Source organism: Buttiauxella cochleicola (assembly GCF_021283185.1).
Taxonomy (GTDB): domain Bacteria; phylum Pseudomonadota; class Gammaproteobacteria; order Enterobacterales; family Enterobacteriaceae; genus Buttiauxella; species Buttiauxella massiliensis.
Window position 1 is genome coordinate 1 of sequence record NZ_JAJSOS010000010.1, and the last position, 57,671, is coordinate 57,671.

General features: G+C 48.9%; 43 protein-coding genes, 1 other RNA gene and 5 pseudogenes (1 of these 49 running past the window's edge). 34 read left to right on the plus strand and 15 right to left on the minus strand.

Features of this window, described 5'->3' with window-relative positions; genetic code table 11:
* Nucleotides 1-147: 147 nt before the first annotated feature.
* Together LVQ76_RS15745 and LVQ76_RS15750 are read right to left on the minus strand one after the other, a co-directional pair.
* Nucleotides 148-438 carry an RnfH family protein gene (locus LVQ76_RS15745; protein WP_232905254.1) on the minus strand — a complete coding sequence of 97 codons (291 nt, stop codon included), beginning with the start codon at nt 436-438 and terminating at the stop codon, nt 148-150.
* On the minus strand, nt 428-865 hold the full coding sequence (locus LVQ76_RS15750; protein ID WP_034457334.1) for a type II toxin-antitoxin system RatA family toxin: 438 nt from the start codon (nt 863-865) through the stop codon (nt 428-430). The genes LVQ76_RS15745 and LVQ76_RS15750 overlap by 11 nt, the downstream gene beginning before the upstream one ends.
* Before the next feature lie 154 nt (nt 866-1,019).
* Here LVQ76_RS15750 and smpB point away from each other — a divergent pair, with 154 nt between their 5' ends.
* The 7 genes and pseudogenes from smpB to LVQ76_RS15785 all read left to right on the plus strand — a co-directional run.
* Nucleotides 1,020-1,502 carry an SsrA-binding protein SmpB gene (gene smpB / locus LVQ76_RS15755; RefSeq protein WP_064513222.1) on the plus strand — a complete coding sequence of 161 codons (483 nt, stop codon included), beginning with the start codon at nt 1,020-1,022 and terminating at the stop codon, nt 1,500-1,502.
* 792 nt (nt 1,503-2,294) lie between these two features.
* Nucleotides 2,295-14,882: a BapA/Bap/LapF family large adhesin gene (locus tag LVQ76_RS15760; RefSeq protein ID WP_232922026.1), complete on the plus strand. Its 12,588-nt coding sequence runs from the start codon at nt 2,295-2,297 to the stop codon at nt 14,880-14,882.
* A 225-nt stretch (nt 14,883-15,107) separates the two neighbouring features.
* Nucleotides 15,108-16,514 carry a TolC family outer membrane protein gene (locus LVQ76_RS15765; protein WP_232905252.1) on the plus strand — a complete coding sequence of 469 codons (1,407 nt, stop codon included), beginning with the start codon at nt 15,108-15,110 and terminating at the stop codon, nt 16,512-16,514.
* The gene (locus tag LVQ76_RS15770) at nt 16,511-18,697 is read left to right on the plus strand and encodes a type I secretion system permease/ATPase (RefSeq protein ID WP_232905251.1); all 2,187 of its coding nucleotides are present in this window, start codon (nt 16,511-16,513) and stop codon (nt 18,695-18,697) included. Before LVQ76_RS15765 ends, LVQ76_RS15770 begins: the two co-directional genes overlap by 4 nt.
* 7 nt (nt 18,698-18,704) lie before the next feature.
* Entirely contained in the window at nt 18,705-19,868 is a 1,164-nt protein-coding gene (locus LVQ76_RS15775) for an HlyD family type I secretion periplasmic adaptor subunit (RefSeq protein ID WP_232866675.1), read from the plus strand.
* Between the two features lie 57 nt (nt 19,869-19,925).
* Nucleotides 19,926-20,288: a transfer-messenger RNA gene (gene ssrA, locus LVQ76_RS15780) on the plus strand.
* Nucleotides 20,289-20,492: 204 nt separating this feature from the next.
* Nucleotides 20,493-21,191: pseudogene (locus LVQ76_RS15785) on the plus strand (integrase domain-containing protein); the annotation flags it as partial.
* A 30-nt stretch (nt 21,192-21,221) separates the two neighbouring features.
* On the opposite strand, the pseudogene LVQ76_RS15790 reads toward LVQ76_RS15785, so the two are convergent.
* The 6 genes and pseudogenes from LVQ76_RS15790 to LVQ76_RS15815 all read right to left on the minus strand — a co-directional run bounded on the left by LVQ76_RS15790 (nt 21,222) and on the right by LVQ76_RS15815 (nt 29,078).
* Nucleotides 21,222-22,342, minus strand: a pseudogene (locus LVQ76_RS15790) (IS3 family transposase).
* A gap of 347 nt (nt 22,343-22,689) precedes the next feature.
* A complete protein-coding gene (locus LVQ76_RS15795; RefSeq protein WP_232922027.1) occupies nt 22,690-23,760 on the minus strand; it encodes a hypothetical protein in 1,071 nt (356 codons plus the stop codon).
* A gap of 170 nt (nt 23,761-23,930) precedes the next feature.
* Nucleotides 23,931-25,133: a fimbrial protein gene (locus tag LVQ76_RS15800; RefSeq protein WP_232922028.1), complete on the minus strand. Its 1,203-nt coding sequence runs from the start codon at nt 25,131-25,133 to the stop codon at nt 23,931-23,933.
* 8 nt (nt 25,134-25,141) lie between these two features.
* Entirely contained in the window at nt 25,142-27,715 is a 2,574-nt protein-coding gene (locus LVQ76_RS15805) for a fimbria/pilus outer membrane usher protein (RefSeq protein ID WP_232922029.1), read from the minus strand.
* Between the two features lie 21 nt (nt 27,716-27,736).
* Complete coding sequence (locus LVQ76_RS15810) at nt 27,737-28,459, minus strand: fimbrial biogenesis chaperone (RefSeq protein WP_232922030.1); 723 nt, start codon at nt 28,457-28,459, stop codon at nt 27,737-27,739.
* A 40-nt stretch (nt 28,460-28,499) separates the two neighbouring features.
* On the minus strand, nt 28,500-29,078 hold the full coding sequence (locus tag LVQ76_RS15815) for a fimbrial protein (protein WP_232922031.1): 579 nt from the start codon (nt 29,076-29,078) through the stop codon (nt 28,500-28,502).
* Nucleotides 29,079-29,349: 271 nt separating this feature from the next.
* Here LVQ76_RS15815 and LVQ76_RS15820 point away from each other — a divergent pair, with 271 nt between their 5' ends.
* Together LVQ76_RS15820 and LVQ76_RS15825 are read left to right on the plus strand one after the other, a co-directional pair.
* On the plus strand, nt 29,350-29,631 hold the full coding sequence (locus LVQ76_RS15820) for a hypothetical protein (RefSeq protein ID WP_232922032.1): 282 nt from the start codon (nt 29,350-29,352) through the stop codon (nt 29,629-29,631).
* 54 nt (nt 29,632-29,685) lie between these two features.
* Nucleotides 29,686-30,345, plus strand: a complete 660-nt coding sequence (locus LVQ76_RS15825) for a helix-turn-helix domain-containing protein (RefSeq protein WP_232922033.1) — start codon at nt 29,686-29,688, stop codon at nt 30,343-30,345.
* Nucleotides 30,346-30,429: 84 nt separating this feature from the next.
* Here LVQ76_RS15825 and LVQ76_RS15830 read toward each other — a convergent pair.
* From LVQ76_RS15830 to uraH, 3 genes and pseudogenes are all read right to left on the minus strand, one after another.
* Nucleotides 30,430-30,993: pseudogene (locus LVQ76_RS15830) on the minus strand (IS3 family transposase); the annotation flags it as partial.
* 74 nt (nt 30,994-31,067) lie between these two features.
* Nucleotides 31,068-31,346: pseudogene (locus LVQ76_RS15835) on the minus strand (phage polarity suppression protein); the annotation flags it as partial.
* A gap of 34 nt (nt 31,347-31,380) precedes the next feature.
* A complete protein-coding gene (uraH, locus tag LVQ76_RS15840) occupies nt 31,381-31,782 on the minus strand; it encodes a hydroxyisourate hydrolase (RefSeq protein WP_232866656.1) in 402 nt (133 codons plus the stop codon).
* A 527-nt stretch (nt 31,783-32,309) separates the two neighbouring features.
* Here uraH and LVQ76_RS15845 point away from each other — a divergent pair.
* The 6 genes from LVQ76_RS15845 to LVQ76_RS15870 all read left to right on the plus strand — a co-directional run bounded on the left by LVQ76_RS15845 (nt 32,310) and on the right by LVQ76_RS15870 (nt 36,970).
* A complete protein-coding gene (locus LVQ76_RS15845; RefSeq protein ID WP_232922034.1) occupies nt 32,310-32,600 on the plus strand; it encodes a helix-turn-helix domain-containing protein in 291 nt (96 codons plus the stop codon).
* Between the two features lie 221 nt (nt 32,601-32,821).
* Nucleotides 32,822-33,916, plus strand: a complete 1,095-nt coding sequence (locus LVQ76_RS15850) for a GGDEF domain-containing protein (RefSeq protein WP_232922035.1) — start codon at nt 32,822-32,824, stop codon at nt 33,914-33,916.
* Between the two features lie 315 nt (nt 33,917-34,231).
* Complete coding sequence (locus LVQ76_RS15855; protein ID WP_232866650.1) at nt 34,232-34,522, plus strand: Bor family protein; 291 nt, start codon at nt 34,232-34,234, stop codon at nt 34,520-34,522.
* A gap of 131 nt (nt 34,523-34,653) precedes the next feature.
* Nucleotides 34,654-35,058: a dTDP-glucose pyrophosphorylase gene (locus LVQ76_RS15860; protein ID WP_232922036.1), complete on the plus strand. Its 405-nt coding sequence runs from the start codon at nt 34,654-34,656 to the stop codon at nt 35,056-35,058.
* Between the two features lie 211 nt (nt 35,059-35,269).
* Entirely contained in the window at nt 35,270-35,914 is a 645-nt protein-coding gene (locus LVQ76_RS15865; protein ID WP_232922037.1) for a Qnr family pentapeptide repeat protein, read from the plus strand.
* 195 nt (nt 35,915-36,109) lie between these two features.
* Nucleotides 36,110-36,970, plus strand: coding sequence for a PA4780 family RIO1-like protein kinase (locus tag LVQ76_RS15870; protein WP_232922038.1), 861 nt, complete (start codon nt 36,110-36,112; stop codon nt 36,968-36,970).
* A 78-nt stretch (nt 36,971-37,048) separates the two neighbouring features.
* Here the strand turns inward: LVQ76_RS15870 and LVQ76_RS15875 are convergent, their stop codons facing one another.
* Nucleotides 37,049-38,572, minus strand: coding sequence for a sensor domain-containing diguanylate cyclase (locus LVQ76_RS15875; protein ID WP_232905244.1), 1,524 nt, complete (start codon nt 38,570-38,572; stop codon nt 37,049-37,051).
* 272 nt (nt 38,573-38,844) lie between these two features.
* Here LVQ76_RS15875 and LVQ76_RS15880 point away from each other — a divergent pair.
* The 3 genes and pseudogenes from LVQ76_RS15880 to LVQ76_RS15890 all read left to right on the plus strand — a co-directional run.
* A pseudogene (locus LVQ76_RS15880) lies at nt 38,845-39,319 on the plus strand (FHIPEP family type III secretion protein); the annotation flags it as partial.
* A 551-nt stretch (nt 39,320-39,870) separates the two neighbouring features.
* Nucleotides 39,871-40,395: a rhodanese family protein gene (locus tag LVQ76_RS15885; RefSeq protein WP_232922039.1), complete on the plus strand. Its 525-nt coding sequence runs from the start codon at nt 39,871-39,873 to the stop codon at nt 40,393-40,395.
* An 83-nt stretch (nt 40,396-40,478) separates the two neighbouring features.
* Nucleotides 40,479-40,658 (plus strand): GDFGVC terminal motif YodC-like protein, encoded by a 180-nt coding sequence (locus tag LVQ76_RS15890; RefSeq protein ID WP_232905243.1) that lies wholly within the window; start codon nt 40,479-40,481, stop codon nt 40,656-40,658.
* 45 nt (nt 40,659-40,703) lie between these two features.
* Here the strand turns inward: LVQ76_RS15890 and LVQ76_RS15895 are convergent, their stop codons facing one another.
* Nucleotides 40,704-40,991 (minus strand): DUF2623 family protein, encoded by a 288-nt coding sequence (locus tag LVQ76_RS15895; protein ID WP_232866637.1) that lies wholly within the window; start codon nt 40,989-40,991, stop codon nt 40,704-40,706.
* Between the two features lie 333 nt (nt 40,992-41,324).
* Here LVQ76_RS15895 and alaE point away from each other — a divergent pair, with 333 nt between their 5' ends.
* Nucleotides 41,325-41,780, plus strand: a complete 456-nt coding sequence (alaE, locus tag LVQ76_RS15900) for an L-alanine exporter AlaE (RefSeq protein ID WP_064513254.1) — start codon at nt 41,325-41,327, stop codon at nt 41,778-41,780.
* 38 nt (nt 41,781-41,818) lie between these two features.
* Here alaE and LVQ76_RS15905 read toward each other — a convergent pair whose 3' ends face one another.
* Nucleotides 41,819-42,160 carry a DUF2002 family protein gene (locus LVQ76_RS15905; RefSeq protein ID WP_064513255.1) on the minus strand — a complete coding sequence of 114 codons (342 nt, stop codon included), beginning with the start codon at nt 42,158-42,160 and terminating at the stop codon, nt 41,819-41,821.
* A 160-nt stretch (nt 42,161-42,320) separates the two neighbouring features.
* Here LVQ76_RS15905 and LVQ76_RS15910 point away from each other — a divergent pair, with 160 nt between their 5' ends.
* Nucleotides 42,321-42,647, plus strand: coding sequence for an ElaB/YgaM/YqjD family protein (locus LVQ76_RS15910; protein WP_034457412.1), 327 nt, complete (start codon nt 42,321-42,323; stop codon nt 42,645-42,647).
* Between the two features lie 104 nt (nt 42,648-42,751).
* Here LVQ76_RS15910 and pdxR read toward each other — a convergent pair whose 3' ends face one another.
* Entirely contained in the window at nt 42,752-44,083 is a 1,332-nt protein-coding gene (pdxR, locus tag LVQ76_RS15915; protein WP_232922085.1) for a MocR-like pyridoxine biosynthesis transcription factor PdxR, read from the minus strand.
* Between the two features lie 131 nt (nt 44,084-44,214).
* On the opposite strand from pdxR, the gene LVQ76_RS15920 reads away from it, so the two are divergent.
* The 14 genes from LVQ76_RS15920 to emrB form a co-directional block, all read left to right on the plus strand.
* Complete coding sequence (locus tag LVQ76_RS15920) at nt 44,215-44,643, plus strand: carboxymuconolactone decarboxylase family protein (protein ID WP_232866635.1); 429 nt, start codon at nt 44,215-44,217, stop codon at nt 44,641-44,643.
* Nucleotides 44,644-44,851: 208 nt separating this feature from the next.
* Nucleotides 44,852-45,088, plus strand: a complete 237-nt coding sequence (nrdH, locus tag LVQ76_RS15925) for a glutaredoxin-like protein NrdH (RefSeq protein ID WP_232922040.1) — start codon at nt 44,852-44,854, stop codon at nt 45,086-45,088.
* A complete protein-coding gene (gene nrdI / locus LVQ76_RS15930) occupies nt 45,085-45,495 on the plus strand; it encodes a class Ib ribonucleoside-diphosphate reductase assembly flavoprotein NrdI (RefSeq protein ID WP_232922041.1) in 411 nt (136 codons plus the stop codon). Before nrdH ends, nrdI begins: the two co-directional genes overlap by 4 nt.
* Complete coding sequence (gene nrdE / locus LVQ76_RS15935; protein WP_232922042.1) at nt 45,468-47,615, plus strand: class 1b ribonucleoside-diphosphate reductase subunit alpha; 2,148 nt, start codon at nt 45,468-45,470, stop codon at nt 47,613-47,615. Before nrdI ends, nrdE begins: the two co-directional genes overlap by 28 nt.
* Before the next feature lie 9 nt (nt 47,616-47,624).
* Nucleotides 47,625-48,587 (plus strand): class 1b ribonucleoside-diphosphate reductase subunit beta, encoded by a 963-nt coding sequence (nrdF, locus tag LVQ76_RS15940; RefSeq protein ID WP_232866626.1) that lies wholly within the window; start codon nt 47,625-47,627, stop codon nt 48,585-48,587.
* Nucleotides 48,588-49,031: 444 nt separating this feature from the next.
* The gene (gene proV / locus LVQ76_RS15945) at nt 49,032-50,231 is read left to right on the plus strand and encodes a glycine betaine/L-proline ABC transporter ATP-binding protein ProV (protein WP_232866624.1); all 1,200 of its coding nucleotides are present in this window, start codon (nt 49,032-49,034) and stop codon (nt 50,229-50,231) included.
* Nucleotides 50,228-51,307 (plus strand): glycine betaine/L-proline ABC transporter permease ProW, encoded by a 1,080-nt coding sequence (gene proW, locus LVQ76_RS15950; protein WP_064513270.1) that lies wholly within the window; start codon nt 50,228-50,230, stop codon nt 51,305-51,307. Before proV ends, proW begins: the two co-directional genes overlap by 4 nt.
* 54 nt (nt 51,308-51,361) lie before the next feature.
* Nucleotides 51,362-52,354 (plus strand): glycine betaine/L-proline ABC transporter substrate-binding protein ProX, encoded by a 993-nt coding sequence (proX, locus tag LVQ76_RS15955; protein WP_151995079.1) that lies wholly within the window; start codon nt 51,362-51,364, stop codon nt 52,352-52,354.
* 118 nt (nt 52,355-52,472) lie between these two features.
* Nucleotides 52,473-53,648 (plus strand): MFS transporter, encoded by a 1,176-nt coding sequence (locus LVQ76_RS15960; protein ID WP_151995078.1) that lies wholly within the window; start codon nt 52,473-52,475, stop codon nt 53,646-53,648.
* Nucleotides 53,649-53,772: 124 nt separating this feature from the next.
* A complete protein-coding gene (locus tag LVQ76_RS15965) occupies nt 53,773-54,513 on the plus strand; it encodes an AzlC family ABC transporter permease (protein ID WP_151995077.1) in 741 nt (246 codons plus the stop codon).
* A complete protein-coding gene (ygaH, locus tag LVQ76_RS15970) occupies nt 54,510-54,851 on the plus strand; it encodes an L-valine transporter subunit YgaH (protein WP_232866616.1) in 342 nt (113 codons plus the stop codon). The genes LVQ76_RS15965 and ygaH overlap by 4 nt, the downstream gene beginning before the upstream one ends.
* 84 nt (nt 54,852-54,935) lie before the next feature.
* Nucleotides 54,936-55,466, plus strand: a complete 531-nt coding sequence (mprA, locus tag LVQ76_RS15975) for a transcriptional repressor MprA (RefSeq protein ID WP_151995075.1) — start codon at nt 54,936-54,938, stop codon at nt 55,464-55,466.
* 134 nt (nt 55,467-55,600) lie between these two features.
* Complete coding sequence (gene emrA, locus LVQ76_RS15980; RefSeq protein ID WP_151995074.1) at nt 55,601-56,773, plus strand: multidrug efflux MFS transporter periplasmic adaptor subunit EmrA; 1,173 nt, start codon at nt 55,601-55,603, stop codon at nt 56,771-56,773.
* A 15-nt stretch (nt 56,774-56,788) separates the two neighbouring features.
* A protein-coding gene (emrB, locus tag LVQ76_RS15985) for a multidrug efflux MFS transporter permease subunit EmrB (protein WP_232866611.1) crosses the window boundary here: on the plus strand, nt 56,789-57,671 show its 5' portion. Its footprint extends 656 nt past the window's final position; 883 of the gene's 1,539 nt are visible here — the first part of the coding sequence; the start codon lies at nt 56,789-56,791; the stop codon falls past the right edge of the window.

Consider the following 57,671-nt stretch of genomic DNA (forward strand, 5'->3'; position numbering starts at 1 on the left):
GGCAGTGAGATTGATAATACCGAGAGCTTGTGAAAGTTCCATTTAAAAAGGGTCCATGTTGTGCATGAACCCTTTTTACACGAGCCACCGGATCGGTCAACTGATCCTTAAACGATCGGCATTAGCCGATTGGCACCTTTTTTTTGGCTACTTCTGGGCAGCCTTTTCAGCTCTCTGGCGTCTGAGTTCTTTCGGATCGGCGATCAGAGGTCGATAAATTTCCACCCTGTCACCATCATTAACCGTATCGGTGAGTTTTACCGGACGGCTAAAAACTCCTACTTTGTTCTTTGTCAAATCGATATCCGTGCGCAGTTCGAGAATTCCCGACTCGGCAATTGCCTGCTCAACAGTGCTGCCTTGTGCCAGTCGCACCTTGAGCAAGTATTGCTTTTCCGGTAGCGCGTAAACGACTTCGACCTTAATTTCAGGCGACACTGTAGACCTCTTTGGCGCGAACGGTAAACGCCTGAACCATATTCCCCGCAAGTTCCTTGAAGATACGGCCAAACGCCAGTTCGATCAGTTTGTTAGTAAATTCAAAATCAAGCTGGAACTCGATACGGCATGCTTCAGCGCTCAGCGGCGTAAACTTCCACCCCCCCATCAATGACTTAAATGGACCATCGACAAGATGCATCAGAATGCTTTGATTGCTTGTAAGCGTATTGCGCGTAGTGAAGGTCTTGCTGATACCTGCCTTAGAAACATCTACCGCCGCCGTCATCTGATCATGCGACGCGTCAATCACCCGGCTGCCTGTGCAACCTGGTAAAAAATCTGGGTAAGATTTCACATCGTTCACTAATTGATACATCTGCTCCGCGCTGTAAGGCACTAGCGCAGTACGGGTAATCTGAGGCATAGCATTTCCTGAGAGTCACAAAACGGGCAAATAATAACATTTATCATCACGCAAAGAAAAACTCTTAGGCTAGAGCCGTGCTAAGATATGCCTTCATCCTCGCAGCGAAGCGGGGTGTATTTGAACTCCTGGATTACTTATACTGAGCAGCACTATGACAAAGAAAAAAGCATTCAAACCAGGTTCAGCCACCATTGCGCAAAACAAACGCGCCCGCCATGAATACTTTATCGAAGATGAGTTTGAAGCGGGCCTCGTGCTACAAGGCTGGGAAGTAAAATCGCTACGTGCAGGGAAAGCCAACATCGGTGACAGCTACGTCATTTTGGTCGATGGCGAAGCCTTCCTGTTTGGCGCAAACTTTACCCCGTTAAACGTGGCATCAAGCCATGTGGTCTGTGACCCTACGCGTACCCGTAAACTCCTGCTTAACCAACGTGAGCTGGATAATCTTTACGGCCGTATTAACCGAGATGGTTATACCGTTGTAGCGCTGTCGATGTACTGGAAAAACGCCTGGTGTAAAGTAAAAATCGGCGTCGCAAAAGGCAAAAAACAACACGACAAGCGTAATGACCTGAAAGACAAAGAATGGGCGGTGGATAAAGCGCGCATTATGAAACACGCTGGTCGATAATCACGTCTCTAACTCTCAGAAATCTTTACTGGTCCTTGCAGCACAGGGCCAGTACTGTTAACACTTGCTAATGCTTCATTAATAATTCATCTGAAATACATCTTCTACGAAAAAATTAGTTCCGGTAAGCAATCATTTTTTAAAAATAGATTTCTCGGTCTTATTAGAAATGTGCTACTCAGAAAAACCTCAGTATATTTTTCATATTTTCCCTTTCAGTTTTATATATAAATTATAAAAAAAACCGATTCCCAAGAACATCCTTTACTTCAACAAAAAAACAATTAATTACCCGCACACAAATAACCACACCAATACAATGGAAATGATATTATAGATAATGGGACATTAACAAATGGCCATTCACACCTTACAAACATAAATAAATAACTTTAAAATCAACCAAATAACCCACGAAATAACCTATTTTTAGTTATAACAAAAATTCATGGATCATTGACGACTCGTTAGAAAAAAACCTTATTAACCAACTCTAAAATATTTACCCAGGGTCCCTTAATTTGCGCTTTCATGTTTTCCTGTCTATATCTTCATTATCCCCGAATGGAAATGATACAAAAGTATGAATTTTACATTTAAATAAAGTGATAGCCCGGTAGAAAGCAACCACATATCAATAATGTTAGCCGTCAATATTCTGACGTACGGATTCGTTCGCCTTAAATTTTATAAATGCGTGAGATTGCTATAACAATTTGTCTCGGGGAAATCATTTGCAAGATTAAGCATTTCTAAAGTCTACCCCTGTTCACACCGAATGGAGTGATAACAATGCGTTCAATATCAATCATCTCAAAACTTACTGGCGTAACGAACAATGTTGAAGCCTCTGAAATTACGCTAACAGCTCCTTCTATTGTCGAACTTAAAGCCGAACGCTCTGATATTGCCAGCATCGCTCGAACTAACCAGGATATGGTTATCACTCTTCGTGACGGTGAAGTCATTACCGTTAAAAATTTCTATGCTTACGCCGATCAAGGTGGCAACCAACTGGTGCTTGAAGACAGCCATGGTGCCTTGTGGTGGGTACAGGATACAGATTCGGCTTTTCACTTCGAGCATATCAATAGTATTGATGATCTCATGGTTGCCACGGGTGCAGAAAACCATGGTGGTGCCGCTATTTGGCCGTGGGTTTTAGGTGGTGTAGCCATTGCTGGGGGTATTGCTCTGGCCGCAGGTGGTGGTGGTGGTGGCGGTGATTCGGATAACGACGGTGAAACAGGGGGACCGAATCCACCTCCACCGCCGTCGACTGATACCACGCCCCCTGCTGCACCAACAAATTTAAATGTTTCAGCAGACGGTAAAACGATCACCGGCAAAGCTGAACCCGGCAGCACGGTGACAATTACAGATCCCAGTGGTCAAATTATCGGAAAAGGCACCGCTGGCAGCGATGGCACTTTCACTATCCCGCTAAAAAACCCGCAGATCAGCGGTGAAGATCTGACGGCTCATGCTACCGATCCTTCCGGAAACACAGGCCCTGATGCCACGGTCATTGCACCTAATATTCCATTACCGGATGCACCTACACTCACCAATGTGGTGGATGACGTCGCACCAGTACTAAGCAACGTCCCGAAAACTCAATCTACTAACGATAATACCCCAACGCTTCAGGGCACTGGCAAGGCTTGGACCACCGTTCATATTTATGATGGCGACAAAGAAATTGGCACCGCAGTCGTTGATGCTAGCGGCAACTGGAGCTACACCCCAACCACCGCGCTATCTGATGGCTCTCACTCATTTAGTGTTACGGCAACCAATGCCAAGGGTGAAAGTACTCACTCGCCAAGTTACACGATTACCATCGATACCGTAGCACCCGAGTCTCCCGACGTTGATCAGCTACAAGATGATGTCGGTAGTATCAAAGGATCTATCGTTAGCGGTACATATACCGATGAGACAGCTCCAATAATCCACGGCACCGGCGAGGCAGGTGACAAAGTCACCATCTTTGATAACGGCGTTCAGATCGCTCAGATCACGGTTGGCAGTGATGGAAAATGGAGCTTCACCCCAACTAAACCGCTCGCCGACGGCAATCACACCGTCACTCTGATTCAAACCGATCCTGCAGGTAACGTTAGTAAAACAACGACCAGTCCGACATTTATCGTCGACCACACGCCTCCTGATGCTGCCAAAATCACGAATGTGAGCGAGGATGGCACCAAAGTGACGGGAACTGCCGAGCCAGGAACAACAGTTACGATTACAGGTGCCAATAACGTTGTGCTTGGAACCTCAGTAGTGGGTGCCAATGGCAGCTTTACTATTACCCTCACCCCTGCTCAGACGCACGGTGAAACACTCACGGCAAACATTCATGATCGCGCTGGTAATGTCGGGCCAGATACCAACTTTGATGCATCTAACTCCCATTTTCCAACCGTGCCAGTACTGGTTACCGTTGCTGACGATGCAGGAACAATTACCGGCAACCTAACAAACGGCCAGGCTACAGACGATAAAACCCCGACGCTAAGCGGAACGGCTGAAGCTGGAACAAAAGTGACCATCTATGACAAAGGTGTAGCGATCGGAAGCACGACGGCTGACGGTACGGGGCACTGGGCATTCACCCCAGCTGCGTTGCCTGATGGCCAACACGTCTTTACTTTAACCGCAACCAACAGCAGTGGCACCAGCGGAACCTCGTCTGGTTTCACCGTTGCAATTGATACAGCAGCCCCCACAGCCCCAACAGATCTGGTTGTTTCAGACGACGGCTCGCATGTCACTGGTAGTGCCGAAGCAGGCAGTACTGTCACCATAACCGATAGTAATGGTGCTCCAATTGGCAGTGCTACAACCGGCGCTGATGGCAAATTTAATGTCACCATCACCCCACCGCAAGTCAACGGTGAAACACTGGAAGCGACGGCTACCGACCCTGCAGGCAACAGTAGTGGGCAAAGCTCCGTCACGGCACCCGATCACACTGCGCCGAGCATCCCGATTATTACCGAGCTATTGGATGACGTAGGCACAATTACGGGACCTATCGCCAATAATGGCGTGACCAATGACACCCGCCCAATGCTTACCGGTACGGGGGAATCGGGCGACACCATTACGATCTTCGACAAAGGAGTACAAATTGGCCAGGTTGCGGTTGGTAATGATGGTAAATGGAGTTTCACACCAGGCACGCCACTGACGGAGAGCGAGCATGCACTGACAGTGCAGCAAAGCGATGCTGCGGGCAATAAAAGCCCGCTCGTCACCGGCCCAACGTTTACGGTTGACCTCACACCACCAACAGCCGCGGTTATCGACAGCGTTAGCCAGAACGGAACAACGGTGACCGGGCATGCCGAGTCGGGCAGCACAATTGCCATTTTTGACGCAAGTAATACGTTGCTGGGTACGGCACTAGTCGGCACCGACGGTACATTTACTGTCAATATCTCTCCTGCGCAGACACACGGTGAATCACTGAGCGCCCATATTCAGGACGCAGCAGGTAACGCCGGACCTGATACGCCTTTTACTGCCTCTAACTCTCAATTCCCAACTGTGCCTGAGTTGGACACCGTTACCGACGATGCCGGAACAATAGCCGGCACGCTAAACAACGGGCAATCAACCGATGATAAAACCCCGACGCTAAGCGGGTTGGCGGAAATAGGAAGTACCGTAACAATCTATGACAACGGTATTTTATCTGGAACCGCGACGGTTAACGGAACTGGCCACTGGAATTACACACCACCAGCAATACTCGACGGCCAACACGTCTTTACTTTAACCGCGACAAATAGCAGCGGTACCAGCGGCGTATCCTCTGCGTTTACCGTTGTCGTTGATACCCTGGCGCCACTAGCGCCAAATGGTATGGATGTCTCGGCCGATGGCACTATCGTCACCGGTAGCGCAGAAGCTGGCAGTACTGTCACCATAACTGACAGTAACGGTGACCCTATTGGTAGTGCTACAGCCGGCACTGATGGCAAATTTAGCGTTACCATCGATCCGCCACAGCTTAACGGGGAAACACTCGGCGCTACCGCAACCGACGCTGCTGGAAATCAAAGTCCTAATGCTACGGTTATTGCAGAAGATCACACCGCTCCACTCGCACCAACCAATTTATTGGTTTCAGCCGATGGCGAACATGTCACAGGTAATGCTGAACCTGGCAGCACGGTCACCGTCAAAGACAGTAAAGGCATGGTATTGGGTACGGGCACGGCTGATGTCAACGGTGACTTTGACGTTACCCCGCTCATGCCTGCGCAACTCAACGGCCAACCGTTGCTGGTTACTGCAACTGATGCCGCTCATAACACCAGCCCAAGTGCTACCGTCGTGGCACAAGACCACACTGCACCTGATGCCCCAACAAATTTACATGTAAATGAAGAAGGGACAGTCGTCACCGGGAGTGCCGAGCCAGGCAGCACCGTTAAGGTTACCGATGCTAACAACGTTGAATTGGGAACTGGTACTGCGGGAGGCGATGGCACGTTTACCGTATCGATTACCCCACCACAAACCAATGGCGAAATACTCGGCGTTTCAGCAACAGATAACGCGGGCAACCTCGGACCTAAAGCACCTGTTGATGCCCCGGACACAACAGCACCATTAGTACCGGTTATCACACACGTTATTGATGATTTTGCCAATCACACGGGTGATCTCACCAGCGGCCAAACAACCAACGACAGCAAACCAGAACTTCAGGGCACAGCCGAAGAAGGCACGACCGTGAAGATCTATGACAACGGCTTATTGTTGGGTAGCACAACCGCAGGTGCCGGGGGCGTGTGGAGTTTTATCCCCACAACTGTACTTTCCCAGGGTTCACACAACCTGACAGTTACTGCAACTGATGCTGGAAATAACACAAGTCCCGCAGCCTCGTTCAACGTGGTTGTCGACACTATCGCGCCGCAGGCACCAACTATTACATTGGTCAACGATGATGTAGGAACAATTACCGGCCCGGTCCTGAATAATGGTTCAACAAACGATCAAACTCCGACGATCACTGGTACCGGTGAACCCGGTTCAATCCTCACTCTTTTAGATGGCACACAACCGCTCATCACGCTGACTGTCGATTCGTCAGGAACATGGAGTTACACCCCAACATTGTTACCTGTTGGTAGCCATACATTTACCGTCGTTGCTGAAGATGCTGCAGGTAATGTCACGAGCCCTTCAGCCGGGTTTACCATTAACGTGGACATTACCCCACCCGCTACCCCTGTCATTAATTCAGTTCAGGATAATATTGGCACGGTCAAAGGGGAGCTGGCCCAAGATAACGCAACCGATGACACCCGCCCACAAGTGAGCGGCACCGGGGATGTGGGTTCGACTATCACTCTGTACGATGGCACGACTCCTGTCGGCAGCGCGACGATAGGAACCGATGGGAAATGGAGCATCACTCCGACGCAGCCATTGAGCGAAGGGCCACATACACTTAATGCTATCGCCACCGATGCTGCAGGCAATGCAAGCCCTGCCGCCTCTTATAACCTGACTGTGGATACAACTGCGCCTGGCGCGCCATTAATTATCAGCGCTCAAGGTGAAATCGCTAATCAGTCAGCGCCACTGGTCAACGGGGGCAGCACGCAAAACGGAACCCCGACGCTCACCGGTAGTGGCGAACCAGGGGCAACAATCAATATTTATGATAACGGTGGTACCACGCCGATTGGTACGGTGACTGTTCCTGCTGGCGGCACATGGACATTTACACCTTCACCAGCGTTGAGCGAAACCTCACATACCCTGACCGCCGTTGCGACCGATCCTGCGGGCAACGTCGGTCTGCCTTCAGCTGGCTTCACACTGACAGTTGACTCAACAGTGCCAGCCACTCCGGGCATCCCGGTGGTCACTGACGACCAGGCCCCCGTTCTGGGCAATATCAGTAATGGTGGCAGCACCAACGACACCACACCAACCATCTCAGGAACAGGGAGTGTGGGCGATACCATCACCATTCGCGATAATGGCTCAGACATTGGCACGACGACTGTCAGGGCGGATGGTTCCTGGAGCTTTACGCCGCAAACGCCTATCTCCGGGCAAAACCATTCAATTAGTGTTATCGAATCTGATGCTGCGGGTAACAAAAGCCTGCCGTCTGGCTCGGTTGCTTTCACCCTGGATACCGCAGCATCCGCTGCCCCAACCATCGTCTCTGCTGACGATAACGTCGGCCCAGTCCAGGCTTCGCTGTCAACCGGAGGAGTGACAGACGACAACACGCCGACATTCCATGGCACTGGTGTAGATGGCGATACCATTACGTTGTATAGCGGCAGCACAGTTATCGGGACCACAACGGTATCTGGCGGAACATGGACGATTACAACAACAACGCTTCAGGACGGTCAGCAGAAAATTACTGCAACGGCAACCGATGCTGCAGGTAACATCAGCCTTTCTTCCGCAGACTTTACGTTGACGGTCTACACCACGCCGCTCACCGCCCCGGTTGTGACAGAAGTTGTTGATAATGTCGGTACGATTCAAACGCCATTGGTGAATGGCAGCTATACCGACGATACGACTCCGACATTCAAAGGTACAGGCACTGCTGGCAGTACCGTTTCTATTTACGACAACGGTGGAACCACGGCAATTGGCACCGCAATTGTGGGTACAGACGGCACCTGGACCATCACGCCAACGACAGCACTCCCGACAGGCGTAAGCGATCATACGTTTACCTTTAGTGCTACCGATGCTGTCGGGAATACGGTGGCATCAACGAACCCCATTCTTTTACACATTGATACTGTTGCGCCATTGGCTCCAACTGTTTTAGTCCCTGGTGACACAGTTGTCAGCGGTACTGCCGAAGCTGGCAGTACTGTCATCATCAGGAACAGTACAACGGAACTGGGCCGTGGCATCGCTGATGCCGATGGAAAATGGGCTATCACTTTGTCGCCTGCCCAGTTACCAGGCACCGCGCTGGTCGCTATAGCGCAGGATGTTGCAGGAAACCAAAGCCCATCAGCAAACTTTAATGCAACTCTCTCACTCGCCCTTCAACCACCAACCATTGACCATGTTGTGGATAACGTAGGTACCGTTAGCGGAGATATCGCCAACGGAAAAACAACCGATGACACCACGCCGACACTGAGTGGCTCAAACGCTGCATCTCTCGCAACTGTTCATATCTTTGTTGATGGAACAGAAGTTGCCACCGTGATCGCCGATCCTTTAGGCGCATGGAGCTACCAGATCCCAGCAGCGCTGGCCCAAGGCTCGCATACCTTTGCCGTCAGCCAGACCTTTGCCGCTCAGACCAGCAACCTGTCGCCAGCCTTTACCGTCATCGTAGATACAGCCGCACCGACGATTCCGGTTATCACTACCGTCACCGACGATGTAGCCCCAATTACTGGAACCGTTAACAGCGGCCAGGCCACCAACGATCCTCGCCCAACGATCACAGGCACCGGTGAGGTTGGTTCAACTATCACGATCCTTGATAATGGCACGCCGATCGGTACCGCCGTAGTCGGCACTGGGGGGACATGGACCTTCACGCCGACAACCGATTTGGACCAGGGCTTGCATCCGATAACCATCACTTCAACTGATGCGGCCGGTAATGTCAGCGCACCTTCTGCTGGCTTCTCGGTAAACGTTGATACGCTCACAACAGCGCCTGTGATCAGCAGTGTCACTGACAACGTAGGAACACCTGCTCCAGTCATTTCTGGCGTACCGACCAATGACAACACACCAACCTTTACTGGAACAGCCGAGCCGAATTCCACTATCACCATTAGTGAAAACGGTAAGGTTATCGGTACTGCCCTGGTTGATAGCACAGGTAACTGGAACTTCACCCCGAACCCAGCGCTAACTGATGGCAGCCACAATCTGACCATTATCACCACGGATGCAGCGGGCAACGTCAGCACGGCAACCACCTTTAATGCCGTCATTGATACAGCATCTCCGGTGGTGCCTGCCATTACTTTGGTTGTAGATGATCAGACTCAAGTAGGTGTCGACAACCCTCTGACCAACGGTCAACTCACCAAAGATACACAGCCTGCCATCAGCGGCACCAGTGAAGCGAACGCGATAATCACGATCAAAGATGGCACTACCGTCCTCGGCACGACCACCGCAAGTCCAACCGGTGACTGGTCATTCACACCAGACAGTGGGCACGCACTCGGCCAGGGCAGCCATAACCTGACCGTCACCGCCACTGACGCGGCAGGAAATATCAGTAACCCATCTTCGGTCTTCACGGTCGTTGTAGATTCCGTAGCCCCAACCGCACCATTAATTGTTACGGTTACCGACAACACCGCGCCAAATATTGGGCCGATCACCAGTGGCCAGCCGACCAACGAGACGCGCCCTGCTATCACCGGTTCGGGAGAAGTGGGTTCTACCATCAAAATTTACGATGGCAGTAACCCTACTCCGCTTGGCACCGCAACTGTTGGCTCTGGTGGCACCTGGAGCTTTACCCCACCAACAGCGTTAAGTAGCGGTTCACATAATCTGACCGTGACCGCAACAGATGCCGCAGGCAACGTAAGTGCGCCATCGGCCATCTTTAACGTGGTGGTTGATTTGGCCGCACCGGGTACTCCTGCTATTACCAATATTGCAGACGATGTGGGTACTGAAAAAGGTGATTTAACCAACGGCCAATCCACTGATGACACCCTGCCACTGATCAGCGGAACAGCGGAAGCGGGTACCACTATTACCATTTACGACAACGGCAGCATAATCGGCACTGTTAACGCCAGCGCCACAGACGGCACATGGAACTTTACGCCACCAGTGGGTTCACCACTGACTAACGGCAACCACGCATTTACCGTCACCGCAACGGATAGCGCGGGCAACGTCAGCTCACTGTCTAATACTTTCAATATCGTCGTCGATACGGCTGCACCAACGGCACCGATTGTTATTCAGGCGTTTGATGATGTCGGCCCGGTCACCGGCGCACTGGTCAATGGGCAGTCGACCAACGACAACACGCCGTTGCTGAGCGGGACGGCAGAAGCCAACTCGATAGTGAGTATTTCCGACAATGGCGTGTTTCTCGCCACAGTTACTGCCAGCCCGACGGGCACCTGGAGCTATACACCACCAGCCCGGCTCGATGGAGAACATGTCTTTACGGCAACATCCACTGATGCAGCGGGTAATATCGGGGCAGTCTCTGGCAGCTTTACGCTGACTATCGATACCAGCACACCGGTAACGCCTGCGCTGTCAACTGTGTATGACGATGTGGCAGGCGGCGCCTTTAACGCCAACCTCACGAATGGGCAAGTCACTAACGATGCGCGCCCAACGATCAGCGGCACGGGTGAAGTGGGCACAACCATTACCATCCTCGATGGTGGCACACCGATTGGCACTGTAACGGTTCCTGCTGGCGGTAACTGGACGTTTACTCCGACCACTCCGCTTGCCGCGGGCTTACATACGTTCACCATCACCGCCACGGACGCTGCGGGTAACGTCAGTACCGCATCAGCAGGGTTTGCGATAACGGTCGATACCACCCCGCCAACGACACCAGTTATCACTTCGATTGTTGATGATGTAGCAGCAGGGGTATTTAACAACCCTCTCGCCAACAACCAGGCAACCAATGACAGTCGGCCAACACTTAACGGTACGGCTGAAGCCGGATCGACCGTCGCTATTTATGACAAAGGTGTATTTGTTACCAACGTCACCGCCAGCGGCACCGGCGCGTGGGCTTATACCCCAACGCAGCCACTGTCCGAAGGAAGCCACTCATTTACCGTTACCGCAACTGACCTTGCGGGCAACACCAGCGCCCTTTCGCAGTCGTCATCGATTGTGGTTGATACCACAGCGCCGGGTGCACCAACTGGATTAGCCGTTAACGCGACAGGCACGACCGTAACAGGGACTGCTGAAGCGGGTAGCACGGTGACCATTACCACCAGCGGCGGAACCGTCCTCGGAACAGCAACAGCTGACGGTACAGGTAGCTTCAGCGTGGCAATTACGCCTGCGCAAACCAACTCACAGGCTCTGCTTGCCTTTGCCCAGGATGTCGCGGGTAACGTCGGTACTTCTGCAGGATTTACTGCGCCAAATACCGCATTACCTGGCGTGCCGGTGATCACCAGCATCCTGGATGATGCAGCGCCTGTGACCGGAACCGTGGCTAACGGGCAAAGTACCAACGATGCCACGCCAACTATCAACGGAACGGCTGATATCGGTGCAACCGTAAACATCTATAACAATGGCGTATTGATGGGCAGCACCGTTGCGACGAACGGGACCTGGAGCTATATCCCATCTGCACTGACCGAAGGTTCACACAACTTCACGGCCACCGCGACCAACGTTAACGGCACCGGTAGCCCGTCCGCCCAGGTCACCGTCATCGTTGACACCATCGCACCGCTGGCACCAACCGCGACCGTCAGTGTCGATGGCAATACGATAAGCGGCACCGCCGAACCCAACAGCACCGTCACTGTCACTCTGGCAGACGGCGTCACCACCATCACGGCGACCACCAACGGTAGCGGTGCCTGGACGGCTCCGCTCACCACGCGCCAGATTGACGGTGAAATTCTTTCCATCAAAGCCACGGATGCAGCAGGCAACGTATCGCCGGTCATTACGGCGACCGCGCCGGATCTGCCACTGGCCGCCAATGACAACGTTATCGATTTGGCACTGAGCAGCACTGCGACTGTCTCGCCACCGGTCCATTACAACGACTATGGCGTTCTGTTAGTCGGTGCGCTGGGCAACTCAGTACAGGTGCTCGGCAGTGACACGGCGCAGGTCCAGTTTAACGTTGGCGCAGGAACCGGGAATATCACGATTGAAGCTGCCGCAACCGGCATAGTGCTGACGCTGCTCAATTCGCTGGAAGTGGCCGTTCAACGGTTCGATTCCGGCACCGGTACATGGACCACTGTTTACGACTCATCGCAGGCACAATTTGCCAACCTGTTAACCATTGGGGCCAGCGGCATTACGTTCAAAATCGATAACCTGCCTGAAGGCACTTATCGTGTGCTGAGTTACAACACTAATCTTCTGGCGACCGGTTCACTAACCAGTCTCGACGTCGCCGTTGAGCAAGTTGGCCCGGGTGTTGTGACGGGTGAAACATCGCATCAGGGGAATGTCATAACAGATATCGACCCGAGCGGTGGGCAGGATACCGCACCGGCAGGTACGGTTGTCACATCGGTCACTAACGCGCAGGGGCAAGTATTGGCTGTTGGCGCGAGTGGCGCTGATATCAATGGGTTGTACGGTACTCTGCATATCAACCAGAACGGCAGTTACACCTACACGTTGAATAACACCACGGCGGCAGTACTCGGGCACACCGAAAACTTCAACTACACCATCTCCCAAAACGGTATCAGCGACACCGCTCAGTTGGTGGTCACACTCGGTAATGGCGCGCCAGCCAGCAGCGTAACGGCAACGGATAACACCGCGGCACTGACCTACAGCACCGATGTGGAAGCGGTAAACCACGGCGCATCGCAGCAAAGTGGCTTCTCGGTGGTTTCTGTTGGGCTGGGGAATGTGCTGAACGCGGACGTGCTGGCCAATATGGCTAACCCGATTATCTTTGATGTCGATGATGGCTCCACGCGCACCATGACGTTACAGGCCAGTGTTGGCGGGGTGGCCTTACTGTCTACCTTCGATTTGTATATCTACAAATTCAACGACGTCACCCAGCAGTTTGAACAGTACCAGGTACAAAAAACCTGGCTTACTGCCCCGCTGCTGGGCGGTACATCGGGGCAATTAACGTTAACGCTACCGGGCGGTGAATATCTGTTCCTGCTCAATAACGCCAGTGGCGTGTCGGTGCTGACGGGCTATACGCTGAATATCCTGCAAGATCATACGTATGCTGTGGAAAGCCTAAGCGCCACGACGAACGGTAACGTCATGCAGGATGATATTTCCCCCGTGGGTAGCCATATCACCCAGGTGAACGGCGTTTCCATTGCCGCAACAGGAACGACAACAATCAATGGCGAATATGGAGTACTGACCATTGATGCCAACGGCAACTACACCTACAAACTGAATGCGGGTGTCGGCGCTGACAGCATCAAAACACCGGACAGTTTTGTCTACACGGTCACCGCACCAAATGGCGACACCGACACCGCATCGCTGAACGTCACGGCGACGCCGACGCCGGTTAATGCGATTGACGATATCAGCACGGCGATGCTCATCAACACCGCACAAACCACCGCCAGCTACTCCGATACCACGGTGGGTTCAGCGTCGTGGCAGGCAAAACTGCTGGCTTCATCATCCGGTAGTGGCTCAGGGACTTTCGTCGTCGGCACCAACGATGTTCTGCACAACCCCGCTTTGCACTTTACCGTGCAATCGGTGTTGTCACTGGGCGGTTTAAATGTTGACTGGAATATCACCAACAGCGCAGGAACCGTGATAAGAAGCGGCACAATCAGTGGCGGTCTGTTATTAGGCGGCGTGGCAGACATTAACCTGGCCGGGCTGGATCTGCAGGCTGGCACCTATACGCTGAACTACACCGGGAGTATGGGGGCACTGGCGGCAGGCCAGGTCACCATAACCCCAACCGTCACCGGTACCACCATTGATCTGGATAATTATCTAACGCAGGGCGTCAGTACCGTCCACGGCAATTTGTACGATGGCACAGACTCTTCCGGTGCGATTGACCAGTTGGGTACCGTTCACACGTTGCTCAGTATTACTGGCTTCAACGGCACGACCACTACGCTTAACCCACTGACCAACAGCAGCGCCACCGCCACGATTCAGGGGCATTACGGCACGCTGCAAATCGGCATCGACGGAGCGTATACCTACACGCTTAACAACGGGATTAACCCGGCGTCGATAACGACCAAAGAAACGTTCACCTACACCCTGAATGACCAGAACGGCCATTCCGACAGCGCCACGTTAACCATCAACATGAACCCGCAGTTTGTCAGCACCGCGCAAAGCGATGTGATAACCGGCTCGGCCTATGGCGACACGCTGGTTTATCACCTGCTAAACAGCGCAAATTCGACGGGTGGCAATGGTGCTGATACCTGGAAGGACTTCCATATGGCGGATGGCGACAAAATCAATATCCACGACCTGCTTACCGGCTGGAACCCGGCAACATCCAATATCGCTAACTATCTGAGCGTCAGTTACAACGGTACCAGCACGGTTATCTCTATCGACCGCGACGGTACAGGTGCAACGCACAACCCAACCCAACTGGTCACACTGGAGAGCACACACGTCACGCTCGATGAGCTGGTGCAGCAGAACCACATTATTACCTGATAGCCAGGAATAACCCGGGCGCAAAGACGCCCGGGAAAATGGTGGATTAATGTTCGTGGCATACCAAAAAAACAATAGCTATACCCAAAATAATTTGAGTTGTAGGCAGGCGGCAAGCGCGTGAGTCCCCAGGAGCATAGATAACTATATGACTGGGGCGAAGGCGAGCAGCCAACGCACCAACAACTTGAAGTATGAAGGGTATACATTTAATAGGGATAAATTATGGGAAGATTACAGCCTGTCGCTCTATGGCTGGCATGCAGCCTGTGTGTAGCCCAGACGTATGCCGATGATACTCAACAATTCATTACGCCTGAGGGACTTGCTCAACAGCATGAACTCCCCTCTCTTGACGGCTCTTCTTCTCTGCCGCTAAACGCCCCTGCTCCCGGCACACTCACCCTCAACGATGCGGTTAATCGCGCGGTGACCTGGCACCCAAGCATTCATGAAGCCATCGGCAAACTCGCCGGGCAGTCGGAACAAGTCAACGTCGCAAAATCAAAATACTATCCGCAGGTTACGGCGGGCATGAACAATGGCTACAGTAACGGCTACACCGACAGCGGATTTAGCCCGTCGCTGGTGCTGTCGGTTTCGCAGATGCTCTATGACTTCGGCAAAGTCTCAAGCCAGGTGCGCGCCGAAAGCGCGGGCGTTGCGCAGGAACAGGCGAACGTGCTGGTGAGCATTGATAACGTCGGCCACGATACCTCCGTCGCCATGGTTCAGGTGCAGATGTGGCAGCAAATGGTCGATATTGCCAAAGAACAGTTAGATGCCTTGAGCGCGATAGGCCATTTAACCCAGCAGCGTAACGATGAAGGTGCCACGTCAATGTCAGACGTGGTGCAAACCAATGCCCGTATTGAGTCCGCGCGTTCACAATTGATTCAATATCAGGCCAATCTCGACAGCTCCCAGGCCACATTAATGAGCTGGTTGGGATGGAATAGCCTCAACGGTATCAGCAACGAATTCCCCGATAAGCTCGGCAAAAGCTGCGATGTTGCCAAACCGGACGACCGCTTAGTACCTGCCGTTCTGGCGTCCTGGGCACAGGCAAGTGTTGCGCAGGCGAATCTCGATTATGCCAACGCGCAAATGACACCGACGATTTCTCTCGAACCGCAGGTTCAGCACTATCTGAATGATAAATACGCCAGCCACGAAGTGTTGGATCGCACCCAATACTCCGCGTTTATCAAAGTGGAAATGCCGCTTTACCAGGGTGGTGGACTCACGGCACGGCGCAATGCCGCAAGCCATGCGGTTGAAGCGGCGCAATCTGGCGTTCAGCGCACACGCCTTGATATTCGCCAGAAGCTTATGGAATCGCGTAGCCAGGCTCTTGGCCTGATGGGGGCAATTCAGGTTTTACAACGCCAGGAAGAGTTGAGTGCGCAGACGCGCGAGTTGTACCAACAACAATATCTCGGTTTAGGCTCGCGCCCATTGCTTGATGTGCTCAATGCCGAACAGGAAGTCTTCCAGGCGCGTTTCGCTCAGCAGCAGACACTCAGTCAACTTCATCAATTGCAGCTCAACTGCCTGTATAACAGCGGCCGGTTACGCAATGCATTTGGTCTGGAACATCGCACCATCCAGTCACTGGAGATCCAGCCATGAGCAACATCCCCCCACCCGTTGATGAACGACTTACCGAACAAGCACTGAGCAACTGGGCGCATGCCATCAGCCATGTTGCTGCTCACTATCGCGTTGTATGTTCGCCAGGCACTATTCAGGCTAACGCGCCGTGGTTTAAAGATAAGGGCCTGCTTTCGGCCCTGACACAGTTATCACGCCAGGCGGGGCTCTCTTTTCATCTATTAAGCGCCCCTGAACTCGCTATCGCGCAATGGAGACTGCCCGTTATCGTGGACTTAAAAAATGGGCAACTGGCGGTTATTGAACATTTTGACGGTGAGGATACCGTTGATATCTGCGTGATTGATAACGAACGCCAGACCAACCGGGTGGCACTCAGTGAACTCCTGCCGCAAATCCGCTTTGTTGCCGCCCTGCGCCCACTTTCGGCATTAAAAGATAGCCGTGTAGATGCGTATATTTCGCGCTTTAGTCCGGACTGGCTAAAACAATTGGTGATGCAAGATTGGCGGCCCTACGGCCCGGTGATGTTCGCGGCGTTCCTCGTCAACGTGTTGTCGCTTTCGGGCATTATCTTCTCGATGCAGGTCTACGACCGGGTGATCCCCGCGCAATCTTATCCGACCCTTTATGTGCTCGCCTCCGGTGTGATGCTGGCGGTGGTATTTGGTTTTTTACTGCGCGTGGCTCGTGGCCATATTATGGATGTACTCGGCAAACGTGCAGATATGCGCGTTTCTGACCGCGTTTTCAGCCATGCGCTGCGCCTGCGTAACAGCGCGGTTCCCCGATCCACCGGCAGCTTTATTTCTCAGCTTCGCGAGCTAGAACAGATCCGCGAAATGATCACATCGTCGACGATCTCGACGATCGTCGACTTACCGTTCTTTTTCATGTTTATCATCGTTCTTGCGATCATCGCGCCACAACTGGCGTGGATAGCCCCCGTCGCTGCTGTTCTGATGGTGTTACCAGGCATTCTGCTGCAAAAAAAATTGGCCATGCTTGCCAACCAGTCGGCGCATGAATCCACCTTACGCAATGCGGTATTGGTAGAGAGTGTGCAAGGGTTGGAAGATATAAAACTAATGCAGGCGGAAAACCGCTTTTTGCAGCAGTGGAACAGCTACATCCGCATTACGGCGGAATCCGGTCTGCGCACTCGCCAACTCTCACAAGGTTTGATTAGCTGGGGAATAACCATTCAAAGCCTGGTGTATGCGGCGGTGATTCTGTTTGGCGCGCCGCTGGTCATTGAAGGCGATATGACAACCGGTGCAATGGTTGCCGCCTCTATGCTCGCGTCACGCATGATCGCGCCTATGGCAAACCTGTGCGGCGTGCTCGCTCGCTGGCAACAAGTCAAAGCCGCGAAACAAGGGCTGGACAGTATTATGCAGTTGCCTGTGGAAACTCAGCGCGACGAAAGCCTCGTTCACCAGGATATCTTTCACGGCCATTACCTGTTTGAAAACGCGCAGTTTCGCTACCACAGCGACGACCAACGCATTCCTCTACGCATCACTCGTTTAGAGATCCAACAAGGTGAAAGAGTGGCAGTATTGGGCCGTAACGGCGCGGGTAAATCCACGCTCTTGCAGGCTTTAGCTGGCGGCGTCGATTTAGTCAGTGGAGACGTGCGCCTCGACAATCTGAGCATGACGCAAATTGATATGGCTGATTTGCGGCGCAATATCGGTTTCCTGAGCCAGAACGCTCGGCTGTTTTACGGCACGCTACGTGAAAACCTTACCCTTGGCGCACCTCATGCCAGCGATGAAGCCATCTTCGAGGTGCTTGAAATTAGCGGCGCAGGCAACTTTGTTAAGCACCTGCCAAAAGGGCTCGACCACGCCATTATGGAAGGCGGCACCGGGCTGTCGGGCGGCCAGCGTCAGTCAATCCTGTTGGCCCGCATGTTATTACGCTCACCCAATATTGTGTTGCTCGATGAGCCCACAGCTTCCCTTGATGACCATACCGAACGCGAATTTATTCAGCGCCTGGGGCAATGGCTCGGTAATCGCACATTGATAGTCGCCACACACCGGGTGCCGATGCTGGAGTTGGTAGAACGTGTACTGGTTCTGAAGGAAGGACAACTGGTGATGGATGCACCAAAGGCGCAGGCACTGAGTAACAGCCGCGCCGCCGCGCAAGCAAACGGACGGGAGTGGAAAAATGAAAACCAGTCAGCGTGATGTCGCCATCGACGACCCCGATATTCAGCGGGAAAGTGAGTTTTCCGGTGCAAGCCGCATTATCACCCTCAGCGTTTTACTGTTTATATTGCTCGGCGTCTGGGCATGGTTTGGCACCCTTGATGAGGTTTCGACGGGGACAGGGAAAGTCGTCCCCAGTTCACGCGAACAAATACTCCAGTCGCTCGACGGCGGTATTGTCACCGAAGTGTTAGTACATGAAGGCGACAAAGTTCAGGCTGGGCAAATTGTTGCCCGGCTTGACCCCACCCGTTCAGAGTCAAATGTTGGCGAAAGTGCCGCACGTTATCGCGCATCGCTTGCCTCCAGCGTGAGACTTAATGCGGAAGTGAGCGATCTCCCGCTGGTCTTCCCTGATTCTCTCAAAGCCTGGCCGGACCTCACCGCTTCTGAAATGCGCCTGTATAAAAGCCGCCGCGCACAACTCAATGACTCTACAGCGGATATACAAGATGCGCTGGTGTCGGTTAACAAAGAGCTGGCGATAACTCAGCGCCTGGCAAAAAGCGGTGCCGCCAGTAATGTAGAAGTGCTGCGCCTCCAGCGGCAAAAAAGCGACCTGCAACTGAAAATCACCGACCTGCGCTCACAATATTATGTGCAAGCGCGCGAGGCGCTTTCCAAAGCAAACGCCGAAGTCGACATGCTATCTGCCATTATCAAAGGCCGGGAAGATTCGGTTAGCCGTATGACCGTGCGCTCGCCGATGCGCGGTATCGTAAAAAATATCCAGGTGACAACCATTGGCGGCGTAATCCCCCCCAACGGGGAAATGATGGAAATCGTCCCGATTGATGACCATCTACTGATTGAGGCTCGTCTCTCCCCGCGCGACATTGCTTTTATCCACCCGGGCCAACGCGCGCTGGTAAAAGTCACCGCCTACGATTACGCCATTTACGGCGGCTTAGAAGGCGAGGTGGAAACTATCTCCCCGGATACCATTCAGGACAAAGTTAAGCCTGAAATCGTCTACTACCGGGTATTTATACGCACCCAACAGGACTACCTGGTGAACAAAGCCGGACACCATTTTTCAATTTCGCCAGGTATGGTCGCCACCGTCGACATCAAAACAGGGCAAAAAACCATCGTCGATTACCTGATTAAACCCTTTAACCGCGCCCGGGAAGCTCTGCGCGAGCGTTAAGAGGGATGAGGGGTAGTCAGTGAAGCTACAACTCTGTTATACTTACAAAACACTTGTGGGGCTGATTCTGGATTCGACGGGATTCGCGAAACCCAAGGTGCATGCCGAGGGGCGGTTTGCCTCGTAAAAAGCCGCAAAAAAATAGTCGCAAACGACGAAAACTACGCACTAGCAGCTTAATACCCTGCTTAGAGCCTTCTCTCCCTAGCTTCCGCTCTTAAGACGGGGATCAAGAGAAGTCAAACCCAAAAGAGATCGTGTGTAAACCTTGCCTGGGGTTGAAGCACTAAAACTAATCAGGATAGTTTGGTAATGGCGTGTCTACCCGCAGTTGCCCGGCGAATGTAAAGATAGACTAAGCATGTAGTACCGACGGCGTAGTAATTTCGGACGGGGGTTCAACTCCCCCCAGCTCCACCAAAATCTTCAATCGATGATTACCAGAGTCATCCGATTAAGTCTAAAGAGCCCGCATGGCACAAGCCCTGCGGGCTTTTTTGTGCCTTCAATTTGTCCTGGGAAGTCTGAAGCAAACTAATTAAATCCGAACCTTTTAGGCACCTTGTTAGGCACCTCATAAAGCATTATTGTTTTTGAGGTGCCTAAAACTATGGAAACCCGGCAATGGCAAGACAAACCAAACCTTTATCAGTCAAAGAAATCGAATCCGCCAAACCCAAGGAAGCGGACTACGTTCTCTATGATGGCGATGGCCTTGAGCTACTCATCAAATCAAGTGGCAGTAAAATCTGGCAGTTTCGCTACATTCGTCCTGTCACCAAGAAGCGGGCGAAGAAGAGCATTGGCCCCTATCCGTCAGTCACACTTGCCGATGCTCGAAGCTACCGGGCAGAGGCTCGCGTTCTCCTCGCAAAACAAATCGATCCTCAGGAGCATCAGCAAGAACAACTCCGCAGTTCGCTTGAAGCCAAAACCAACACTTTCCAACTCGTAGCTGAACGTTGGTGGAATGTGAAGAAAACCAGTGTGACCGAGGACTACGCAGAAGATATCTGGCGCTCGCTGGAGAGAGATGTTTTACCAGCGATTGGCGATATCAGTATTACAGATATTAAAGCCCATACTCTGGTTCAGGCAGTTCAACCGGTTCAGGCCAGAGGAGCACTGGAAACCGTCCGTCGCCTGTGCCAACGAATCAATGAGGTCATGGTTTATGCTCAAAACACAGGTCTGATTGATGCTGTCCCCAGTGTCAATATTGGCAAGGCATTTGAGAAGCCTCAGAAAAAGAACATGCCAAGTATACGTCCACACCAGCTACCGCAACTCATGCAGACCATGCGTACCGCCAACATTATCCTACTGATCTGCCCCCAGGATTAGATACAACCTTCAGTTAGTAATGTCGGTTGGTTTTTCTTCATATTTCCCGTTTCGCCAGCCAGCTGCAAATTCAGCTGGAGTCTGGTAATTCAGCGATGAATGAGGACGGCACTCGTTATAATCTTGTCGCCAGTTATTAATGATTTTCCTGGCGTGAACAATATCGCTGAACCAGTGCTCATTCAGGCATTCATCGCGAAAGCGTCCGTTAAAACTCTCAATAAATCCGTTCTGGGTCGGCTTGCCCGGCTGGATAAGTCGCAGCTCCACGCCATGCTTAAAGGCCCATTGATTCTATGCGCGGCAGGTAAATTCCGGCCCCTGATCGGTTCTTATCGTCGCCGGATAGCCGCGAAACAGTGCAATGCTGTCCAGAATACGCGTGACCTGCACGCCTGAAATCCCGAAAGCGGCGGTAATCGTCAGGCACTCTTTCGTGAAATCATCCACGCAGGTCAGACACTTGATCCTGCGACCGGTGGCCAGTGCGTCCATGACGAAATCCATCGACCAAGTCAGGTTCGGCCCATCTGGGCGCAGAAGGGGAAACCGCTCGGTCGCCAGCCCTTTACGATGTCGTCTGCGTTTTACGCTCAGGCCGTTAAGGTGGTAAATGCGGTATACCCGCTTGTGATTGACGTGAACGCCCTCCCGACGCAGTAACTGCCAGATGCGCCGGTAACCAAAACGCCTGCGTTCAAGCGCCAGTTCAGTGATGCGCCCTGATAAATGCGCATCCGACGCCGGACGCTGCGCTTCATAGCGGCAGGTCGACAGGGACAAACCTGTCAGCCTGCAGGCACGACGTTGCGACAGACCGGTCGCTCCACACATCAACTCCACGGCTTACCGCTTCTGGTCTGTCGTCAGTACTTTCGCCCAAGAGCCACCTGAAGCGCCTCCTTATCGAGCATGGCTTCGGCGAGCAGCTTCTTGAGTCGGGCGTTCTCTTCTTCAAGCGACTTCAGGCGCTTAACCTCAGGCACTTCCATACCGCCATACTTCTTACGCCATGTGTAAAACGTGGCATCGGAAATGGCGTGCTTGCGGCAGAGCTCACGGGCAGATACCCCGGCTTCAGCCTCGCGGAGAATACTGATGATCTGTTGGTCGGAAAAACGCTTCTTCATGGGGATGTCCTCACGTTGCAGATGAAGACATTACTAACATCGGGGTGTACTAATCAATGGGGAGCAGGTCAATTGAGCTTAACAAGTGGTTTCGTTCCAGTGAACGGAAGCCTCTGACCATAGGGGGATATGGAGTAATCGTGCTGTACGAAAACGCTAAGTTTCGGATGCAGAAATGCTATAGCCTCGCAATCCGAGGGATAACCAACAACTATTTGGTTAAAAAGCAGTCTTGGTGTGGGTTACTTTCCCTTTCCCAGGCGGACCCCATATAGCCCGCACAAGACTATAGAATGAATGTTCGGCGCTTCTCTGATGAGTACTATTATGCTTTTAGTCTGAGACCACTATTCATAGTTAGCGATCACTTCCACTGATGCGCATGCAGGGCCTGGAGTTACGTCACCATCAGTACGGATATATCGAGCGGCCATCTCAATGGTATTATCCCCCCCGGTAAAGGCATTACCATCAATCGGCGTGGGAGTGGAACGAAACTGAGCATTCAACTCGCTGGCATAAATTGAGTTTGAGATGCCAAAATGTACTGGTTTAGCGGGCTGACCTTCGTTTTGCGACATATAATTCCCCCACGCAAGTTGGATCCCATAGCCCGTTGCGCCAGTTCCGTCGAGAGCAATAATCCCCGTTGCAGCATTAACTATGGCCGTGTAAGGCACAATAGCCAGCTTGACTTGGCCATTTTGCTGGCTGTTTTTCGAAAGAACGGCTGTTGAGGTGCCCGCTCCAAATGGTGATTGCCCGACGTTGTTCATTGCTGTTATGCCGCCATAGCCATGTGCATCCGGGCAAATTAATTTAAAACTTGCCTCTTTCCATGATGAACTTTCATTTTTGACACCCGGATGGTCACCCATTTTAACGATGACATCGCTGCCCTGTATTTCACATGTTCCAGGCTTAAAGATTAGCGTTGCATGTAACTTTCTGGAACTCGTGATGAAATATTGCGCGTTGGAATATACCCTGTCAGTACTGCCGTCAGAATTCACAAAAGTGTAGGGGGGGTTATTCAATACCTGCCCAACAACGGGGCCGTTTACCGATAATGCTCCGGACTGCATAGGAATATTCCCCGGAATTTTCCAAAACTTAATTTTACCGCTCATATACTCGCCGGCATGGCCACTAAGCCAGCCACTCATGGCTAAATTTGGAAAAACCGGGAGTGATGCACCAATGTCGGCACTATAAACAGATATTCCAATCCCGGGAACATCCGTTGGATAAATACGGTCACCCGCAATAGTGTTCACTGGTAAAAGACCCGGTTCGAGGATCGTTTGATATAAATATATGCTTTTTTCGCAGGTGGTGAGATCCTGCCCCAGTGTTACGTTATCCTGCGTATAGATTACTGTATAATCGGGAATCGCCGCTCCAAGAGTAATGGTCACTCCTGGGGGACTTAATTCGAGGCTGGTGTTAATACTTGCCCACGGGTCGTCTGACTGTGAGCAGGTTATTGTCTGGCCGTGTGCAATGGGCGTGAATATGCAAAGGGCTAGGTAAATTATATTATAAACCCTCATAACATTAAGTTTGCCTTTAATTATGAAAACATGTGCTACTGATAATTCGCAATCACTTGTACCACTGCATTAGCTGGCCCTGGCGCTGTTTCTCCCGTGGTACGGATATATCGGGCAGCCATCTTAATGGTGTTATCTGTCCCGCTAAACGCATTCCCGCCAATAGGGGTATCGCCAGCACCGAATCCTGAATTCAGTGAGTTCGCATCAAAATAACTGTTTAATACGACTGGACTTGCAGGCTCTACTAAATTTTGGCTGCTGTAGTCACCCCAGGCCAGCTGGATACCATAGCCTTGTGCACCGGTACCATCCAGAGCGATAATACCTTCATTGGCATCAATGACTTCGGTGTAGGGAACAATACCGATTGTGACTCGACCATTTTTTATATTATTGGGTGTGATTTTTGCACTGGGCGAAAGTTGATATGGATAATTTGCATTGTTTTGGGCATCTGCAGAACCATGATATCCATATGCGTCAGGGCAAATGAGTTTAAAACTGGCATCTTTCCATTCTGAATGAGTTCTATCAGTCCCATTAAAATCCCCCATGTCGACTCTGACGTCATCACCTTCAATATTACAGGTTCCCGGCTGGAAAATAAGCGTGGCATGTAAAATTCTGGAGTTATTAATATAGTCAATACCTAAGATTCTATCACTGTGACTGCTGGTTATTGTATAATTCGTTGCCACACCGACTAATCCAGCAACCTCAGGCCCTGTCACAGATATGCTACCATTATTTAAAGGGATGTTTTTCCCTGGAATCTTCCAGTATTTAACGCTTATTCTATAAGGTGTTCCTTGAGAAGGGCTATCCTGCCCCCAACCCGTGCTAGCAGGATATACATTGAGAGAACTGGGAGAACCGTTTCCATCATATCTACTAACAGAAATACCAATGCCCGGGACATCAGTTTCATAAATGGTCATCCCCCCAGAATTACCGGCGATGTTTCCTGCGTTAAGTAACGTATATTGTGAATTGTCGTAACCATTACAAGTGGTATAGAATTTCCCAATGACTAAATTATCAATTTCATAGATTACTTGCCAGTCGGATAAATTAGAACCTATAGTTACATTAACGTTTTCAGGTTTTAATTCCATATTGGTGTGTATCGATGTCCAATCAGGTTGTGAGCTGACTGTCTCACAATTAGTTGATCCTGCAAATACTGAAAAAACATGGAAACAAAAAATTAAAATAACTAACTTAAAAAAGGACATATTCACACCTATTGGCAAACGCTGGTAAAACGCTGGATCGCATTTTTACTGTTTTTATTGGATTCGGCTGGTTTTAAGGCATAAGCCACCCGACACTGACTATGCTCATCCTCACCCCATTTAATGGTCAACGTTCCTTTTGGTTTACTGACTTTCACGTAAATGACACCGCCCTGTGACACTGCACCTACGTGGGTATTCTCATCATCAAAAATATCGGCACCAAACGGCAATGGCTCACCCTTCGACGTTGAGACAATCAGTAGCGGTGTGCCTGTGTGGGTATTAAATTTCACTTTCACGACCGAGCCCGCCCGCGGAACAATATCCTGCGCGGTGTTTTCAAACTCCACACCTAAGTCAGAGCCTTCCGGGTTAATCGCCACATGGTTTTGCTGATAAGGCACCAGAGATGGCGACAAAGCGTAACCTGAAGAATCTACCGTGGCACCGGCATAGCCGGACACACTTGCCCCTTCGGCCCCTTTGGCTTCAATCAGCGCATAGTTATCGCTGTTATATGGTGAGAAGGTGACGCCTCCCGAGTGAGCGACAATTCCACCGGACATCCCAACAGAGGTGCTGTTATAGCCGCTCCCGGTACTGTAACTGCCGTTTACCGTCGCCTTACTCCCTTCCCAGGACCCACTGACACTACCGGAACTTCCCGAATAGTTATCATGCGCGCCACTGACGTTGTAGCCGTACCGGTTATCGTCACCAAACGAACCGGACATATTAACCTGCTCACCCCGGCCACCATCGCTGTCCTCGTTATAGCGCATGCTGACATACGGTGTCGCGCCGCCATGCCCCGGCCATAGCGGCATAGAAAGCGTCAGATACCAGGTGGTTTGATCCTGGCCATTTTCTGCTTTGTTTCTGCTGGCGTTAATGCTGTAGTTCAGCCACTTATAGCTATTGGAATACCCCACCTGATATTGCGTGTTATAGCTGTTGCCGTTATTCCAGTAGCTCTGCATGGATGAACTGATATACAGATTGCCCAACCCCAGAGGCAACCCTTGGTTCAGGCTGAGAGAAAACTGATTTTTTGAGCGCCAGATTGTATCAGGATCACCCTCATGTTTAACCGCATCGCGGGTTTGCGCGGCAGTTTGTAAATCCATATAGCCGGAGCTCGAGTAGCGATAAGCCGCGATCGTAATATTACTGTTTGTCTCGTTAATGAGTTTGCTGTAGCTAAGACGATAGCTTTGACCTGCTAAATCGCCGGTTTCACCACCAATATGACTCAAGGATTGCGTGACATCAGCGCTGATGGCCCCGGCTGGGGTGCCAACGGCTGCGCCCACCAGTACGGCCTGATAGTTCTGACTATATTGTGCGCCGGCATAAGCGGTCAGAATATTGGTTAACCCACGCATGTAGGTTGTTTCGTAAAACATCGGTTTTTCGGATAAGTTGTAATCGCGTAACTTACCTGCCGTGGCACTGAACTGTTGGGCTCCGGGGCGCAGTGATTGTGCCAGGGAAGAATAGGGGAGGGAGTATTGCTGGGTACTGCCATCCGCTTCTTCAATGGTAACATCCAGATCGCCGCCATAACCTGTCGGCCCGAGGTCATCAATCAAGAATGCCCCTGGCGCAACGGTGGTCTGATAAAGAATATTGCCCGACTGACGCACGGTGACTTTGGCATTAGTTTTCGCGATACCCCTAATTTCAGGTGCATATCCCCGCTGTGACGCAGGCAGCATGCGATCGTCACTGGCCAGCTGCGCACCGGTATAGGACACTGAATTAAACATTTGCCCTGAGGTGTAATATTGCCCAAGGTATAGATGACCGCGAACAAATTCCGTATCTCTCTGCACATAGGTGTTGGTGCTCTGGTAACCACCGCCGTTATCCTGATCCCAGTTATAAGCACCACTATGGCGGAAATACCATTTACCAATATTTAAACCAACATTCATGGAGGAATAGAATGAACGCGATGTCCCGGCATCACTATAATGCGAGTCATAGGCATTCATATAATAACCCAGCATTAATGCGGGTACGCCACTGTCCCAAAGTGCCGGGTCAATATTTCCGCGTGCCGTGTGCTGTAAATAGATCTGTGGCACTTCAATGTTGAGCTGTTGTTTGTCAGCATCAAATTTAACCGTGGCATCTGGGACCATATGCGCAAGGTCGGTACAGGCAGCCAGTTCAGTAAGACCTTTTCGTGCGTCGAAAGGGATTTTTTCAATATTCAGATTAATTGATTTAATAATATCGGGTGTTAAACAGGCTTCGGCTCTGTTTTTTTCAACCTCTTTGAATGTGACCTCTTCATGCGAAACCAGATTGTTATTAACAATAATATCAATCCGATATTTACCCGGTGCCACACTTGAACCATAGGTGAAGCGGCTAACATCGATTTGGCTCTGCCCTTCTTGACGTAATAACTGGGTGTCGAACTCTGCCGCAGTATCCTCAGGTGAGGCTAGTTTATCTTCTTCTGTATTATTATTTATTTCAGTAGCATTGATGCAAAATGGTGTGAAAAAGACAAACATCGAAAAGCTATATAAATAGATACCAGAAAGAAAACCATTTTTTATGGACACGTTCGTCACCCTATCCGGAAGTTAGCTTTTTGCTTTATGATTAATGAGTGCTCCATAGTCATTGATTGTACTAAATGAGAGCCCATCAATACTGCCCGTATTTTTCAAAGAAAATTGTTGAGACTCACCTGGGGCTATCATCTTTCCATCAATTTCTGATGATGTCCCCTTGTCTTTATAATGAATGGTGAATATCGTGATATTGTATTTTGAATTGTTTTTTGCCGTGGCACCCTGACCATTTAAATGCCAATGTATTTCGTCCGGAGCATCATTGCTGTTACCCTCTAAGCCTTCAGGGCGGTAAAATAATTTAATGCGGGTACGAAATACGACATTCAATTTCTGTTGAGTTTTTGCGCTATTTTTATCCTTTGCAGGGACCTCCAGCACATTAAGCCAAAACAACGACTCCTTGTCAGTGGGCAATGCGGAAGCCCCGGTATAGCTGATGCGGATCGTTTGGCCTTTATTGGGGTCAACCCGATTGATAGGCGGTGTCAGAACAAAGGGCACCGATATCTTTTCAGGGGCTGTTTTTTCATTGCCAGTATCAATCCAGCTTTGGATTAATACTGGCCTGGGGTTTTTATTGGTTAAGCTTATTGTGACTTCATTTTTATTTCCCTGATATATTACTCTGGTTCCATTCATAACAATACTGGCATAATTCGGCTGGCTGAACATCATGCCAGCGCTAAATGCAAAAAATACCCATGCAGATTTTTTACTAAAAGACTTCATATATAAAACACCTAAGTTTTTAACAGGGAAATAAATAAGCTTATTGATACATTAATTCATAATCGACAGTGCTTGTTACGTTACCTTGAGTTGCACTACCCGCTGTTGAAACAAACTCAACGTAATAAAGCATATCCGTTATACCGCCAACATCGGTATTAATTGTCGTTGTAGCTGTATTTGTTACTTGATTTGGATCATTGACCTTAATGATTTTACTGGCCGAATCACGAAGTCTGAACTGCACATTCGTTGCTGCAGAAGCTATTGCAATATTATTTAGATAACCTTGATTATCGCCGTTGGCACTCTTAAAGTTTGCTGCAATTTTTGTTTTTGCAGATGTGCCCAGAGAACAATTTTTTGCGAGGATATGGAAAGGTTCCTGACCTGCTGAAGAATTAGGGTCGATCAGCGCTGAGGCTGATACTTCACCGACGTCAATACTACCGGTACCCTCGGAACCTGCTTCTGCACCTTTGTATTGAAGCGTCACATCACATGTTGCATCGGTAATGTGACCATTAAAGGTAATTGTATTTACTGCTGCTGCGTATGGCAGGCTAACTAAATTTAATGCCAGCACAGTGCCAACAGATATCACCGTTTTTAATTTCATTTACAGCTCCATTTAATTTTTGACTACATTTATTAATGTGCTTAAAGGTTTAAGTAACCTTCATTTAAGATGACAAAACAGTAAAGTTAATTACTGTGGTGTCATTGGATTTGTAACCAACCGATAAACTCATTTGCCGGTGGAGACATTATCTACAGGTCAGTCGGCAGGGGCTATTTTTTTACAGTCCAAATTTCAACCGTGGAATGATGGTGCTTGCTTACCCACTGAGTTAGTGTCAGTTCGCATTAACACAGGTAAGGTACTTACAATGAATACATCAAGGAAAGTCAATATCACTGCACGTGGGGTTAACAAGAACTCCAAAGTCCTTCGCTCCGATGAGGACTTTGAAAGGTGGTACCTGGAACAATTTGATTTCAGTATGTTTACTGAAATGGAAGTTAAAGACGCTATGGAAGAGGAGAGGCCGGAATACTACCCCTGCATCCCGTTACTCCTGGAAGATGGTTATGAAGTGATGTACCTTGAAGAAGACCTTATAGATCAATGGGTTATGAACTTTTACTCGATCAACCTTCCACCACTGTAACGGTCTCGTATCATCTCTGCTAACCTTATAAAAAGTACTTTTATGGGTAAAATAATGAGTAACCACTTAGCGAGTATGGGAATGTCTGGCCCTGCGTGCACACGCGTGGATTCGAGATATCTGAAGATTTTGCTGGATACACTTGATCCTTATTTAACCTACCGGGCCTATCCTGTGGGGAAGCGACTCAGCATCGGCGCAGATAATCAGTCGGACTGTTTTATTATACGCAAGGGCGCTATCTCACTTTACCGGCAACCTGATGACATTTTAGTGGAACTTCTCGAAGCACCAACGATAAGAGGGATCATTCCAATTCATGAGACCTCCCAGTCGCTGCATATACTGCGGGTAATCGAATCCGCAGAAATTGCCATTTTGGACAAAGAACTCTTTTATACATTACTGACAAAACACAACTTGTGGGAACCTTTTGCCAGGCACCTGCAACTGGTGGCCAGTATGGCGGCAGAAGTGTTATTCAAACTCGTTTCTCCGTCTGTTTTCGAGCAGGTTCGATATCAACTCTATGAACTGATGAGCAAACCACAAACGCTGAGGGATTCGATTACGGCAGAGAATTACATCCGTGGTAAAACCCGTCTCTCACGTTCTGCAATCATGAACATGCTTTCTGCATTAAAAAGAGGAGGATACATTAGTATTGAAAACGGGCACTTGATGGATATTAAGCATATACCTATACATTTTTAGATATTAAATTAGATCATTGAAAATGGTTTCAAGATGAGTAGGCCACGCAAAAATCCAGACAGTAGAAGTCTCTTAATGTAGTGGTCAACAAAAACTGGCCGCGGCTTTAGAGTTTTTCCAGAACAATCGTTCTGATTCATTCGGCGTCAAACCACCATTATATTGATGAGGTCTGAGCTGGCTGTAATATCCTGTGATGTAATTCGTTATTGCCGTGCTGGCTTCGCTAAAATTCACGTAGCCATTATCCGGTACCCACTCTGTTTTCAGGCTTCTGAAGAACCGTTCCATTGGGCTGTTATCCCAGCAATTCCCCCGGCGACTCAGGCTTTGCTTTATCTGACACCTCCACAGTAACTGCCTGAAATTCCTGCTGGTATAGTGGCTGCCTTGATCCGAGTGATACAGTAAATTAGCCGGTTTTCCCCGTGTTTCCCAGGCCATCGACAGGGCTTTACCTGTCAGTGCAGAATCCGGGAAAAATGACATCGCCCAGCCAACCGGTTTGCGGGAAAACAAATCGAGTACAACAGCCAGATAAGCCCAGCGTTTTCCCGTCCAGATATAAGCCACATCACCGCACCAGGCCTGATTAGGCTCGGTAACAGCAAACTGGCGATCCAGATAATTAGGGATCTCAATATGTTCCTTATGTAAGCATCCCCGTAATGCGTCGCTCGCCGTATGGCCATCTCGCGGATTGCCGCAGGAAGCTGATTAATCCCCATTAATTCTGGTGCCAGCGTACTGAGCAGTGCTGCCCCATTTTGCTTCATAAATGCATCGAGTGAATGACAAATACTGGTGTGCTGTACCGCTTCATGAGAGCGAATATAACGCCCCGCCACCCACCTAAATTCTCCCTCAACGATTACCAGAGTAGTCCGAGGAAGTCCTGAAAGCCCGCATGGCACAAGCCCTGCGGGCTTTTTTGTGTCTGTGATTTGTGCTGTTTTCCCTTCCCATAAAACAAAAAGCCACCGGCAAATGCCAGTGGCCATCCATAAACTCAAAGACAATTAACGATGATTGATCTTAACTTCCCCGGTAAGTTGAGTAACCGTATTGACTCAACAATAAAGGGATATGGAGCTTTTGATTCGTCTTAGTGACGTTGAAAATCACAGGAACTGACGGGAAGAATGTTTCCTGATTATTTGCCTTGAAATAATCCCCCACTTTAAAGGTCACTTTATAGATGCCTGGTTCCATATCACCGTTGTTCGGGAAAAGTGATTTGATTCTGCCACCGGTATCCGTTTTCGAAGTCGCAAGATGCTTCCAGGAAGAACTTTCTTGTTTGTCCAATTCAACGACTACGCCCTGGGAAGGTAAACCAGTCTGTTGATTGAGAATATGAACACTAAGAGTGCCTTCTGGTGCTGCAAGTGCACTGAAGCTGATCAAGGAGAGAATAGAAGCCGCTAAGATTTTCATTGCGTTAACCTGTTGTGAATTTGTTAACGGATTATATGAACCTACAGACATAATAAAATTAAACTTTTTGTTATATGTCTGCGTCTTTAAGACTGCAATTGGCTTTGATCAGCGACAGCCCTGGTGTAAAAAAATCATCAAGGATTTAAAGAAGTGCGTGAATAGTCTGTAACTCATGAAACTCATAAAAATTCTTTGGAAAACAGCTCGCATTCCGTCTATTAGCGGGTTGGTTAACACTTCCGATTTACGTTATAGTCAGCGCCGCTGCGGCAAAATCCGCAGCCGGGTTTCGCAGCCTGGAAATTACCTTGAGAACACATATATCTCATACTTATGTGTTGCGCCTCCGTTCATCTGTCAAACGCTAATCTGTGTTTGAACATTCAATGGTGGCTCAGGCAGGGCAGCCTTCGGGCTGGCCGGGTCTCCAAGGTAACCGGTACTGCGAACCTTGTCTGAGCTACCACCAATCAAGAGTTTCGCAGCTCCATTGGTGGTCAAAAACACTTACCTTGGAGATGTAAATGACACTTTCACACAGCCCTACTTTCCTACCTTTTCAACAAGACTGGCACAAGGCCGATATCATCGCGGCGCTGCATAAAAAAGGCACCTCGCTGGCTGCCGAATCCCGCGCTGCAGGCTTAAGTTCGACGACTCTTGCCAATGCGCTGATACGCCCATGGGCGAAAGGTGAATTGATAATAAGCAAAGCGATTGACGTACCCGTCGAAATCATCTGGCCGAGCCGCTACTTTAATCCTCAAACAAACGAACCGATCATCCGGTTAATGCGCAACCGTAATCCAAAATAAACAACTAGCGTCATCTGCCTGAATCTTTCACAGGTGACGCTGTAATTAGAAGGGATGAAAACCTTCTGGCTGGATTGACGACTGTGATCAGAATAGTCCCCATATTAAGCCGGTAGAATCATTACCCTAAATGGAACCTGTGATATTATAAGAATGTTTTTGTACAAAAACATTCCAAATGTTAATAAACACCAGCAAATGAAAAAAAGAGTAATGATATTATGAATTATGATGATGCTATTGATGAAGAGAGACGTAAAATGATCTCCCTCAGTGGCGCATGGTTTATTGTTGTGACATTAACACTGTCTGCTTTTGTTTTATTTTATTCCTATTTCCTGGACGATGATAAATATATAACAGTAAATACTTACAGTAAAAACCTTGCATTCATTTATATTTTATTCATATCCACGCTGTGGATTGTTCGCACATTAAATCCTTCTTATCTTGATAAAAACTGGATGAGAAATGCATCAATGCTTATTTTTATTAATGGGCTCATATGGGGGGGCATTGTTTTTTGTTATATCATGGAAAACCGTCTTCTCGGGCCAGTTTTTCTTTGCGTGATCGTATTGTTTTGTGGCGTTGTATCTGGTTATCCCTTAAAGCTAATTTTTGTTTATTGCCTACCTATTTTCAGCTCATTATTACTGGCAACCTTTTTAAAAAATGGATTACTTCAATCCCTGTACATGTCAATTATCCTGGCAGGAATTTGGTTCATTATAAAAACCAGCGACTCTTTAATTAAAAGAAGAATAAACAAGGAGATTGCCACTTCATTAATTTTAGAAAAAAAAGCATTTAATGCGTATAACTATGCCCAAACAGATTATCTGACAGGTGTTTTTAATCGCCGTGGTTTTGAGGTCGAGTTTAAAAAAGCGGTTTCGAGATGTGTGATTCAACAAAAAGCCTTTGCCATCATACTTGTTGATATTGATTTTTTTAAGAAGATAAATGACAGCTTTGGTCATGTCGCTGGCGATGATTGTCTTATCACCGTTGCCGATAAAATTAAAAGTTGTATTAAACCTTTCGCATCAAGCGTTTCTCGATATGGTGGAGATGAATTTATTATTATCATCAATGATGCAACCTCTGCAAAGATCGAGATGCTGTGTAAGCATATCAAAAAATCCATCAATGAAAGTAGCTTGAAATCCATAGGAGACCAGCGCATTTCAGTCACGCAAGGTGCGGCTATTTGTAACGATGCAAAGTATGTAAATGATATTATAAATTGTGCAGACAAAGCTCTTTATGAGGCAAAGGATAATGGAAGAAACTGCTACCGAATATCCAAATAATATATAGCTTACAGAAAGAGATAATGCCCCCAACTGCTGACATAACCAATGAATCGTAAAGGTGGCCAGTCACCTTTACGAGCCAATAAATCAAACCTACTTTCTTGAAAATGAGAATGATTTCAAACCCTCTACACCAACACTTTTCAACATAGTGCAATCATCGCTAAAACAATTCCACGCATTTCATTTAACATAAATCAATATAAATTAAACGCCCTTTACTATTCTGAAGATAAAGTGTGCGAACTTTTATTTTTTAAGTACTTTAAGAAAGAACATATAAACTCTTAACTTCACTATAAAATGGTTACCATGAAAAAATTATTAATTGCAGCTATTACAACTATGGCATTATCTGGTTGCGCTCAACAAACCTTCAAGATTAATGACGGTATTGCTGAAAAACCTTCTCAGGAAACTAAACAAACATTCTTTGTTCAAGGTCTTGGGCAATCTCAGACCATAGATGCCGCTCTTGTTTGTGGTGGGGCTGATAAAGTCATCCGCACAGAAGTACAGGAATCAGGAATGGATGTACTTCTGCGAGTTGTATCACTTGGTATTTATACACCTCGTGAAGCCCGAGTATATTGTTCTAAATAATTATTCTTCGCAGGCATTCATTGAATGCCTGCTGAAGGATGGTCTACCTTTATCAGATATCGCGTAGTTTTGATTACTGACTGGCACAAGCTGCTGATACGGAACCTACCTTGTTTATGGAGAAGGAATTAATGACTGAATCATCACTCCTTCCACTGTCTTTCCCCATGCCGGAAATCCCAGGCGTTACCGTGACGCATGGTGGGCTGCATTATCTGCAACCTGAATTGCTACTGGATTTTATTAGTGTCTCGGCGCTGCCGCTGGCTTCGGTCACCCCGGTTGCGGTGCTCTACGCTGATATCGGCGTCTTGCAGCGCATTGAATTACGTAAAATCCCTGTCCCGATCAAAGGGCGCATTGTTTATCCTGTCAGTTCTCAGGCGCTCCCTAGTCTGCGCGCAAGGCTTATCATTAATGGGCCCTTCAAAAAACTGAAATTCCAGGGCACGTTGATTGCAGCGACGGCGGAGCCATCAGTGCAAAATATGACGCTCATTGGCCTGGCGCTCGAGTTTACAGCCCTTCCGCTATAATTTCAGGCAACGTCTTACTGCCATAAATTCAGAATCGGCAATGCGCCAAATCCTATGTTTATCCACCTTACGATTACTGAATGGTGGGTTCTGTCTCACTCTTAACGCCCTACTACGCCCTACACAAAAAACGTGCTGCAAACCGATTTCCCATCACCTTAATTCGGGTTACAATCAACTAATGACTGTATAAATAAACAGGTTAATTGCTATGAATCTGGCTTTAAATGGCGAAAAGATTGGTCGTAATCAGTTTACCGGCGCGAAAATTGAAAACAGTACTTTCTATAACTGTGACTTTTCAGGGGCTGACCTGACGGGTACAGAGTTTATTGGCTGCCAGTTTTACGACAGGGAAAGCCAGCAAGGTGGTAATTTTAGCCGGGCAATACTGAGGGATGCTGCCTTCAAGAGCTGTGATTTATCGATGGCTGATTTCAGAAACGCAAACGCATTGGGTGTTGAAATCCGCGAGTGTCGGGCCCAGGGCGCAGACTTCCGTGGTGCAAGCTTCATGAATATGATCACAACACGCACCTGGTTTTGCAGTGCATACATCACCAAAACCAACCTGAGTTACGCCAACTTTACTAAGGTAGTGCTTGAGAAGTGTGAGTTGTGGGAAAACCGCTGGAATGGCGCTCAGATACCTGGCGCGACCTTTAGTGGCTCCGATCTCTCCGGGGGAGAGTTTTCTTCATTCGACTGGCGCGCAGCAAACTTTACCCATTGCGATTTAACCAACTCAGAATTGGGTGAATTGGACGTACGCGGCATCGACTTACAAGGAGTAAAACTGGATAATTATCAGGTGATCCAAATCATGGAGCGACTGGGAATAACAATTATCGGCTAGGGCTGCATGATGCAGCGGGTTTCAACTTTCAAACACACAGCACGTTGTATGACATATGTACAATTTAATGCGACCATGCAGACAAACAATTAAATACATGCATTTACGTTATCTCTCCAGATTACGCCCTCTTTTTCTCGTATCATCGGCTGTGTTATTGGTACGAAAAGCGGATGAAATAAGGTATAAAGCGGCATGAAAATTCCAAATCGAATCCAACCGCTGGTTGATGATGGCCTGGTTGACGATGTGCTCCAAAGGCTGAAGAGCGGCAAAGAAGCCGACGTTTACACTGTGTTATGCGGTGGCAATATCCAATGCGCCAAAGTTTACAAAGAAGCATCACAGCGTAGCTTTAAGCAGGCCGTGCAGTACCAGGAAGGGCGAAAAGTCCGTAACTCTCGCAGCACCCGTGCTATGCAAAAAGGCTCGAAATTCGGGCGCAAGCAACAAGAGGAAACCTGGCACACTGCGGAAGTCGATGCGCTGTTCCGTCTTGCTAATGCCGGGGTACGTGTGCCGCAGCCTTACATGTGTCTTGACGGCGTGTTGTTGATGGAGCTAGTGACTGATGCCGATGGTGCAGTGGCTCCTCGCCTAAGTGATGTGACGCTGGATGAAGAGAGCGCTATTGCTGATTTCAATACCATGATCCGCAATATCGTGCGCATGTTGTGTGCAGGCATTGTGCATGGTGACTTGTCTGAGTTTAACGTATTGCTTGATGCGCAAGGGCCGGTCATTATCGACTTGCCGCAAGCCGTCGACGCCGCTGCAAACAACCATGCTGAGTCCATGTTTGAGCGCGATGTGAATAACATCACCGAATACTACGGCCAATTCGCCCCGCATCTGTTGAAGACTCGCTATGCAAAAGAGATCTGGGCGTTATATGAAGACGGGAAATTAACGCCAGAAACACCGTTGACCGGGCTTTTCATCGAAGAGATCCATGATGTGGATATGGATTCATTGATTGATGAAATCATTACCGCAGAAGATGAGTATTACGACCGTCAGCGAGCAGCCAAAGAGCGCGACCAACAGTACGAATGATGAATAAAAAAGCCCGCATAGCAAAAGTTATGCGGGCTTTTTTGTCTTTCCAGACTTAATCGCTAAGGGCAAATACTCTCAACTTAATGGTGGATAAATACAGTTCTTTCCTGATTCCTTCGCTTCATATAACGACTTATCTGCTGAAGCAACAATTTCATCCAGTGTTTTACCATCCCCGGAACTGGCTATTCCACAGCTAAATGTGACCGTTAGATTTTGCTCGCGCCATTTTCTGCGGCTAACGGTATAACGCCAGCTATCAATAATTTCATAGCATTCAGCAAATGTGATTCCGCAGAAGATGGCGACTAGCTCTTCACCGCCAAAACGATAAATAGAATGAGTACCACCTAAACGTTCAAGCCCAATCTTACTTACATGCTGTAAAACGAAATCACCCGTCGGGTGGCCATAGGTATCATTAATTTTTTTAAAGTTATCTAAATCAATCATCGCCAGATGGAAAGGTGTATTTGAACGAACCAGGTTAAGGGCGTCCTCTTCAAACCTGCGGCGGGAACCTATTTTCGTCAGGGTGTCGGTACTTGCAGCCTGTACTGCCTCTTTCAGAGTTTCATTTTTTTTAGCCAACCCCTGACATAACCCGGCAAAATTATGTGGCAACTCATTCACATCATCATTAATATTTTTATAAAGTGTATCGATCCACTGCTTAAAGTATGCTCTGCAAATCAGGGCCATAATAAAGTAGCAAAATATACAGGCCAGAATGACATATACCAGAACAATATAGGAATCGTTTAATAATTTATCGTACTCTTTAATATCAACCGAGGTGAAGGCAATCCAGTCGGGGTTTTGATAGGCCTGATAAAAAACAATCTTGTTGTTTACTTCGTCTCTAAAGTAGCCCGTAGAGTCTTTTGCTTCTCTAATCCACGAATCTGGTACGGTTCGGTTAAAAATATCCTTAACATTGGAGGACATAATTACAGAGCCATCCATTGCTGCGACCTTGAAGTGACCATTATAGGGGACGATAAGCCCCTGCATATTATTGCTCATAGCAACAAAACTCAGATCAAAGGCAATATTACCGATAAATTCAGAATGTTTATCAAAAAGATTCATACTCACGCTTATCGATTTATCTTTCTTTTTTCCAGAGTTGGTTTTTTTTGCCGAAGTATAAGGTTCAGAGTAGAACACTTGATCTTTAAAACCATCCCGGTGATACCAGGGGCGCGAACTTGGTTTATAATTTTCTAATTCAAAAGGTGGATAAAATTTGTAGTTATCTTGATTATCAGAAATGAGTACACTCGACAGCATTTCGTTTGCATTAACTAAAGATGGAATGAGTAAATTCAATTCAGCGTTATTAGAAGAAATGTACTGATTTATATCATATTTATCGATAACACCTGACAAGGAACTAAACAGGACATTAATTTTTCTTATTGGGTTTTCAATGCAGTTATGGGCGCTATTTGATGTAAACCTGTACATAGTTTCATCAAAATGATTTGATGTATTGATTCGAATGTAGAAGAAAGAATAAATAGAAATTAAAAAAAATGGCGCAAGTACAACAGAAATTGTTATTGCCAGAGCGCGTTTTGAAGTTAGTGTTAACATGAGTAAGGAATTCTTAGTTGTTATGCAAAGAAACAGCATAATTCAATAACTATTAAATAGACTTGATGTCTATGATTTAACCATTGCATTCTAAACAAATAACAAATCAATCACTTTTTAATACTCATAAACATGATAAACATCCAGTTAATCGGGCGACTATTATCGTATAACCTATTAAAATAGCAAGCAGTGCTACCCGTGTGGTGTTATTGCATGGTCACGAAAGCGAAGGTGCCCCCGGTAACGTGATTGACGCCTTTAGCCAAGTAGTTATCGGCGGTATCTGTATCGGTCTATTTTCCCATAACCTCGATGCTGGCCACTCATTCAAACAGTATGTTTTGCTGTCCATCGTTGATAGTCTGATCGCGCAAATTCCTTCCCTGCTACTTTCTACTGCTGCAGCAATTATTGTGACCCGAGTGTGTGACAGTAGCGACATCAGTACTGAAACTAACACGCAATTCCTGGTGCGGAGCGGAACTATACGGAGAAATCGATGGGGTGCAGGATACAAACTCGGCTTATGATATGACGATTACCCTGATATTACCGGAGCAAAAAGCGAAGGCGGTGAATCTGGGTTATCAGGTGGTGGATTGTGCAAGCGTCGTCGCAACTCACGTCAATAAAATAGCGCGTAATTACTTGCCTGAGTTGTTTAATTACGACGAAATCACTCATCTACATCATCCCTTGAACCAGCAGGCACCTAAACTGGTAGAAGATTTGGTTGCCAACTTATATATCCTTTTCAGACCCTCTGTTTGGTTATCATAGCTAACCCCGTACCAATTACTTCTCTGATATATATATGACCAATAATAGTAAGATGATATAAACAATTAAGCATACTGCAATGTGTATAGATCATCACTTGAGGAGCAGTAGTAATATAATCATTATGTTATTCGTCATCTACAATGGTAAATGCCGTCCAATAAATGTCAGTAAAAACAGTAATAATACGTTTACTTGTCGTAGCCCCCTTATAGGTCGACATATTTTTCAATTAATTTTAGTAACACTGGCTTATGGCATATATCTTTGATGTTCGCACTCATAATGGTACAGCCATATTTTTAGGGCGATTAAAACTTCCCTTCAAAAGGCTCTACTACACTTTCAATGCAGCACTCATAGTACCCAGATCCAGGCCAGGTCCTATAGTTTGATATTCCTGCACCTCTTCATCGATGATCTACCGATCAAAAACTTCCAAAAAACCGTGCATTCCTTTTTCATTTATCGTCTCCTTAGCTCAGTAAAAGCACTCTATTGCCAATAGGAACAACATGACTATCGAGACTATTTCCCCCGCACAGGCCAAAATTCTTGTCGCCCAAGGAGCCGCGTTGATTGATATCCGCGAGCGGGATGAATATGCGCGTGAGAATATCCCTGAGGCGCATTTGCTCTCTCTTTCGGCCATTGAAAACGGTGACCGCCTTGGCCCCTTCGACCCTTTCGATACTGTGATTTTTCATTGCCAGTCCGGTATGCGCACCACGCAAAATGCTCAAAAGCTGGCTGATGCTGTGGCTCCGGCGAAAGTATTGATCCTCACTGGTGGGTTAGATGCCTGGAAGAAAGACGGGCAGGAAATTCTTGCGGATAAATCACAACCATTACCTTTGATGCGCCAGGTACAAATTGCTGCGGGTACGTTGGTGCTTGCAGGCGTAGTGTTGGGTTACGCAGTACATCCAGGTTTCTTCTTACTCTCAGGATTTGTCGGCGCAGGTTTGCTCTTTGCAGGTATAAGCGGTTTTTGTGGCATGGCGCGTCTGCTCGAAAAAATGCCGTGGAACAAACGTTAGGTTAAATCGACATATACCCTGCAGCTTTGGGCTATGGTTAACCATAGACGTTGTTTATTTATCTTCGTTGAAAGAGGAAAACTATGTTCAAACCAGGCGATCTGGTGCAGCCCAAAAAAGGCGGCCCAAAATATGAAGTTCTGGATGTTCAGGGAGATACTCTGTTCTGTACGCCCAGAAGCATTTTGACAGGCGAAACAGTCACCTTAAAGGCTGAAGACGTTGCGCTGTATAAAGAAGATGACGATTTTGGCGTTTGCTAATGCCTATCTCAGGCGGGTCTTGTTTTGCCCGCCAAACAACGTTTCTCAGTAACCTCTGTCGTAACCTGCAAAAAAGCATTTCACTGCGGTATCCGCATTCACTTCTTTGAAAAAATCAGCCACCAATTCTTTGTCGAGATTGTAGCGACGAGTCAACACCCCTGCTTCCCATGCGGCCCGTTGGCGGTCGCCCGTCTGTTCTGAAATACGATGGCTGAACCCCAGCACAAATCCGCGTTTATAGTCCGGGCAAAAGCGAGTGACTCTGGTGACACTGTCAGCTTCACGGGCTTTCAGCCCTGCCATCAATCCCTTTCCAAAATGATTATCCACTTGAATGCTCCTGTTGATTAAATCGTTATATAACAAATTATATAACGATTTTTCAGGCCCTGGGTAGCCTTAAAACTGAGGCAACGCCTGAAAAATTAACCATTTGATTTTAAATAAAAAATTAATAGCCAAACGACAAAATCAGGAAACTCTGCCTGAGATGTCTCATTTAGCGGATTTTATTGACGAAATGCCTTTAAATAAAAATTTATCACTAATTGTCTAATTGCATGCAGGGATATAATCTAGCCGCCATAAACAAATCATTTATTAGCACTACCATTTACACCAAATGGCAGTGTATATCGCTAATTATCATGCGGAGTTGGAATAATGTTTTCTCCTGAGTCACGCCTGCGCCATGCAGTCGCAGATACTTTTGCGATGGTAGTGTATTGCTCGGTTGTGAACATGATGATTGAAATCTTTCTCTCAGGCATGAGTTTTGAGCAATCACTCTCTTCGCGCCTGGTCGCCATTCCCGTAAACATCCTGATTGCCTGGCCATACGGTTTTTACCGTGATGCATTTATGCGTTTTACCAAACGCTATAGCCAGGCCAGTTGGGCGAAAAATCTCGCCGATGTACTGGCTTACGTGACGTTCCAGTCACCTGTATATGTTGCTATTTTGTGGTCGGTCGGAGCTGACTGGAATCAAATAGTCGCGGCGGTAAGCTCAAATATCATCGTCTCAATGCTTATGGGCGCTGCGTATGGCTATTTTCTTGATTATTGCCGTCGCTTATTCCGTATCAGCGGTTATCGAAGCGCAAAAGCAGAGGTGTGATAGCGTTGAGGTGTGAACCCAACAACGCCTCATTCGAATTAGTGCTCGCCAAATAAGCCAGACAAGTAACGTTCCAGGGCGACGCGTGAACTAAATCCATGCGGAATACCGTAATGCTGATGAGTTTCACCAGCCAGATAGAGTGGAAATTGCTGATAATGATCGCAGGTTTTTACATCTGTCGCAGGCTCTGCCAGAGTCTGGCTTCGTTCTTTTAACGTGGGGTGAATGATCAAAGCTGTTCGCCCCATCCGCGCCTCACGATTTACATAAACGTAGTTTTCCCCACGCCGGTATCCGTAGGTTTTCGGTGTCACTATATCCATGGTAAAACCGGCTTTTTCAAGAACGCGGGCCACCTCATCAGGTCGTAAATACATATTTTTTCCTCGTCATCTTCTATTGCAGCGCAACCTTACAATAACCAGCATTAGCAACGCTTTCAGATTAGTCCATAAAGACGGTGAAAGAGAGTGAACTGACTCATTACTAAAAATTATGGTCTACACTGAGTAGTACATCGCAAAAAGGGAGAAACCAATGTTTAACCGCGTAAATCGAAATGATGTAGACGAAGGCGTTGATGATATTAACCGTGACGTGAACCAACTGGCTGACACGCTGGAAGAGGTTCTTAAATCGTTCGGTAGCGATGTTAAAGAAGAAGGGGAAGCTGCCCGCAAAAAAGCGGAGTCTCTGCTTAAAGAGACAAGAGCTCGCCTTCATGGTCGCACCCGCGTAAAACAGGCTGCTTGTGATGCAGTAGGTTGTGCAGATACATATGTGCGCGATAAACCATGGCAGAGCGTGGGTATCAGCGCCGCTGTAGGTATTTTCATCGGGGCTTTATTAGCTTCCCGTCGATAATCCGAAAAGTGTAGTGATAATAAATATGCGTCTAACCCCGGAGCCACTTCCGGGGTTTTTTATATCCGTCATACCTCAAACTACATCTTTGTGGCTGTTTGATTTCAGCTAATCGCATCGCGTAGATGTTTTGCGGCTTTTAACGCCATAGTTTGTGAGGTGAGATTAGTAAAACTCATCAATATTCCCCCTTCCCCTTTTGAAACGATGCGCCAGTCGCTTAAAGCCTGCACCGCAAGCCCTGCCTCGCGAGCCTTAGCCACCAGTACACGGTCATCACCCTTTACGCGCATCACCAGTTGAATACCTCCCGCCTGTGGGACGACATCAAACCCCTGTTGTTGCAACGCACTCTCCAGCCATACTCTTCGCTCGCTGTAGCACAAACGCATCTTTTTAAGATGCCGCCAGAAATGCCCTTCGCGCAGGAAATCTGCAATGGTTTGCTGAATCAACAATGGAGCAGTGCATGGCAGGAAATGTGTGTGCTGTGAAAATGCCTCAACCTCCTGTTGCGGCACCACCAGCCAGGCGACTCGTAAAGCGGGAAACAAAGATTTGCTGAACGTTCCGGCATAGATAACGCGCTGCGGACCATCAAGGCTTTTTATCGGCGGCAGCGGTTTTCCGTGGTAGCGGAACTCACTGTCGTAATCGTCCTCAACAATCCAGCTATGATTTGTCGCAGCCCAGTCAAGCAACTGGCGACGGCGAGTTATTGATAAAGCCACGCCCAGCGGGCTTTGATGAGCCGGGGTCAATAGTGCAAAACGCGCATCTGGGAAATGGTTAATACCATAATCAATCTGCATCCCTTCACCATCGACCGGCACCGGATGTAATGCCATGCCCGCTTCTGAAAATACCGGGCGCACATAGCGATAACCGGGATCTTCGAGCCAGATTCCGTCACCAGGTTTGGCAAGGGTATGCACAACCAGCCTCATTGCAGCCTGAAAACCTGCGGTGATAAAAATCTGCTCCGGCTGGCAGTCGATGCTGCGTGAGAAACGCAAATAATCGGCAATGGCCTGGCGCAATGTCGATTCCCCGTTCGCTTCGGGTAACACGAGATCGTAGCGTGTTTGCAGACGTAAGCGCCGTCCCATAATTCGCGCCCACAATGCACGTGGGAATGCATCCAGCGCGGGTAAACCCACCTGGAACGGACGTGGTGTACCTTGCGGTTGGCTGGTTGTAGTCTCGGGGTTATTTGCGCCTTTCGTCACCGACAAGCTGACAAAGGTCCCTGCCTGGCCACGTCTTTCCAGCCACCCTTGCGCAACCAACTCCCCGTAGGCATTTTCCACGGTTGCCCGGGCCACCCCAAGTTCCAGCGCCATGGTGCGACTTGATGGCAAGCGGCTTCCGGCAACCAGCTCGCCATCACTGATAGCCTGCTTAAGCTGCCTCGCGATTTGCTGGTAACGCGGAATCGAATGATGAGCACTCACTACGGGTTCAATCGACTTTGCCATTATGGCCTGCTTTATTAGTTAATTTATGGCTCTCTTTAGTAGTCCATCATAGTGTTAAATTGCCCGCACACCAACACGAGGATTACCCCATGATTGAATTACGCCAGCCTTACTACGACCTTTCCCCAGCCGTATTCAAGCCAATGCTTCAGGCACTGAAAGGTCTGGAGTCGAGCTCACTCGGCTCGACCCTGATTGAACTTGTTTTCCTGCGCGTCTCGCAAATTAACGGCTGCGCCTATTGCCTCGAGATGCACTCAAAAGCACTGCGCAAAGATGGCGTAGACCAGACCAAGCTAGATGCATTGGCGGGCTGGAAAGTGAGTAATCACTTCAGTGAAAAAGAGCGCGCGGCATTAGCCTGGGCCGAAGCCATCACTCTTATCACTGAAGGCGCGGAAGATGCGGTTTATCAGCCACTACTGCAATTCTTCACCGCACAAGAGATTAGCGATCTTACTTTCACTGCAAGTCTGATGAATGCGTTCAACCGCCTGGCGATCAGTATGCGTATGTAGTTTTTTCTGGTCGGATTGGCGCAGCGACGCCCGCACCATAGTGGTGGATTCGCTAGCGCTAATCCACCCTAAAAATTCTTTTTTCCCGCAACCCGCCCCGCACATCACCTTTTCTATCCTTATTCAAAAATACTATATCTTGTATGGTTGATTATTTTATTACCCACATCTAGTATTCATATTCTCAACAACAGAGAGAATAAGAATCATGCGCATTACCATATACACTCGAAATGACTGTGTTCAGTGCCATGCCACCAAGCGGGCAATGGAAAGCCGTGGGTTCGATTTCGAGCTGATTAACCTCGATTTACACCCGGAAGCCGCTGATGATTTACGGGAAAAAGGTTTTCGCCAGTTGCCTGTTGTGGTCACTGAACAAGAGAGCTGGAGCGGATTCCGGCCGGATATGATCAACCGCCTGCGCTTACGAGTCACTGCATGAGCAACCTCGTCTACTTCTCCAGCACCTCGGAAAATACTCTGCGTTTTGTCGAACGCCTGGAATTACCCGCGCTGCGCATTCCGCTGGATTTCAAACAGCGGCTGATCGTTCCAGAACCTTATATTTTGATAGTGCCCAGCTATGGCGGTGGTGGAATTGCCGGTGCCGTACCGGCCCAGGTCATTCGTTTTTTAAATAATCCGACGAATCGCTCGTTACTGCGCGGTGTGATTGCCAGCGGTAATCGTAATTTCGGCGAAGGATTTTGCCGGGCGGGCGACGTGATAGCCCAGAAATGCCAGGTGCCGTATCTCTATCGTTTTGAGTTACTCGGCACCGAGCAAGATATTGAAAACGTGCGTAAGGGAGTCAACGAATTTTGGCAACGACAGAAGCTATCAGCGTAATGGCGACGGAAAGCGCGGATTATCACGCACTCAACGCCATGTTGAATCTTTATGATTCCGCAGGCCATATCCAGTTTGAGAAAGATAAGCTGGCGGTAGAGCAATTCTATAAACAACATGTGCTACCCCGTTCGCGCCAGTTTCCCCACCAGCAAGCTCGCCTCGACTACCTGGTGGCAGAAGGTTATTACGACAATACCGTGCTACAACGCTATGACAGCCGCTTTGTTGTCACGTTGTTTGAGAAGGCGCTCAACAGCGGTTTCCAGTTCCAGACATTCCTCGGCGCCTGGAAGTATTACACCAGCTACACACTGAAATCTTACGACGGTAAAGAGTATCTGGAACATTTCCCGGACCGTGTGTGCATGGTGGCGTTAACACTGGCGCAGGGTAACGAAAACCTCGCCACGCAATTGATGGATGAAATGCTCAGCGGCCGATTCCAGCCTGCCACGCCCACTTTTCTGAACTGTGGGAAAATGCAGCGCGGCGAACTGGTGTCCTGCTTCTTGCTGCGAATTGAAGACAATATGGAGTCGATTGGTCGCGCGGTAAATTCCGCATTGCAGCTTTCTAAGCGTGGCGGTGGCGTAGCTTTCCTGCTCTCCAATTTGCGTGAAGTTGGCGCGCCGATCAAACGCATCGAAAACCAGTCATCCGGTGTTATTCCGGTTATGAAAATGCTGGAAGATGCGTTTTCGTACGCCAACCAGCTCGGTGCGCGCCAGGGCGCAGGCGCGGTTTATCTTCACGCCCATCACCCGGATATTTTGCGTTTTCTCGACACCAAGCGCGAAAATGCTGATGAAAAAATTCGTATCAAATCGCTCTCGCTTGGCGTGGTGATCCCGGATATCACTTTCCAGTTGGCGAAAGATAACCAGCCGATGGCGTTGTTCTCGCCTTATGATGTCGAGCGTATTTACGGCAAGCCATTTGGTGATATTGCCGTCAGCGAACTTTACGAAGAAATGCTGTCGGACGAGCGTATTCGCAAGACCTTTATTAATGCGCGTGATTTCTTCCAGACACTGGCCGAGATCCAGTTTGAGTCCGGTTACCCGTACATCATGTTTGAAGACACGGTAAATCGCGCCAACCCGATTGCCGGGCGTATTAATATGAGCAACCTGTGTTCAGAGATTTTGCAGGTTAATAGCCCTTCTACTTACGACGAAAACCTCGATTACCAACAAACAGGTAAAGATATTTCCTGCAATCTCGGCTCACTGAATATCGCCCATACCATGGATTCCCCCGATTTTGGCGAGACTATCGAAGTCGCAATTCGCGGGCTAACAGCGGTATCCGATATGAGTCATATTCGCTCAGTACCGTCGATTGAAGCAGGAAACGCCGCGTCACACGCCATCGGCCTCGGCCAGATGAATTTACATGGTTATCTGGCGCGCGAAGGCATTGCTTACGGTTCGCCAGAGGGTCTGGATTTTACCAATTTCTATTTTTATACCGTGACCTGGCATGCAGTACACACATCAAATTTACTGGCACGAGAACGCAAACAGCGCTTCGCTGGTTTCGAGCAATCACGTTATGCGAATGGCGAATATTTCCGCCAGTATCTGCACGAAACATGGCAGCCAAAAACCGAGAAGGTGCGCGCGTTATTTGCCAAAGCTGGGGTCACCATTCCCACCCGCGAACAGTGGCAACAGTTGCGTGACGACGTAATGGAATACGGCCTGTATAACCAGAATTTGCAGGCTATCCCGCCGACGGGTTCCATCTCTTATATCAACCACGCAACATCAAGCATCCACCCGATAGTGTCGCGTATTGAGATTCGCAAAGAAGGCAAAATCGGGCGCGTTTATTATCCGGCTCCGTTTATGACTAACGACAACCTGGAGTTTTACCAGGATGCCTACGATATCGGCCCGGAAAAAATTATCGACACCTATGCGCAAGCCACTCGCCACGTTGATCAAGGTTTATCGCTGACGCTGTTTTTCCGCGATACCGCCACCACTCGTGACATTAATAAAGCGCAGATTTATGCCTGGAAAAAAGGCATCAAAACGCTTTATTACATTCGCTTGCGCCAGATGGCACTGGATGGAACGGAGGTGCAGGGCTGTGTGTCCTGCGCTTTATAAGGAGAAAACATGACTCAGTTAACCCGCGTAAGTGCCATCAACTGGAACAATATCGAGGATGAGAAAGATCTCGAAGTGTGGAATCGCCTGACCAGCAATTTCTGGTTGCCGGAGAAAATCCCACTGTCGAACGATATTCCGGCCTGGCAATCGCTCAGCGATGAAGAACAGCAACTGACTATCCGCGTGTTTACCGGGTTGACGTTACTGGACACTATTCAGAATACGGTTGGTGCGCCGGTATTAATGAATGATGCGATTACGCCGCATGAAGAAGCCGTTTTGTCTAACGTGAGCTTTATGGAAGCGGTGCACGCCCGCTCCTATAGCTCGATTTTCTCAACGCTTTGCCAGACTAAAGATGTTGATGCGGCGTATGCGTGGAGCGAAGAAAACCCGCCACTACAACGTAAGGCGCAAATTATCCTCGCTCATTACCACGCCGATGATCCATTGAAGAAGAAAATTGCCAGCGTATTTCTGGAGTCTTTTCTCTTCTATTCTGGATTTTATTTGCCGATGTACTGGTCGAGCCGCGGCAAATTAACTAACACGGCTGACCTGATTCGCCTGATTATTCGTGACGAAGCGGTGCACGGTTATTATATCGGTTACAAATTCCAGAAAGTGCTGGCGCAGCAAAGCATTGAGCGCCAGACCGAGCTGCAAAACTTTGCTCTCGATTTGCTGATGGATCTTTACGATAACGAAGTCGCTTATACCGATGCGCTTTACGGTGATGTGGGTTGGCAGGAAGAGGTGAAAGCCTTTCTTTGCTACAACGCGAATAAGGCGTTAATGAACCTGGGTTACAACGCGCTATTCCCGCCAGAAATGGCAGAGGTGAACCCAGCGATACTGGCAGCACTCTCCCCCAATGCGGACGAGAATCACGACTTTTTCTCGGGTTCTGGCTCATCGTATGTAATGGGGAAAGCGGTGGAAACAATCGATGAAGATTGGGATTTTTAAAACCTTCATACTTCGAGCCGCAGGTGCGTTGACTGCACCCGCGCACCCCAGTCACATAGTTATCTATGCTCCTGGGGACTTGCGGCTTTGTCGCCTTCCTTCAACTCGAATTATTTTGGTTTCTTATCGTAATTTATGCCAAATAAACCGCACATTTCTGGCGTTGATATTTTAATTAAATACTACAAAATTGCTGTTTACATTTTTGCCTGAATATCGCGCTATTCAGGCAAATTTCGCCTTCGCTTACAAAAAATATCATCTTTCTCTGATTTGCTCTCAGCCCTTTACTCATGGGAAATTCTGCCCACTCAAGCCGCGTGGATATTCGATATATCGGAAATCGAGGGTTGTCTCAGATTCTGAGTATGTTAGGGTATATGCAGTGAATATTTCCATCAGGAATTGTGTATAAATATATAAATACAGGAATAACTTTATTGCATGGCAATTAAACTTGAAGTGAAGAATTTATATAAGGTATTTGGTGAGCACCCACAGCGCGCATTTAAATATATTGAAAAGGGTATTTCAAAAGCTGAACTACTGGAAAAAACAGGGCTGTCGCTTGGCGTAAAAGACGCCAGTCTGGCAATTGAAGAAGGCGAGATTTTTGTCATCATGGGGTTATCGGGTTCCGGTAAATCCACCATGGTTCGCCTTCTCAATCGCCTGATTGAACCAACCCGTGGGCAGGTACTGATTGATGGCGTTGATATCGCCAAAATATCAGAATCAGAACTCCGCGAGGTTCGCAAAAGTAAGATCTCCATGGTATTCCAGTCATTTGCTTTGATGCCTCATATGACAGTGTTAAATAACACTGCCTTTGGCATGGAATTAGCGGGAATTCCGTTGAAAGAGCGTCAGGAAAAAGCACTGGATGCATTGCGTCAGGTTGGGCTTGAAAATTATTCCCACGCTTATCCTGATGAGCTTTCTGGCGGTATGCGCCAACGTGTTGGTTTAGCCCGTGCATTGGCAATTAATCCAGATATATTATTGATGGATGAAGCCTTCTCCGCACTCGATCCATTAATTCGTACTGAAATGCAGGATGAATTAATTAAATTACAGGCTAAACACCAACGTACCATTGTATTTATTTCCCACGATTTAGATGAAGCAATGCGTATTGGTGACCGAATTGCCATTATGCAAGGTGGTGAAGTAATACAGGTCGGCACACCGGATGAAATTCTCAATAATCCGGCAAATGATTATGTACGCACCTTCTTCCGCGGTGTGGATATTAGTCAGGTATTTAGCGCTAAAGATATTGCGCGCCGAAGCCCTGCTGGTCTGTTGCGTAAAACCGCCGGTTTTGGCCCTCGTTCTGCGCTGAAATTGCTGCAAGATGAAGACCGTGAATTCGGTTATGTCATCGAACGCGGGCAAAAATTCCTCGGTATTGTCTCGACCGACTCTCTTAAAGCCGCACTCGCTGCGGGCGAGGGTCTGGACACCGCTTACCTCGAAACGCCAGCGGCAGTTTCCGCTGATACATCTCTGAGCGAGTTGCTCACCCATGTCGGCCAGGCTCCGTGCGCGGTTCCGGTTATTGGGGAAGAGAGTCAGTACGTGGGTATCATCTCAAAAGGGGTGCTACTCCAGGCGTTAGATCGTGAAGGGGTAAGTCAATGAGTGAAGCAAATCCGTGGGATACCGGCAGTGCGGCTGCCGACACAACAACCAACCATGCCGCTGCAACTGCTGATGCGTGGGGAAGCCAGGCGGCATCCACGCCTGCTGCAAGTGGCAGTGCAGACTGGCTGAATTCAGCCCCTGCGCCACAGCCAGAACATTTTAATATTCTCGATCCGTTCCATAAGACGCTGATCCCGCTCGATAGCTGGGTAACTCACGGTATCGACTGGGTGGTGACGCACTTTCGCCCGGTGTTTCAGGGCATTCGCGTGCCAGTGGATTATATCCTCAGTGGCTTCCAGCATTTCTTGCTGGGGATGCCTGCACCAGTTGCCATCATCCTGTTTGCACTGATTGCCTGGCAGATGTCGAGCCTGGGTATGGGTATCGCAACGTTGATTTCACTGGTGGCGATTGGCGCGATTGGTGCCTGGTCACAAGCTATGGTGACGCTGGCGCTGGTGCTGACGGCCCTGATGTTCTGCATGATCATAGGCCTGCCGCTAGGGATATGGCTGGCACGCAGCGAACGGGCAGCAAAAATAATTCGCCCATTATTGGATGCGATGCAAACCACCCCAGCGTTTGTTTATCTGGTGCCAATCGTAATGCTGTTCGGTATCGGTAACGTGCCTGGCGTGGTGGTGACGATTATCTTTGCCCTGCCGCCAATTGTGCGCCTGACGATTCTCGGTATTAAGCAGGTGCCGGAAGATCTAATTGAAGCCTCGCGTTCGTTTGGCGCAAGCCCGCGCCAGATGCTGTTCAAGGTTCAGTTACCGTTGGCGATGCCGACCATTATGGCGGGCGTTAACCAGACACTGATGCTGGCACTTTCGATGGTGGTTATCGCCTCAATGATTGCCGTTGGTGGTCTGGGCCAGATGGTTCTGCGCGGTATTGGCCGCCTCGATATGGGTCTTGCGACCGTCGGCGGCGTCGGCATCGTGATACTGGCCATTATTCTCGACCGCTTAACTCAGTCCATTGGCCGCGATTCGCGCAGCCGTGGCAACCGCCGCTGGTTCAATACCGGCCCAATTGGTCTTTTGACCCGTCCCTTCATCAAATAAACATGATGGCGGCATTCGTGCCGCCTCACGCCCATCACCAAAACAGGAATAACGATGCGACACACGACTCTTTTCGCGACAGCTCTTGCCACACTCGTTACCACCAGCACTTTTGCCGCTGACTTGCCGGGTAAAGGCATTACGGTTCAGCCAATTCAAAGCACCATTTCTGAAGAATCCTTCCAGACACAGCTTGTCAGCCGTGCCCTTGAAAAACTGGGTTACACCGTAAATACGGCAAGCGAAGTGGATTACAACGTGGGTTACACCTCGATTGCTTCTGGCGATGCCACATTTACCGCAGTGAACTGGCAGCCACTGCATGACGATATGTATGCCGCTGCGGGTGGCAGTAACAAGTTTTATCGCGAAGGCACCTATGTGACCGGCGCGGCGCAGGGTTATCTCATTGATAAAAAGACCGCAGATAAATACCACATCACCAACGTTGAGCAGTTAAAAGATCCGAAGATTGCCAAACTGTTCGACAGCAACGACGATGGCAAAGCCGACATGATGGGTTGTACGCCGGGTTGGGGTTGTGAAGCGGTGATTAACCATCAGAACGAAGCCTATAAGCTGGCCGATACGGTAACGGTTAGCCACGGTAATTATTCAGCGATGATGGCGGATACCATTGCGCGTTACAAAGAAGGCAAACCGGTACTGTATTACACCTGGACGCCATACTGGGTGAGCGATGTGCTCAAACCGGGGAAAGATGTGGTGTGGTTGCAGGTGCCGTTCTCGTCCTTGCCGGGTGAGCAAAAGAACATCGACACCAAACTGCCGAACGGCGCGAACTATGGTTTCCCGGTGAACACCATGCATATCGTGGCAAACAAAGCCTGGGCCGAGAAAAACCCGCAGGCGGCGAAACTGTTTAGCCTGATGAAACTGCCGCTGGCGGATATCAATGCCGAGAATGCGATGATGCATAACGGTAAATCCTCAGAAGCGGATATTCAGGGTCACGTTGATGGCTGGATTAAAGCGCACCAGGCACAGTTTGATGGCTGGGTGAAAGAAGCATTAGCGACGAAGTAAAACTTGTTATGGCGGGAGATGCACATCACCCGCCAATTTCCTACCGCACAATCTAACCCCTGCTTGCCTCAATTTTCGCTATCATTCGCGACCTGTCATTACCAACCGAAGAATAAGAATGAAAAATACTCACCACGGACTCAGCCCCGCGCTCATCGTCCTGATGTCTATCGCCACGGGTCTGGCCGTTGCCAGCAACTACTACGCGCAACCGCTGCTCGATACCATCGCCAATGCGTTTTCCCTGTCGATTAACCAGGCCGGGTTTATTGTTACCGCCGCGCAGTTGGGCTACGCGGCGGGCTTGCTGCTTTTGGTGCCACTGGGCGATATGTTTGAACGCCGCAGTTTGATTGTGTTTATGACGCTGCTTGCCGCAGGCGGCATGGTGATCACCGCACTGAGCCAGACGCTGTGGGTGATGATTCTAGGCACCGCGCTAACCGGTTTGTTCTCGGTGGTCGCACAAATTCTGGTGCCGTTGGCGGCCACGCTCGCCGAGCCAGAAAAACGCGGCAAAGTCGTCGGCACGATTATGAGCGGGCTGCTGCTCGGCATCTTGCTGGCGCGAACCATTGCCGGGTTGTTGGCGAGTCTCGGCGGCTGGCGTACCGTTTACTGGGTTGCCAGTGTGCTCATGGTTTTGATGGCTTTAGCCCTGTGGCGCGGCTTGCCGAAAGTGAAGACTGAAACGCATCTGAATTATCCCCAATTACTCTCTTCCGTATTCGGCCTTTTTATCAAAAACCCGCTGCTGCGAACGCGTGCGCTGTTGGGCTGCCTGACGTTTGCCAACTTCAGCATTCTGTGGACGTCGATGGCATTTTTATTGGCTTCGCCACCGTTTAACTTCTCTGAAGCTACGATTGGCCTGTTCGGCCTGGCGGGTGCCGCGGGTGCGCTGGGCGCTCGTCCAGCTGGCGGGTTTGCCGACAAAGGCAAAGCGCATCTCACCACCACAATTGGCCTGGTGCTGCTACTGCTGTCGTGGATTGCTGTCGCCATGGGTCAGTTCTCTGTGATAGCACTTATCGTCGGGATTCTGGTGCTGGATTTAACGGTTCAGGGTGTGCATATCACTAATCAAACCGTTATTTATCGCATGATGCCGGATGCACGAAATCGCCTGACAGCCGGTTACATGACTAGCTACTTTATTGGTGGTGCCGCAGGTTCAGTTATTTCTGCCAGTGCTTATCAACATGCTGGATGGAATGGCGTTTGCGCGGCAGGTGCCATCATCGCCCTACTAAATTTAGTAGTGTGGTGGCGTGGCTATCACCGTCAGCCGTGATGGCACTAATCCTTTACATTCCCCTTGAATAATTTGGGGTATTAAGGGTCGTACCAGTCTGTTAAGGTTATCCCTGTTTGTTCATTCGAGTGACATTAACGTCAGAAATAGATAAATAGTTAATATGGATAGTCCTGCAGAAGTTCCATTAAATAATAATCAAAACGATGCTACCTGGGCTGAAGGGCTGAAAGACAGTTTACCGATTGTCATCAGTTATATCCCGGTAGCATTTGCGTTTGGGCTGAATGCCACAAAGCTAGGATTTACCCCATTCGAAAGTCTATTTTTCTCCTGCATTATTTATGCAGGCGCTAGCCAGTTTGTTATTACCGCATTACTGGCTGCGGGTAGCTCACTCTGGGTTGCAGCATTAACAGTAATGGCAATGGATGTGCGCCACGTCTTATACGGCCCTTCCCTGCGCCAACGAATCACTCGCCAGCTAAGTAAACCTAAAACCGCGATTTGGGCCTTTGGCCTGACCGACGAAGTGTTTGCTGCCGCAACAGCGAAACTGGTCCGTGATAATCGTCGCTGGAGCGAAAACTGGATGATCGGCATCGCATTCAGTTCGTGGTTTTCATGGATATTGGGCACCGCGTTAGGTTCATGGTCTGGTAATGGTTTGCTGGATAAATTTCCGGCGGTAGAAGCAGCGTTAGGCTTTATGCTGCCTGCCCTATTCCTGAGCTTCTTGCTGGCGTCATTCCAGCGTAAGCAATCCTGGACTGTTACCGCATCGCTTGCAGGCGCGCTGTTGGGCGTCACGCTGGTTTCGATTCCAGCGGCCATCCTCGCAGGCATTGTCTGTGGCTGTCTGGCGGCACTGATTCAGGCGTTTTATCAAGGAGAACCGGGATGAGTACACAAGTACTTTTGCTGGGTCTGCTGGTCGGGCTTGCCAACTATCTATTCCGCTATTTACCTCTGCGTATTAGGGCAAATTCGACACGCCCAGCCAAACGTGGTGCGACTGGCGTACTGCTCGATAGCATTGGTATCGCGTCAATTTGCGCTCTGCTGGTGGTCTCAAGTGTGCCTGAGATCATGCATGATGCGCAGCGTCTGGTCCCGACGTTAATGGGCTTTATCATTCTCGGGCTGAGTTATTACAAGACTCGCAGCATTATTATCCCGACGTTATTAAGTGCTCTGGGTTATGGATTAACCTGGAAACTCATGATGGTGATCGCCGTCTGACGATAAAAAACGTATAAACAATACATTTACTTTATTTGTCACCATCGTTATTATATCGACCGCAACTAATGAGGTTATGCCAAAATGGATAGTTCGTTTACGCCCATTGAACAAATGCTAAAATTTCGCGCCAAACGCTACGAGGAATTCCCATATCAGGAAGTTCTGCTGACGCGCCTGTGCATGCACATGCAGGGCAAGCTTTTGGAAAACCGCAATAAAATGCTGAAAGCTCAGGGCATTAACGAGACGCTATTTATGGCGTTGATCACTCTTGAATCACAGGAAAGCCACAGTATTCAGCCTTCAGAATTGAGCTGTGCTTTGGGTTCTTCCCGTACCAATGCGACCCGTATTGCCGATGAGCTGGAAAAGCGTGGCTGGATCGAACGCCGTGAAAGCGATAACGATCGCCGCTGCCTGCATCTGCATTTGACCGAAAAAGGTCAGGAATTCATACGTCAGGTGTTACCGCCGCAACACCACTGCCTGCATGAGCTGTGGTCTGCGCTGAGCGGTACGGAGAAAGAGCAGTTGGAAAATATTACCCGCAAACTGCTGACCCGCCTTGATGAAATGGACGAAAACCAGACTGTACTTGAAGCCGTGCGCTAAGTGCTGTCATCGCGTGAAATCGTAATACCCCAAAAAAGATGAATACCGACAGGCCAGCAACTTACCTTGCTGGCCTGTTGGGTCTAACAGGTCGGCTCAGCCGATCACTATAATAAAAAAGTGTGGAGATAAGCATGAGCGCACATGCGGAGACTCAAACCCCGCAACAGCCGGGTAACAAGAAAGGCAAACGTAAAGGTGCCTTACTTGTATTGACCCTGCTGTTTGTAATTATTGCTGTGGCATATGGGATTTATTGGTTTTTGGTGTTACGTCACTACGAAAATACGGATGATGCGTATGTGGCCGGTAATCAGGTACAGATAATGTCCCAGGTTTCCGGAAGCGTAACCAAAGTTTGGGCTGAAAATACCGACTTCGTTAAACAGGGCGATGTTCTGGTGACGTTAGACCAGGCTGACGCTGAGCAAGCTTTTGAGCAGGCACAAACCGTGTTGGCTTCAAGCGTGCGCCAGACACGTCAGTTAATGATTAATAGTAAGCAGTTGCAGGCCAATATTGCGCTGCAAAAGACTTCGCTTGCTCAAGCTCAAAGCGACCTTAATCGCCGTGTACCTTTGGGTAACGCAAACCTGATTGGCCGTGAAGAATTGCAACACGCCCGAGATGCCGTCGCGACGGCTCAAGCGCAACTGGATGTTGCCATTCAACAATATAATGCAAACCAGGCCATGGTTCTGGGTAGCAAACTTGAAGAACAGCCAAGTGTTAAACAAGCGGCTGCCGAGTTGCGTAACGCATGGATGGCGCTAGCCCGCACCAAAATTGTCAGCCCAATGACCGGCTATGTTTCACGCCGCGTTGTTCAGGTTGGTGCGCAAATTAGCCCAACAACTCCTCTGATGGCTATCGTGCCAGCAAGTGGTTTGTGGGTAGATGCGAACTTTAAAGAGACGCAGCTTGCGCATATACGTATCGGCCAACCTGCAACGGTGGTCAGTGATATTTACGGCGACAAAATTGAATACACTGGCAAGGTCGTAGGCCTGGACATGGGTACCGGCAGCGCGTTTTCACTGCTCCCGGCACAAAACGCTACCGGCAACTGGATCAAAGTCGTTCAGCGCCTGCCAGTACGTATTGAGCTTGATGCGAAACAACTTCAAGAACACCCGCTACGTATTGGCTTGTCCACATTAGTTACCGTGGATACCAGCAACCGTGAAGGTAGTATTCTGGCTAACGAGACTCGTCACTCTCCGGTGTATGAAAGTAATGCACGCGAACTCAACCTGGCACCTGCTAACGAGCTGATTAATAACATCATCCAGGCCAATGCGGGTTAACAAAGCGGAGGTTGTATGGCACAACAAAAACCGCTAGAAGGGGCACCGCTGGTCATCATGACCATCGCCTTGTCATTGGCGACCTTTATGCAGGTGCTGGATTCTACCATCGCCAACGTGGCCATTCCGACCATTGCCGGTAACCTTGGCTCATCTCTGAGCCAGGGGACCTGGGTTATCACTTCATTTGGGGTGGCCAACGCCATCTCAATTCCTATCACCGGGTGGCTTGCTAAGCGCTTTGGTGAAGTGAAGTTGTTTATGTGGTCGACGATTCTCTTCGTGTTGGCTTCATGGGCTTGCGGCGTGTCCAAAAGTCTGGAGATGCTGATCTTCTTCCGCGTTATCCAGGGGATCGTTGCCGGGCCATTGATTCCGCTGTCACAAAGTCTGCTGCTCAATAACTACCCGCCTGCTAAGCGAAGTATCGCGCTGGCGCTGTGGTCGATGACGGTCATCGTGGCACCGATTTGTGGGCCAATTCTCGGTGGCTTTATCAGTGATAACTACCACTGGGGTTGGATCTTCTTTATCAACGTGCCCATCGGGGCGGTGGTCGTTCTGCTGACGATGCAAACCTTGCGTGGGCGTGAAACCAAAACCGAGCAGCGCCGTATTGATGCCATCGGCCTTGCGCTGTTGGTGGTGGGTATTGGTAGCCTGCAAATCATGCTCGACCGCGGTAAAGAGCTGGATTGGTTTAACTCAACAGAAGTGGTCGTTCTGACAATCGTCGCGGTGGTGACGATAAGTTTCTTGATTGTCTGGGAGCTAACGGACGACAACCCGATAGTCGACTTGTCGTTGTTTAAGTCGCGAAACTTCACCATTGGTTGCTTGTGTATCAGTCTCGCCTACATGCTCTACTTCGGCGCAATTGTGTTGCTGCCGCAGCTAT

Coding starts and splice junctions, on each gene's coding strand:
- LVQ76_RS15920 (WP_232866635.1), top strand. CDS start 44,215: ATGATTGAATTACGCCAGCCTTACTACGACCTTTCCCCAGCCGTATTC.
- nrdH (WP_232922040.1), top strand. CDS start 44,852: ATGCGCATTACCATATACACTCGAAATGACTGTGTTCAGTGCCATGCC.
- LVQ76_RS15825 (WP_232922033.1), top strand. CDS start 29,686: ATGAGTAACCACTTAGCGAGTATGGGAATGTCTGGCCCTGCGTGCACA.
- LVQ76_RS15765 (WP_232905252.1), top strand. CDS start 15,108: ATGGGAAGATTACAGCCTGTCGCTCTATGGCTGGCATGCAGCCTGTGT.
- LVQ76_RS15875 (WP_232905244.1), bottom strand. CDS start 38,572: ATGTTAACACTAACTTCAAAACGCGCTCTGGCAATAACAATTTCTGTT.
- smpB (WP_064513222.1), top strand. CDS start 1,020: ATGACAAAGAAAAAAGCATTCAAACCAGGTTCAGCCACCATTGCGCAA.
- nrdI (WP_232922041.1), top strand. CDS start 45,085: ATGAGCAACCTCGTCTACTTCTCCAGCACCTCGGAAAATACTCTGCGT.
- proW (WP_064513270.1), top strand. CDS start 50,228: ATGAGTGAAGCAAATCCGTGGGATACCGGCAGTGCGGCTGCCGACACA.
- uraH (WP_232866656.1), bottom strand. CDS start 31,782: ATGAAAATCTTAGCGGCTTCTATTCTCTCCTTGATCAGCTTCAGTGCA.
- ygaH (WP_232866616.1), top strand. CDS start 54,510: ATGAGTACACAAGTACTTTTGCTGGGTCTGCTGGTCGGGCTTGCCAAC.
- emrA (WP_151995074.1), top strand. CDS start 55,601: ATGAGCGCACATGCGGAGACTCAAACCCCGCAACAGCCGGGTAACAAG.
- LVQ76_RS15810 (WP_232922030.1), bottom strand. CDS start 28,459: ATGAAGTCTTTTAGTAAAAAATCTGCATGGGTATTTTTTGCATTTAGC.
- nrdF (WP_232866626.1), top strand. CDS start 47,625: ATGACTCAGTTAACCCGCGTAAGTGCCATCAACTGGAACAATATCGAG.
- LVQ76_RS15770 (WP_232905251.1), top strand. CDS start 16,511: ATGAGCAACATCCCCCCACCCGTTGATGAACGACTTACCGAACAAGCA.
- LVQ76_RS15820 (WP_232922032.1), top strand. CDS start 29,350: ATGAATACATCAAGGAAAGTCAATATCACTGCACGTGGGGTTAACAAG.
- LVQ76_RS15845 (WP_232922034.1), top strand. CDS start 32,310: ATGACACTTTCACACAGCCCTACTTTCCTACCTTTTCAACAAGACTGG.
- LVQ76_RS15750 (WP_034457334.1), bottom strand. CDS start 865: ATGCCTCAGATTACCCGTACTGCGCTAGTGCCTTACAGCGCGGAGCAG.
- LVQ76_RS15910 (WP_034457412.1), top strand. CDS start 42,321: ATGTTTAACCGCGTAAATCGAAATGATGTAGACGAAGGCGTTGATGAT.
- LVQ76_RS15850 (WP_232922035.1), top strand. CDS start 32,822: ATGAATTATGATGATGCTATTGATGAAGAGAGACGTAAAATGATCTCC.
- LVQ76_RS15885 (WP_232922039.1), top strand. CDS start 39,871: ATGACTATCGAGACTATTTCCCCCGCACAGGCCAAAATTCTTGTCGCC.
- LVQ76_RS15965 (WP_151995077.1), top strand. CDS start 53,773: ATGGATAGTCCTGCAGAAGTTCCATTAAATAATAATCAAAACGATGCT.
- proV (WP_232866624.1), top strand. CDS start 49,032: ATGGCAATTAAACTTGAAGTGAAGAATTTATATAAGGTATTTGGTGAG.
- LVQ76_RS15855 (WP_232866650.1), top strand. CDS start 34,232: ATGAAAAAATTATTAATTGCAGCTATTACAACTATGGCATTATCTGGT.
- LVQ76_RS15815 (WP_232922031.1), bottom strand. CDS start 29,078: ATGAAATTAAAAACGGTGATATCTGTTGGCACTGTGCTGGCATTAAAT.
- LVQ76_RS15865 (WP_232922037.1), top strand. CDS start 35,270: ATGAATCTGGCTTTAAATGGCGAAAAGATTGGTCGTAATCAGTTTACC.
- mprA (WP_151995075.1), top strand. CDS start 54,936: ATGGATAGTTCGTTTACGCCCATTGAACAAATGCTAAAATTTCGCGCC.
- alaE (WP_064513254.1), top strand. CDS start 41,325: ATGTTTTCTCCTGAGTCACGCCTGCGCCATGCAGTCGCAGATACTTTT.
- LVQ76_RS15760 (WP_232922026.1), top strand. CDS start 2,295: ATGCGTTCAATATCAATCATCTCAAAACTTACTGGCGTAACGAACAAT.
- LVQ76_RS15860 (WP_232922036.1), top strand. CDS start 34,654: ATGACTGAATCATCACTCCTTCCACTGTCTTTCCCCATGCCGGAAATC.
- LVQ76_RS15960 (WP_151995078.1), top strand. CDS start 52,473: ATGAAAAATACTCACCACGGACTCAGCCCCGCGCTCATCGTCCTGATG.
- LVQ76_RS15890 (WP_232905243.1), top strand. CDS start 40,479: ATGTTCAAACCAGGCGATCTGGTGCAGCCCAAAAAAGGCGGCCCAAAA.
- proX (WP_151995079.1), top strand. CDS start 51,362: ATGCGACACACGACTCTTTTCGCGACAGCTCTTGCCACACTCGTTACC.
- LVQ76_RS15800 (WP_232922028.1), bottom strand. CDS start 25,133: ATGTCCTTTTTTAAGTTAGTTATTTTAATTTTTTGTTTCCATGTTTTT.
- LVQ76_RS15905 (WP_064513255.1), bottom strand. CDS start 42,160: ATGTATTTACGACCTGATGAGGTGGCCCGCGTTCTTGAAAAAGCCGGT.
- LVQ76_RS15870 (WP_232922038.1), top strand. CDS start 36,110: ATGAAAATTCCAAATCGAATCCAACCGCTGGTTGATGATGGCCTGGTT.